This window comes from Novimethylophilus kurashikiensis (genome assembly GCF_003112435.1).
Classification (GTDB): domain Bacteria; phylum Pseudomonadota; class Gammaproteobacteria; order Burkholderiales; family Methylophilaceae; genus Novimethylophilus; species Novimethylophilus kurashikiensis.
Genome location: NZ_BDOQ01000004.1, coordinates 1 through 56,047, shown reverse-complemented (window position 1 = coordinate 56,047; position 56,047 = coordinate 1). Strand labels below are relative to the sequence as shown.

The following is a 56,047-nucleotide window of genomic DNA, read 5'->3' as shown; positions in this document are numbered from 1 at the left end:
CGCTGACCCTGCAATCAGTTCGAGCTCAGGGAAAATTCCTTGGGCAGCAGCACCCACATTTTCCCTTGCTGCTTCATCGCCCCCGCCATCCGCCCGGCATCGTTGCCGGCCCCCCAGAAAAAGTCGGCCCGCACAGCACCCTTGATCGCACCGCCGGTATCTTGCGCCATCATCAACCGCTGCATGGGACGATTGCTGTTGGGCTGCGTGGTCGATAGAAACACCGGCGCACCCAATGGGATATAGCGAGGATCAACCGCTAGCGCCCGCTCGGCCAGGATAGGCACACCGAGCGCGCCTAGCGGACCAGGCAACCCTGACGGCAATTCGCGGAAGAATACATAGCTGGGATTGCTGTTGAGCAAGTCGCGCAGCTTGCCGATGTTGGCGCGCGCCCAATTCTTGATACCGAGCATCGATGCCTTGTCCGCAGTCAGTTCGCCGCGATTGATCAAGACCTTGCCGATAGATTGATACGGTTGCCCGTTCTGGTCGGCATAACCGACGTGCACGCGCTCGCCGTTTTCGAGCTGGATCACACCGGAGCCTTGGATCTGGAGAAAAAACAAGTCGATGATGTCGGCCACCCACAGCATCTCATAACCAGATAACGGGGATTCCGTAATCTCGATCTCGCCTCGGCTGTAGTAAGGCGCGACGCGGTTGCCTTCCAGTTTGCCCCGGAGTCGACGATGCGCAAGCTCCGGGTACTCGCTTCCCAAGTCGACAGTAATGAGATCCTTGGGTTTGGAATACAGCGGATAGCGGTATAAATCTGTGCGTTTGCGGCTGCCGCGCAGCAATGGCTCATAGTAACCGGTGATCAACCCAGTCGTCGTACCATCGGGATTCGTGACCTGGTAAGGCGTGAAATATTGCTGGAGATAGGCACGGATATCGCTCTTCCCCGGGGCTGCCATCTGCTGCGCCGCATCGCAGGCCTGCTTCCAAACATCTTGTTTCCTGAGTGCCTGGCACCCTTGCAACCAAGCGCCCCACGCCCCCGAGAGATTATCGGTCTCCACGCCCTCAACTTGGGTCCACTCGACCGGTCGGAGCAGCTGATATTCCTTGACCTTGACTGGCTCCACGGCACCCGGCTCAGTGGGAGGTGGCACGTACCGTTCGACGTCGGGAATCTGGATCGGCGGCGTTTCTTCTTGAACGCAGGCACAAGCGGCGGCTTGAGGTGCTGCAACGGCTGCCGTCGTAGTCTTGGACGGTTTTTCCGGTTGGGTGGCACAGGCGCTCAGCGCCAGGGCGATCAGCCAGGCAGTCTTTTTCATGCTCAATGAAGGGTACGTGGAATCGCCAAGGTAAATACCGGGATCGGCGCTTCGAACTGCGTGCCGTCCTCGGCCGTAATTTGGTAAGTGCCTTGCATGGTGCCGACAGGCGTCGCCAACACGCAGCCGCTGGTGTATTGGAAAGATTCCTCAGGTTGCAGTAAAGGCTGCGCGCCGATCACGCCTAGCCCCCTCACCTCCTGCACATGACCCACGGCATCGGTGATCAGCCAGTGGCGGCTGATCAATTGCGCCGGCACGTTCCCGGTATTGGCAATCGTGATGGTGTAGGAAAACACATAGCGATCCTGCGTTTCGTCCGATTGCTCCGGTACATAGGCTGTTTCGACCGAAACCGTAAATTCGTAGCGCTTGTGTGAGGGCATAGCGTGCCTATTTTGAAATGAGGCCAGTGGTAGGAGAGCTGGGCGAAGCCGAATATAGCTTCTTCGGCATGCGCCCGGCCAGGAAAGCCTCGCGCCCGGCCTGCACCGCCTTCTTCATGGCAGAAGCCATCAACACCGGGTCTTGGGCACCTGCAATCGCGGTATTCATGAGAATACCGTCGCAACCCAATTCCATGGCAATCGCCGCATCCGAGGCCGTGCCCACGCCTGCATCCACCAGCACCGGCACATTGAGAGTATCGATGATGATTTGCAGGTTCCATGGGTTGAGGATGCCCATGCCGGAACCGATCAGCGACGCCAACGGCATCACGGCACAACAGCCGATGTCTTCCAGCTGCTTGGCGATGATGGGGTCGTCCGAGGTGTACACCATTACGTCGAAGCCTTCCTTGATCAAGGTCTTGGCAGCGGAAATGGTTTCGATCACGTTGGGGTACAGCGTATGCGGGTCGCCCAGCACTTCCAGTTTCACCAGCTTATGGCCGTCGAGCAGTTCGCGGGCAAGGCGCAAGGTACGCACGGCATCTTCCGCGGTATAGCACCCTGCCGTGTTGGGCAGGTAGGTGTATTCGCTGGGAGGCAGTACGTCCAGCAGCGAGGGCTCGTTGGCATTCTGGCCGATGTTGGTGCGACGGATCGCCACGGTCACGATTTCTGCGCCGCTAGCGTCAATAGCCGCCTTGGTCTGGGCAAAATCCTTGTATTTGCCGGTACCCACCAGAAGGCGCGAGCCGTAAGTCTTTCCGGCGATGGTCAATGTATGCATGGTTTAAAACCTGTTTTCAGTTAAACGCAGGATAGAGCCTATTGCAGCAGGCATCAGCCCCCGCCGACAGCACCGACGATTTCCAGCTTGTCACCGGAAATCAATTGGGTTTCGGCAAACACGCCGCGCGGCACGATTTCGCCGTTACGCTCGATCGCCAGCCGCTTGCCTTCCAGCCCCAGCTTCTGTACCAGAAAAGCCACGGTAAAATCCGCGCCGTTTTCAGGCGAGTCGAAACTACGCTGGTTTCCGTTAATGTGGAGGAGCATCATTCGATTTGGTTGAGCAAGTAAATTGCAGTAGAATTCGCGGGTCCTAAAGCACCGGACCGGGAGAAAATCCCAAGCGCTTATTGTAAGCGACAAAGGTCCGAGGGGCCACTGCCCCAATCACGCGGTATTTCGCGGGTGTAGTTCAATGGTAGAACGGCAGCTTCCCAAGCTGCATACGTGGGTTCGATTCCCATCACCCGCTCCATCTTCCCAGCGGTTTCTCCCATGCTATGATTCCAACAAAAACGATTAGGAATCCGGGCATGACTTCCATAGAAAAATCCAAGATCATCGATCCACGCGTCGAGCGCATCGGGCGAGCCACGGCGCGGCTGCACAAGCTGCTCAAGGAGCTCGGCCACACACGCACCCTGCAACAATCCGCCGCAACCATGCCGGATGCGCGCGATCGGCTTTGTTTTATCGACAAGGCCATGCACGAGGCGTCCGAAAAGACCATCAGCGCCGTGGAAGCCTCTCTCCCGCTCACCGACAATAGCCGCAACGCCTGTAGCGATTTGGCAATGCGCTTGTCAGCAGCCAATTTCGCAGAACAACAAGATCTGATTGCCGAAGCCGTCTCCGCTTTCGGGGAAATTGCTTCCAATACCGAGCGCGTACACCACAACCTGATGCAGATCATGGAAGCGCAGGAATTCCGCGACGTGGCAGGCCAGATGGTGAACAAGGTGGTGGGTGCCGCGGTAGAAATCGAACATATCCTGCTCGATATCCTCAAGGAGTACGCGCCCGACGCGAAAGACTCCCTCATCAGCAAGGAAGGCCTGACGGCCGGGCCTAACCTCAAGGCAGAAGACAGCGTCAACGGCCAGGATGAGGTCGACGATTTGCTAGCCTCGCTCGGGCTTTGATCCGGGATATTGTTCCAGCGCTCGCTGTCGGCCTGATTCTCGGGCTGCTGGGACATCCCCTACTCGGTATTATCTTTGCCGGATTCGTCTGGGTATTTCTTCGACTAAGACGCAACCCCGTCAACCGGACTAGCGAGGCAATCTCGTCCGTCCCATTCGATGATTACACTGCTCCCACGCTAGAGAACGCGTCCGAATTCAGTGGCAAGGGCGGTACTTTCGGCGGCGGAGGCGCTTCCGGCAGTTGGGATGGGAGTACTGATAGCGGCGATTCAGGCGATAGCGACAGCAGTGGCGATTGAACGTCGCCTCAATCTAATGATTTTCATTAGGCGCAATTAATGGCGTTGAGTAGCTCATCCGTCGAACCGATTGGGTATAGTTGTATCCAACGATTCGGATAGCGTAAACCTCCATGAACGCTTCTGAGTGATTAAATTCAAAACTTAACTTTAAGGAGATTGACCATGTGGACCAAGCCCCAAGTTACCGAAATGCGTTTTGGTTTTGAAGTAACGATGTACGTTTGCAATCGTTAATTCGAAATTAACGTAAGCGAAAACGGGAGCCCAGCGCTCCCGTTTTTATTTTTAGCCCTCCATTCACTCCTTCTCGACAAATCCGACAGCGCGGCCCTACTATCGCTGTAAACGACGCAAGGCCGTCACATGAATCTTCTCGTTATCGATTCCATCGCGGAAGTTTCTGCATCGGATTGGGACCGCCTCAACCACGACGGCAATCCCTTCAACAGTCATGCCTTTTTGCTCGCCGCCGAAGGGCACGGCGCAACCACCGCCCAGATGGGCTGGTATCCGCACCACCTGATTCTCAAACACGACGATAGACTTCTAGGTGCCCTGCCCCTCTTCGCCCGCACCCATTCCTTCGGCGATTTCTCTCACGATTGGTCGTGGTCGTCGGCGTTCGAACGCATGGGGCTCCCGTATTACCCCAAGCTCGTCAGCGGCCACCCCTACACGCCCACCAGCGGGCCTCGCTTTCTCATCGCCCCAGACGCCGATCACGCAAAAGTACGCGATGTCTTGTTGGAATCCGCATTGGAATTGACACAGGAACTCGATGCCTCCTGTTGGCAAGCCTTGTTTTTGCGGGAAGAAGAATTGCATGCGTTAAAGGCTGAGGGCTTGCTGTTGCGGCGTGGCTATCAATTTCATTGGCACAATCGAGAATACCGCGATTTCGAGGATTTTCTCGCCACCTTTTCCGCCGACAAGCGAAAGAAGGCCAAACGCGAACGCCGTCGGGTGGAAGAAAGCGGCCTCAGCATCCAAGAACTCCACGGGGATGAAATTCCTCCCCAATTATGGGCATCGATTCACCGCCATTACTTGAGCACCTTTCACCAATACGGCAACCACCCTGCATTCAGCCGCGATTTCTTTGCCGAGGTTGGCCCCGCTTTAGGCCATCGCATGGTGCTGTTCCTGGCGTACGAGGGGGAGCGCCATGTGGCGACCGCAATCTGTTACCGCGACGACCAAACGCTATACGGCCGTCATTGGGGCGCAGATGTCGACTATCACAGCCTGCACTTCGAGCTATGCCTCTACCGCGGCATCGATTACTGCATCCGCCACGGCTTGCAGCGCTTCGAACCCGGCGCCCAGGGCCAGCACAAGCTAAGCCGGGGCTTCATGCCGGTCGATACCTGGTCGGCGTTTTGGGTGAGAGATTGCCGGATGCGTCAGGCGATTGGGGAGTATCTGACTCGCGAGCAGCACGTCATTTCCGCTTATCAGGATGAAATGGCGGAGCACGCGCCTTTCAAGTCTGCTTGAGCCAGCCTTCCCACATTTCGCCGTAGAGCGATTCGATATCGCGCGTGAATTGGGCGGCATCGAACAACGGCGCGGTTTCACGCACAGCCAGTAATTTATCCTTCACGCGCTTCAACTCGTCCGGTTCGCGCGCCAGTTTCAATGCAAGCGCAGCGTAGTCTTCCATGGAAGTCGTCACCAGCTCGGGTAATCCCACGGCATGCAGCAAACTCGCTGCGACTCGCCCGGCGAACGTATTCCCTTGGCAAGTCACCACAGGCACGCCGGTCCACAAGGCATCGCTGGCCGTGGTATGGGCGTTGTAGGGTAGCGTATCGAGCAACAAATCGGCCCATTGCTGGCGCGCCAGATGCTGGGACAGCGGCAACCGGGGCGCGAAGATCAGGCGCTCGGGGTCGACTTCTCTGGCTTGTGCTTCGGCTTTCAGATTGCGTTCGGCCAGGGGGTTACTCTGCAGCAACCACAGCACGCTATTCGGCGTCTCGCGCAGCAACCTCATCCAGACACCGAACACTTCCGGCAGGATCTTGAAGCTCTGGTTGAATCCGCAGAAGACGAAAGCGCCGTCCGGCAAGCCGCACTCGGCACGCATCGGCTTCTCGGCAATAGGCCGCTTACGGTCATTAGGCTGATAAGCGTGCGGCAGCAACGCCAGCTTTTCGCTGTAATGCGCGGCATGATCGGGCGGCGTGACGACAGCATCGCCGATCAAAACATCGACGAACGGCGCCCCCATGGTGCCGGGATAGCCGAGATAGTTGACCTGAATGGGGGCGGGCCGTAACGCGAGGATTTGCGAACGGGTGTGCGCGGTATAGCCCTTGAGGTCTACTAGCACATCGATACCGTCGGCATGAATACGCTTGGCGGCATCTTCAGTGGTCAAAGGACGGATATCGACAAACCGGTCGAACGCCTGCTGAAGCCGCGCCCGCATCGAGCTTTTGTCGTCCGGCCCGTAGGAGTAAGCCACCGTTTCGAACCGCTCGCGGTCGTGCAGCTCGAACACCTCGGCCATGAGGTACGCCGTGGCGTGCTCGTGGAAATCAGCCGAGAGATAACCGATACGCAGCTTGTTTTTCGGCGCGCGTTTAAACTTGAAACCCAGCTTGGCTGCTGCTTCAGCATATTTTCCGTACTGCGTTTTCGACCACTGTTCCGCACAGCGCCGCTGTTCGGCCTCCGTCGCACCTTGCACCGCCAGCATCGCGAACGGCGGAATCTGGGCCTCAGGCTCGTCGCGCACCAGCGCTCGGACGTCTTGCGACAAGTTTTCCAGATCGCGCCAATCGTAGGCATGCTGGCATTGATGCAGCAGGTGAGCCTTGGCGTGATGCATACCCGGCGCGATTTCCAGGGCTTTCCGATAACAGGCTATGGCTTCTTCCAAACGCCCCAGTTCGCGCAAGGCGTTGCCTAGATTGTTGTGGGTGTCGGCATCATTGGGATCGAGCTTCAGGGCTTCCTGATAGCTTTGCACGGCTTCTTCGTAGCACCCGACTTCGCGCAGCGCATTGGCGAGGTTGTAATGCGTACCGGCTTCTGGATTCTGCCGCAGCGCCAGCCGATACCACTCCACGGCTTCGGCGTGACGACCTAGCTCCTGCATCAGCCAACCGAGATGGCGTGCGGCTTGCGGATAATCCGGCTGCAACCGCAATGCTTCGCGATAGCACCCTGCGGCCTCTTCATACCGCCCCAATTCTCGTAGCGCATTGCCCAGATTGTTATGCGTATCGGGGTCCTGCGGCATGGCCCGGCGGGATTCGGCAAAGCATTGCGCGGCCTGCGTAAAATCGCCCTGGTCGAACAAGGCATTGCCGAGGTTGTATTGCACCGCACCGTTATTGGGTTGCAGGCGAAGCGCTTGTCGATAGCTGGCGACGGCTTCGTCGAGCTTGCCTAAGGCATGCAAGGCGCTGCCGAGGTTGTTGTGGATGTCGGCATCGCGCGGCGCTAGCTGCAAAGCTCGACGATATGCTTCCACAGCCTTTTCCGGCTGCCCCGCTGCTCGCAGGGCCAACCCCAGGTTGCTGTGATAGTCGGATTGACGCGGATCGGCAGCGATGGCTTCGCCGATCTCGGCCACGGCCGTAGCGTAATCGCCGCGCTGATAAGCTACGAGCCCCAGCAAATGCAACACCGATGCGTTGCCGGGCTGGGTGAGCAGAATTTTGCGATAAAGCGCCTCGGCCTGCGCCAGCTGGCCGGACTGGTGATAGTGCAAAGCGGTCTGGAAGGTCTGTTGCATGGGGTATACACTGCGCCGATGTCGCAAGAACCAAATGACCCGCATTCTATAGGATCGTCACCCTCCGCCGCACCCCATTTGGACGATGCCTATCGCGCCACGTCCTACCTCATGTTTTTGCCGGAATATACCGTCAGCGTGCGCATCGACGAGCCCGCACGGACTCTGGACGACTGGCTTATCCGGCACAGCCATAAAACCTGGGCCTTTATCTCGGCCTACAATCCGCTCTCCCAGCCCTTGGGCGATGAGGAAAACCGTCATCGCCACCAGCAATTGATCGAGCGCGTGGAGTCACGCCAGCAGTCTTGGTATGAAGGCATGGGGAGGCCTGACCGAAATGACTGGAAACCCGAGTACGGGCTATTCCTGCCTGGCATTGCCAAGCGCGATGCCCTGGCCCTCGCCAAGCGCTTCCAGCAAATCGCGCTGGTATTCAGTCAACGCGGACAGCCGCCACAACTGATTTATACCGGCTTGAGCAAGCAAGAGGCTTGACCCGCTTTTCCCTTGCGCTATAGTGGGCTCCATGCCGCACTCGCATCTGCGGCCCAAAAATAACAACAAAAAAGGGGCTCATCATGTCTGGTTCCCGCTTTCTTGCCTTGCTGTTGGTACTGTCGGCCTGCACGCATCAACCTCAAATCCCGTCTTCTTCGGGGCATCTCGATAACCTCGCGCTCGCCCCTCGAACAGCAGCGCTTCCGATTCAACCACCCGCCTCACCCAAAACGGCGATGGCCGTACCCAAGCCACCTGTCACGACTTACAGCGTCGTCGTGAGCGATGTGCCGGTCCGCGAAATCCTGTTTGCACTGGCAAGGGAGAGCAAGCTCAACATCGACATTCATCCCGCCATCCACGGCAATGCCACTCTGAACGCCCGCGATCAGACCTTGCAGGAAATCCTCGACCGACTAGCCAACCAGATCGATCTTCAATACCGCATGGAAGGCAAGACCCTGTTCATCGCGCCAGACTTGCCGGAAATGCGGACCTACAAGGTTTCCTACGTGAATATGGAACGCGACAGCAGCGCAACGCTAGGCGTAGGATCCGAAATATCTTCCGGCAGCGCGGCCGGTAGCAGTAGTCGGGGTAGCCAATCTGTCACTACGCTCAACAGCAAGTCCAAGGTGAATTTCTGGGAGGTATTGGGCGATAACGTCCGCAATATCCTCAAATCCACCCGCTCTCAAGCCGCGCTCGCGGAAGAAAAGTCGTTGCAAGACCGAGTCGCCCGCATGGCGATGGAAGATCGCATTCGCCAGGTAGAGGCCGCGAGCCATGCCGGGGCGGGCGCGGAAAAGCTGTTTCAGCAGGCGTTTCACAATCCGTCGCAACCGTCGGCCGGAACCACCCACGAAGACGTGATCCTCAACCCCATCGCCGGTAGCCTGAGCATCCTCGCGACTTCGCGTCAGCACCGTGCCGTGCAGCAATACCTGGATAGCGTGACCGCTGCCGTCCAGCGTCAGGTCCTGATCGAAGCCACCATCGTCGAAGTAGCGCTCAACGACACGTTCAAAAGCGGTGTAGACTGGAGCCGGCTCGGCAGCAACGGTGGGCTGGCAGGTGTGACCTTTCGACAAAATCTCAGCGGCAACGCGAACCTGCTCCAGCCCATCAATACTGTCGGCGCCAGCGCTAGCCAATTGAGCATTCCCGGCTTCATTCTAGGTTACAACAACACCAGCAGCCCCCTGGGCAACCTCGCAGCATCCCTCAGCTGGTTGCAAACCTTTGGTGAGACTCGTGTGCTTTCCAGCCCCAAGATCATGGCGCTGAACAACCAATCAGCCTTACTCAAGGTGGTCGACAACGTGGTGTATTTCAAGGTGGAAGTAACACCGGCGACGTTGAGCAGTACCGGCACGGTGCTCTCCCCCGCCACCTACACCACCACGCCGCAAAATATCTCCGTCGGTATGGTGATGAGCGTGACGCCGCAAATCGACGAGCGCGGCACGGTTTCGCTCAACGTGCGGCCGACCATTTCGCGCATCATCGATTACGTCAATGACCCCAACCCGCAACTCGCGGCTTCCGGCGTCGTCAATCCAGTCCCGCAGATCGAGGTACGCGAAATGGAATCCATGCTGCAAGTTGCCAGCGGGCAAACCGTGGTGCTGGGCGGATTGATGCAGGACGAGGTCAGGAATACGGACAAGAATGTACCGGGAATGGCGAAACTGCCCATCATCGGCAAGCTGTTCCAAGCCAAGCACGATCAGCGCCGTAAAACGGAATTAGTGATTTTCCTGCGCCCGACCGTACTCAACCCGGCAACGATGGACGAATCAGCATTCTCGACCTTCACGCCGCTGTTGCCGCAAAACGCGCTGCAGCTCGACCAAAATAACAGCATGGACTAATACTCTGTTCGGCAACCCACAGACCGGCTTGAGTTCGGGGCCGATAGTCGCGGCAACTCCGAGTGCAGTTCGGCATGCCCTATAATGCCGGCCACGACAACACGGTAACGACAACATGGATTTGCTTCTGCTCATCAAGGCCTTTGTGCTCGGCCTGGTCGAAGGTGCGACCGAATTCCTGCCCGTCTCAAGCACGGGTCACCTCATTATCGCCGGCGATCTGCTCAACTTCAACGACGAGCGTGGCAAGGTATTCGAAATCGTCATCCAACTCGGCGCCATCCTCGCCGTGTGCTGGGAATATCGCGCCAGGATCGGTCACGTCGTCGCGAGCATGGCGACAGAAAAAACCTCCAAGCGCTTGGCTGTTAACTTGTTCATCGCCTTTCTTCCGGCGGCGATCCTGGGCCTGGCTTTTCACCACGCCATCAAGGAATACCTGTTTTCGCCCATTACGGTGGCCTGCGCCCTGATCGTCGGCGGCTTCGCCATCCTCGCCGTTGAGCGTTTCGCACCGCGGCCGGATACTTTTTCAGTCGATGAAATGGATTGGAAGCACGCGCTCAAGGTCGGCCTTGCGCAAGCACTGGCCTTGTTCCCCGGCGTTTCGCGCGCCGGCGCCACCATCCTTGGCGGCGTGATGTTCCGTCTGGAACGCAAAACCGCGACAGAATTTTCCTTTTTCCTCGCCATCCCGGTAATGTTCGCGGCCACCGCGTTCGACGTATTCAAGGCGCGCGATATGCTGCATGCCGCTGATTTCGACGTTTTCCTGGTCGGGTTCGTTACTGCATTTTTCAGTGCCTTGCTGGTGGTGAAGGGTTTGCTGCGCTTCGTCGCCCACCACGATTTCCGTGCTTTCGCCTGGTATCGCATCGCGTTCGGCCTGCTGGTGCTGGCCTACTACTGGGGCTGATTTCCCGCCTCGTCGCAAGCCCGCTGGCGCACTGTCGGCGGGCTTGCGGCGGTGCTAAACTCTGGCGATGCAATTACCTGTCAGGTGTCGCCATGAATAAAGCCATTAAATACTCCCTGATCGGCATTGGCGGGCTGTTCGCCCTGCTCCTCGCCGCCGTCGGCATTGTTGCCGCCACCTTCAACCCCAACGATTACAAGCCCTTGATCGTAAAACTGGTCAAGGAAAAAAAGCAGCGTACGCTCATCATCGAAGGTGATATCAAGCTCGCGTTCTGGCCCAAGCTGGGCGCCGACCTCGGCAAGGTTTCACTGTCCGAGCATAACGACGGCAAGGAATTCGCCTCCATGCAAAGCGCCAAGGTATTCCTGGCTCTGATGCCCTTGCTCAAGAAGGAATTGGTAGTCGACACCATCAAGATCGACGGCGTGCACGCCAACATCGTCCGCTTCAAGGATGGCACCACCAACTTCGACGATTTGCTCTCCAAGGAAGAATCCTCGACGCAAATCAAGTTCGATATCGACGGCGTGCAGGTCACCAATACAGGCATCACACTGGACGACCAGCAAGGCAATCGCCATTTCGCCATCGACCAACTGGATTTGACCACGGGACACGTGGCGCTCAACCAGCCAATCGACCTCAAGACCAGCTTCCACGTCAAAGGCGACAACCCCAACATTGACGCCAAACTCAATTTCAAGGGCAATCTGCTAGCCGACACCGAGCACAAGCATTACGTCGCCAAGGGGCTGGATCTCGCATTGGCAGGCGACGTGACCACCGCCAAGGCACTCGACCTCAAGCTCTCGGGTGATGTCGACGCCAAGCCGGAGACCATGGAATTTTTGGTCGATAGCCTGAAACTCGCCGCCAAGACCAAGCTCGGCGACAAGGCTATTGAACTCACCCTGAATGCCCCCAGCCTGACAGCGCAAAAAGACACGGTCAGCGGCAAGGAAGCGCGCATCGAATTCACCCAGACGCAAGGCGACGACAAGACCAGCGTAAAAATGGTGATCGCCGATCTCAAGGGCTCGCCCAAGGCTTTCCAGAGCTCCGGCATTAGCGGCGAAATATCCGGCTCCCAGGGCAAGCGCTCACTCTCGGGCAAGTTCTCGTCGCCGTTCTCGGGCGATCTTGAAAACAAAGTCTTCGACCTGCCCAAGCTTGCCGGCAACGTGGATATCAAGGATCCGGCACTGCCTAGCGGCGCGGCCAAGGTCGGCTTCAACCTCAACGCCCATGCCGATGTGAAAAAGGAACTGGCTGCAGTGACCTTGGCCGCCAATGTGGACGGCAGCAAGCTCGACGGCAACGTCGGCGTCAGTAATTTCTCAAAACCTAACGTGACTTTCAAGCTGGCGGCTGACCAACTCGACCTCAACAAGCTGCTCGGCGCCTCCAAGCCCAAAACCGAAAACAAGCAGAGCGAACCAGGCAAACCTGCCGACCTCTCCGCGCTGAAAAACGTGCTGGCGCAAGGCACGCTCAACATCGGCAGCATCGCCTACGACAAATATCGCATCAGCAACCTCGCTGCCACGGTAAAGGCTGATGGCCAGGCGCTCAGCGTCAACCCGCTCTCGCTCAAGTTCGACGACAGCCAGATCAAGGGGCGCATCGGCATTACGCATTTCGAGCGTGCGCTCTACACCTTCGACCTCGATATCGACCGCGTGGATGCCGACCGCTATGTGCCCCAGAACACGGCGGCCAAGGCCGCCGAAAACGGCCCGGCCAAACCGCTCGATCTCTCCGCACTGAAAGCGCTTAATGCCGACGGCAGCTTGCGTATCGGCAGCCTGAAATACGGTAAGACGCAGGCCTCCAACATCCGGGTCGATCTCAAGGCCGATGGCAACAAGCTGGACGTGAATCCGTTTTCCGCGAAGGTCGACGATAGCCAGGTCAAGGCGGTCCTCGGCATCACGCGATTTCAGAACCCACAATTCAGCTTCAACGTCGATATCGACAAGCTCGATGCCGACCGCTACGTGACCAAGAAGGAACCTGCCGCCAAGGCTGCCCCCAGCACGGCGGATACACCCATCGACCTCTCAGCGCTCAAGACGCTCAATGCCAACGGCGAAGCGCGTGTGGGCTGGCTCAAAGTGGCGAACGTAAAAACGTCGAACGTGCATCTGGGGGTCAAAGCGGATGGTGGCGTAGTAGCGCTGGCGCCGTTCGCCGCCGACCTGTACCAAGGCCATACCGAAGGCTCGCTCAACGTCGATGCACGCGCCGTGCCGGCCATCGCCTTCAAGCAGGACATGAAGAATGTCGCCGTCGGCCCATTGCTGGTAGACGCGATCAACAACGACATGCTGGAAGGCAAAGGCAACGTGGCGGTCGACATCAAGACTCAGGGCGCAACGGTGGGTGCATTGAAAAAAGCGCTCAACGGCAATGCTGCGGTCAATCTCGCTGACGGCGCGATAAAGGGTATCGATATCGCCGGAACGATTCGCGATGTGAAGAACAAGTTCAACTTCAGCGGCAACACGCTAGGCGCGGACCAGAAGAAGAAAACCGACTTTAGCGAGATGAAGGCGACGTTCAAGATCACCAACGGCGTAGCCCATAACGACGATCTCGACATCAAATCGCCCTTGCTGAGAATCGCCGGCAGCGGCGACATCGATATCGGCAATGAGAAACTCAACTACACCGCAAAACCGACGGTGGTTTCCAGCCTTAAAGGCCAGGGTGGTGCCGATATCGGCGCGTTGAACGGGCTGACGTTTCCTGTGAAAGTCGGCGGTACATTCTCGGCCCCCAAGTACAACCTCGATTTCGCCGCTATCGGCGCGGCCGTGGCCCAAAAGAACCTGCTAGGAAATGTGGGTGGGCAAAAAGGCGAAGCGGTACAAAAGCTATTGGGCGGCGACAAAGCCGGGGCGCTCGAAGGCTTGATCGGCGGCAAGAAAAAGCAGGAAACCCCAGCAACGTCGGCCCCTGCGGCGCCCAACGCAACAGCACCGGCTCAAACCGCACCCGCGGCTCCCGCAGATAACACCCAGCAGCAGACGGCGCCAGCGCAGCCGGAGAAAAAACTGACGCCAGAAGAAAAGGCGAAGAAGAAACTCAACAAATTGCTGGGGCTATAACCGTAGCGCAGGCGGCCTCGCCTGCATTCATCCCCAATTTCTGTGGAAGGTGCAGGCGAGGCCGCCTGCGCTACAGTCCTTAGCCCTCTTCGCCCAAGGCGGCAAGTTGTTCCGCCTGATGCTCACTCATCAACGCGCCCACCAGCTCATCGAGATCGCCGTCCATCACTGCATCAATCTTGTACAGCGTGAGGTTGATGCGGTGGTCGGTGATACGTCCCTGAGGAAAGTTGTAGGTGCGAATGCGCTCCGAGCGGTCGCCGCTGCCAACCAGGCTCTTGCGCGTCGCGGCTTCCTGGGCCTGTTGAGCGCGCACTTGCACGTCCTTGATACGCGCCGCCAGCACACGCATAGCGGAAGCCTTGTTGGAATGCTGCGAGCGGCCGTCCTGGCATTCGGCGACGATACCGGTGGGAATGTGCGTGATACGCACGGCCGAGTCGGTCTTGTTGATGTGCTGACCGCCGGCACCTGAGGCACGGAAAGTATCGATACGGAGGTCGGCAGGATTGAGCTCGACATCGGCCACTTCATCGGCTTCCGGCATGATCGCCACGGTACAGGCCGAGGTGTGGATACGTCCCTGCGTCTCGGTTGCCGGCACGCGTTGTACGCGATGGCCACCGGATTCGAATTTGAGCTTGGAATAGGCACCGAAGCCTTCGATACGCGCAATGATTTCCTTGTAGCCGCCCAGCTCGGATTCGTTCGCCGACTCTATTTCCACTTTCCAACGCTGGCGCTCGGCGTAGCGGGAATACATGCGGAACAGATCGCCCGCAAACAATGCGGATTCATCGCCGCCAGTGCCGGCACGGATTTCCAGGAAGATGTTGCGTTCGTCGTTGGGGTCCTTGGGCAACAAGAGCTTTTGCAGTTCGCCGTCGGCCGCTTCCAGCCTGGCCTTGCCGGAAGCAATCTCTTCTTCGGCAAAATCCTTCATCTCCGGGTCGGACAGCATGGCCTGGGCTTCCGCGATATCGGATTCGATCTGGCGATAAGCACGATACTGCTCCACCACCGGCGTGATGTCGGCGTGCTCGCGCGAAATCTTGCGGTAGTTTTCCATGTCGGCCGTCGCGTCTTCGCTGGACAGCAGACGGTTCAGTTCTTCCAGGCGCTCGCTCAACGTCGCGAGTTTTTTTTCGAGTGAAGGTTTCATGATGGATGAAATCTAGAAAAGGGAAGGCAACGACGGCGAAGCCGCTAGTTGCCGTGAAGACGATAAACGCTGCGCACCAGCGTTTCAATCTGTTCACGCTCTTCGCCGCTGGCGGCATTGAGCGCATGGCTGGGGCCGTGCAGGAGTTTATTGGTCAGCGCCTGGCTCAGGCTTTCGAGTACATGGTGGATATCTTCGCCATGGGCCAGCGCTTTCTGGGCTTTTTCCAGTTCGTGGCGACGCAGGCGTTCAGCATGGTCGCGCAAGGCGCGGATCGTCGGCACTGACTCGCGCATTTCCAGCCAATGCATGAAGTTATCGACGCGCACATTGATGATGGCTTCGGCTTCTTCGGCCGCCTGCTGGCGGTTGCCGATGCCCTCTTTCACCACTTCGGCGAGATCGTCCACGGTGTAGAGGAAAACGTCGTCCAACTCGGCCACTTCGGCTTCGATATCGCGCGGCACGGCGAGATCGACCATAAACATGGGCTTGTGCTTGCGGGCCTTGATGGCGCGCTCCACCATCCCTAAGCCCACGATAGGCAATTGGCTGGCGGTGGATGTCACGATGATGTCGAATTCGGCCAGTTGCTCGGGCAACTCGGCTAGCACAATGGCCTTGCCGCCCAGACGGTCGGCCAATTGCGCGCCGCGTTCCAGGGTACGGTTAGCAACCGTGATGCTGCCGGGCTTTTGCGCGGCGAAGTGCTCGGCGCAAAGCTCGATCATCTCACCCGCGCCAATGAACAGAACGTTAAGCCCCTTGAAATCGCCGAAAATGCGCTGCGCTAATCGCACCGAAGCTGCTGCCATGGAAACCGAGCTGGCGCCGATGTCGGTAGTGGTGCGGACTTCCTTGGCCACGGCAAACGTACGCTGGAACAGCTTGTGCAACAGCATGCCGAGCGTACCGGCGGTTTCCGCAATTTTTACTGCCTGCTTCATCTGGCCGAGAATCTGCGGCTCGCCCAACACCATGGAATCGAGGCCGGAAGCAACGCGGAAAGCGTGTTTTACGGCTTCCTGCTGCGGCAGGCTGTAAAGATAGGGCTGGATGGTCTGGGGTTCGAGGCGATGATATTGCGCCAGCCATTCCATCGCGGCTTGCGGCGCATCGGTGCGGCAATAGAGTTCGGTGCGGTTGCAAGTTGAAAGAATGGCGGCTTCCTTGACGTACCCGCGCGCCGTCAAGTCGCGCAAGGCCTGCCCCAGGGTTTCCTGATGGAAGGCGACGTGCTCGCGGACGGATAAAGGGGCGGTGGTGTGATTTACGCCAAGGGCAAACAGATGCATAGCCGTAATTTTCCGTGATCGCGGGGGGTTAAGCAACAATTTCAGCCATTTATCGATTGCAAGAAACTTTTCCGAAAAGGAAATCCGGTTAAAATAGCTCCTTTTTTGCGCACTAGAGAAATAATCATGGCCAAACCGTTCCGTATCGCTCCGAGTATCCTGTCGGCCAACTTTGCCAAGCTGGGCCAGGAAATCACCGACGTTATCGCCTCTGGCGCCGATATCATTCACTTCGACGTGATGGACAATCATTACGTGCCTAACCTGACCATCGGCCCGCTGGTGTGCGAAGCCATTCGTCCGCTGACCGACGCCATTATCGACGTGCACCTGATGGTGAAGCCCGTCGATCGCATCATCCCCGATTTCGCCAAGGCCGGCGCCAACATCATCACCTTCCACCCGGAAGGCTCCGAGCACATCGACCGTTCGCTGTCCTTGATCCGCGACCAAGGCTGCAAGTCCGGTCTGGTGTTCAATCCGGCCACGCCGCTGGACTACCTGGACCACGTCATGGACAAGATCGACATGGTGCTGCTGATGTCCGTGAACCCCGGTTTCGGCGGACAGAAGTTTATCCCGCAAGCGCTGGAAAAACTCAAGCTGGCGCGCGCCAAGATCGACGCTTACACCGAGAAGACCGGCCGCGAAATCTGGCTGGAAATCGACGGCGGCGTGAACACTGCCAACATCGCTGAAATCGCACGTGCCGGTGCCGACACCTTCGTCGCGGGTTCCGCCGTGTTCGGTGCAGGCAAGGACACCGATCCGAACCGCTACGACAGCATCATCAAGTCGCTACGCGAACAATTGGCCGGCGTTTAATCATGCGTCCTCTCGTTTTCCTCCTCATGGCGTTGCCGCTCGTCGCCTGCGACAAGATCACAGGCGCTGCGGATCAGAAGATCGCCGATGCCGAAGCGATCGGCTTTGCTTGCCGTGTTGCGCAAAAGCAGCCCGAGGCTTGCATGAAGGAAAACGAGGCGCAAAGCCCCTCTTCCATCCTCGAAGGCTGGAAATCGGCCGACGAGGATATCAAGGGCGGTAAGCTCGACCCGACCATGTCGAACGCGGCTTCACCCAAAGCCGCCGCCAAGGAAGAACCCGCAGAGGGCGACAAGCCCGCTGAAGGCGAAGAGAAAAAAGACGAAAAATCGGGTACCGACAATCCTGATGCCAAGAAGGACGCGCATCCCGATGCCAAAGACGGCAAGAATGCCGCCGATGGCAAAGTAGGCAAGGAAAAAGACAAGCCGCATGGTTAATTCCGTTCAGTTTCCGCTCCGGATCGAAGCCGTGGTGATCGATCTGGATGGAACCCTCTTGCACACCGCACCCGATCTTGCCGAAGCTGCCAACCGCATGCTGGCCGATCTCGGCATGCCGCCGGTTCCTGAAGAAACACTCAAGTCTTACATCGGCAACGGTGTGGCACAGCTGATCAAGCGCACCCTGACTGGGGAAATGTACGGAGAACCGGATTCCGAGTTGTTCGCTCGCGCCAAGCCGATCTACGAAAAGAACTACGATGAAGTGGTAAGCCTATACAGCCGCCCCTTCCCCGGCGTTGTGGAAGGCCTGCAAGCGCTAAAGGCCGCGGGATACCACCTGGCCTGCATTACCAACAAGGCGGCACGCTTTACGTTACCTCTTCTGAAGGACACCGGCCTGCACGATTATTTCGAGCTGATCCTGAGCGGTGACACTCTGCCCAAGATGAAGCCTGACCCCTTGCCGTTGCTGCATGCAGCAGAGTTTTTCGGCGTGGCGATAGATCGAATGCTGCTCATCGGCGATTCCCAAAACGACGCGCAAGCAGCTCGAGCTGCGGGTTGCCACGTGTTCTGCGTGCCCTACGGTTACAATCACGGGCAAGACGTTAACAATCTGGACCTCGATGCCGTCGTCGATAACCTCGTCGCAGCAAGCAAACTTATATGCAAGGCATAACACCTCTTAATCTTCCGGGCGAAAGCTGGCGATGGCGGAACTGATCTGATCCCCACTTCGCCGCCTTGCCCAATAGATTGGAGTTTTTATGCTGCATACGATTACCGAACAAGAATTCAACAACCTCGCCAGCCAAGGCTACAACCGTATCCCCCTGGTCGCCGAAACCTTCTCCGACCTCGACACGCCGCTCTCGCTATACCTCAAGCTCGGCAACCAACCGTTTTCCTACCTGCTGGAATCGGTACAAGGCGGCGAGCGCTTCGGCCGCTATTCCTTTATCGGCCTGCCTGCGAAAACACGCATCGTTGCGCATGGCCGCAATATCGAAATCAAACGCGGCGAGACCACAGTTCAAAGCGTTACCGATGTAAATCCGCTGGATTTTGTGCAGGATTTCCAAGCCCAATTCAAGGTGGCGCCCGCCGAAGGGCTGCCCCGCTTCACCGGCGGGCTGGCAGGCTATTTCGGCTACGACACCGTGCGTTACATCGAGCATCGCCTGGCAGCCACGCAAAAACCGGATGTGCTTGGTACGCCGGACGTGCTGTTGTTGTTGACGGAAGAGTTGGCTGTAGTGGACAACCTGGCCGGCAAGCTCTACTTCATCGTCTATGCCGACCCCACCGTAGCCGGTGCTTACGCCCAGGCACGGGCCCGCTTGCGAGAATTGCTGGAAGCCCTGCGCCAGCCGGTTGCCATCCCCAGCGCCCCGGCACACGCCGCTTCAACGGCTGAATCGGAATTTGGCGAAGCTAATTTCAAGGCCGCCGTGGAAAAAGCCAAGCGTTATATTTTCGACGGCGACATCATGCAGGTTGTGTTAAGCCAGCGCATGAGCCAGCCCTTCGCCGCGCCACCACTATCGCTCTACCGCGCCCTGCGCAGCCTCAATCCTTCGCCCTATATGTTTTATTACGATATGGGTGACCATCACGTCGTTGGTTCCTCGCCGGAAATCCTGGTGCGCCTGGAAGGCGACACGGTCACTTCTCGCCCCATCGCCGGCACGCGCCCCCGCGGCAAGAACCGCGAGGAAGATACCGCACTTGCGACAGAACTCCTGGCCGACCCCAAGGAGCGCGCCGAGCACGTCCAGCTGATGGACCTCGGCCGCAACGACGTGGGCCGCGTAGCGCAAACCGGTACGGTGAAGGTTACCGAGAACATGACCATCGAGCGTTACTCGCACGTCATGCACATCGTTTCCAACGTCGAAGGCAAGCTGAAACCCGACATGAGCGCCATTGATGTACTGAAAGCCACTTTCCCCGCCGGCACGGTAAGCGGTGCGCCCAAGGTTCGCGCGATGGAAATTATCGATGAACTGGAACCGAGCAAACGCGGCATTTACGCGGGCGCGGTCGGGTATCTCGGCTTTAACGGTGACATGGATGTGGCGATTGCCATCAGAACGGCCGTCATCAAGGACAACACGCTTTATGTGCAGGCCGGTGCAGGGATCGTTGCAGACTCGGTACCCGACAGCGAATGGATAGAAACGCGAAACAAGGCGCGGGCTGTAACACGGGCTGCGGAATTGGTCTTGGCAGGATTGGACGATAGTCCTGCACATCGATAATCCCTATTGATGCCTCTTGGGCACGATGCCCATAAAAAAGGCCTCCGAAACGGAGGCCTTTTTGTTTCTAATGTTTATGGATTAGATCACGCTAACATCGGTCGTCACGTTCACGGCACCACCATGAATCGACGCGATTTCAACTGCTGCACCAGCGCCCTCTTGCCCGTCGGCATCGTAATAGAGGTGACCGATATGATTGCTGTCCACCGTGTAGGTCAGGTTGTTGGTACCGGTCTCCGCCCCGAAGACAGAACTATCGATATTTATGTGATCCTTGCCCGTTGCAAAACCGTAGATGGCATCAACGGAACCGTCGTTCGTGTCGAATACGAAGACGTCGTTGCCGCCTTGCCCGTAAAGCATATCTGCACCAGCACCACCTATCAGGGTGTCGTTACCGCCGCCACCGACGAGAATATCGGCGCCATCGCCCCCCTGAAGCACATCGTTGCCACCTTCACCGTTAAGAATGTCGTCGCCCAAGCCGCCCAGGAGAGTATCGTTACCGCCATCGCCGTCAAGTTTGTCGTTGCCATCCCCACCATCGATAAAGTCGTTGCCGCCTTCACCCTTGAGAATATCGTTACCCAAGCCGCCGCTCAGGCTATCCGCACCGGCACCTCCAGAAAGAAAATCGTTACCTTCGCCGCCATCCAGCGTATCGTTGCCTGCATCGCCTCGCAGAACATCGTCACCAACGCCACCAGACAGCGTGTCATCGCCAGCGCCGCCAGCAAGAACATCATTGCCGCTTCCACCGAAGAGATCATCGTTGCCCGCGCCACCATCTTCACTGTCGTTGCCATCGCCGCCGGACAAGATATCTGCACCCACACCACCAGCCAGCTTATCGTTGCCGATATCGCCATACAGTTGATCGTCACCAGCACCACCGTTCAGGTTATCGTTGCCAGCATCACCATACAAAGCATCATTGCCTGCACCACCGAATTCATGGTCGTTGCCTGCGCCACCATGAATGCGGTCGGCAAATTGGGAACCGTGCTGATGGTCGTTACCATCGCCGCCAGCGATATCGTGGTCGAATTCGCTGCCGTTATGATGATCAAACTCACCGGCAATCAGGCTATCCAGGTCATGGCTGCTTGACAACGTCTGAAGTTGGGCCAGGGTCAAGCTAAAGTCGGAAACAGTGAAAAGCAGGTTACCGTTACTGTCATAAGCCGAGAGACTAGTAATGGTGTCGGCATCAGGGGTTGCGACATCGGCAATGGTACCGGCAAGCACAAGTGTGCCGCCGTTGGGATTATCATTGTCGGTCGTACCGCTGCTGAGAGACCAGGTGACCGTGCCAGCATTCGCGTCAGAAGATGAAACCGTGGCTGTACTGATATGCTCCAACCATTCTTGGGCATTGCCGGTATATCCTGTTGCATTTGTTATGGTTGCCATGCCGCTTGCTCCTTTTTGTTAATTCGATCAAATGCGATTAATCGATTGTTAGTGGAATCAATACTCGGAATATCTGTACACCGCTGTCGCAGTCGCTAGAGGGATAAACGGCCAACATAGGAGAGGCGATATCCGGCAATCCCACTGTCATAGAAACTCATTCCCTTAGACTGGTGATTTTGCGCCCCCGCCTTTCGGCCGGGTTTGCCCTTGATACAGATACTGTTTTGTAAATATAAGTGTTCACAGCAACCAATTCAACCGCTCAAGCTGAGCGGTTGAAAACTGCGGATGAGCGGTGCCCGTAAAGTTCCGCCCACTCATTGAGCAACATCCGACATCCATGACTCATGTCGATGCGCAATATACTACTTTCTCAGGCAAGCTCCGCGATTTTTGACTAGAATTAGCCTCTTCTTTCCTATCTAGAATGAATCCGCAATCTATGTTGCTGATGATCGACAACTACGACTCGTTCACCTACAACCTGGTGCAATACTTGGGCGAACTGGGGCAGGAGGTCGTGGTTTACCGCAACGACGAGATCGACTTGAACCGGGTTGCCGAGCTCAAGCCCCGTCATATAGTGATTTCCCCCGGGCCGTGCACGCCTAATGAGGCAGGGATTTCCGTGCCCCTGATCAAGGAATTCGCGGGCAATGTGCCCATCCTGGGTGTCTGCCTGGGTCACCAGAGTATCGGACAGGCGTTCGGCGGCAATATCGTACATGCCAAGCAACTGATGCACGGAAAGACTTCGCCGGTCTCCCACAATAACGTAGGCGTGTTCAAGGGGCTGCCCAATCCATTTACGGCAACCCGCTATCACTCTCTTGTGATCGAGCGTGAAACCTGCCCGGATTGTCTTGAGGTCACGGCTTGGACGCCGGACAACGAAATCATGGGCGTCCGTCACAAGACTCTGCCCATCGAAGGCGTGCAGTTCCATCCCGAGTCCATCCTGACCGAATATGGACACGAGCTCCTGGACAACTTCCTCAAGACTTACTGATGAACGCTAGGGAAGCATTGCATCTGTTGCTGGATCGCAAGGATCTCAGCCACACAGAGATGTTGGACGTCATGCGCCAGATCATGGGGGGCGAGCTGACTAATTCACAGATCGCCGGCATCTTGATTGCGTTGCGCATGAAGGGCGAGACCGTGGATGAGATCGCGGCAGCAGCGGAAGTGATGCGTGAGCTTTCGACCAAGGTCCATGTCGGCGCGAGCGAGCATCTTATCGATACCTGCGGCACTGGCGGTGACGGCATCCAGACCTTCAACATCTCCACAGTAAGCGCCTTCGTAGCCGCCGCTGCAGGCGCCAAAGTGGCGAAACACGGCGGGCGCTCCGTCTCATCAACCTGCGGCAGCGCAGACGTGCTGGAATCCCTAGGCGTCAACGTGAACCTGACACCAGCCCAGGTCGCGCAATGCGTGGATGAAATCGGCATCGGCTTCATGTTCGCGCCCAATCATCACAGCGCTATGAAGCATGCAGCCCCGGTACGTCGCGAGCTGGGCGTGCGGACCTTGTTCAACCTGCTTGGACCACTTACCAACCCAGCGGGTGCACGCAATCAGGTCATGGGCGTCTTCGACTGCGCCTTGACCGGCAAGCTGGCTCATGTGCTACAGCAGCTCGGCAGTCATCACGTCATGGTGGTACATGGCGCAGACGGCATGGACGAAATCTCCTTCAGCGGCGATACCTATGTCGCCGAGCTGAAAGACGGCGAAGTCCGCGAATATGTGCTCAACCCGCAGCAATTCGGCATCTCGCTCAGCGCTCAGGAAAGCATTCGCGTCAAGGACGCCGAGGATTCCAAGCGCATGGTCCTGTCTGTGCTTGGCGGATCGACGGGCCCGGCGCGCGACATCGTGTTACTGAATGCCGGTGCGGCTATTTATGTCGCCGGCTGTGCCGACGATCTCGCCCACGGCATCCAGAGCGCCGCCGAAGTCCTAGATAGCGGGACGGCCGCTTCCAAACTAGATCAATTAATCGCGCTGACGCAGCGCATGGATCAAGCATGTCTGACATCCTGAACAAAATTCTTGACACCAAGCACGCCGAAATCGTCGAAGCGCGCGAAACCAAGCCGTTGATCGTGGTGCGAAACGAAGCGGATGACGCCACACCTGCACGTGATTTTGTCGGTGCAATCCGCGCGAAGCTGGCGGCGCAACAAGCTGCCGTGATTGCCGAAATCAAGAAAGCAAGCCCGTCCAAAGGCGTCATCCGGGAAGATTTCCACCCGGCCGAGATTGCTCGCAGCTACGAAAAAGGCGGCGCAGCCTGTCTTTCCGTGCTCACGGATGTGCAGTATTTCCAGGGCAGCCCGGAATACCTCAAGCAGGCTCGCGCAGCTTGCAACCTGCCCGTGCTACGCAAGGATTTCATGATAGAGCCCTATCAAGTCTACGAAGCTCGTGCCATGGGAGCCGATTGCATCCTGCTCATCGTGGCAGCGCTGAACCTGCCGCGCATGAAAGAGCTGGAAACGCTGGCGCACGATCTGGGCATGGCAGTGCTGGTCGAGGTGCATGACGGCGATGAGCTCGAACTGGCGCTGCAATTGGATACACCCCTGGTCGGTATCAATAACCGCAATCTGCGCACTTTCGATGTCACTCTCGACACCACGCTCGGCCTTTTGGAACGAATTCCGCAGGATCGCATCGTAGTCACCGAGAGCGGCATTTTCACGCCGCAAGACGTAGCGCTGATGCGCGGCCACAACGTCAACACCTTCCTGGTCGGTGAAGCCTTCATGCGCCAGCCTGACCCAGGTGCCGAGCTGGCACGCGTTTTCGGTTAAGGAACCTCATGTCTCAAACTTTTGGCAAGCACCCTTCCAGTCGTCCACGCCGCATGCGGCGCGACGAATTCTCCCGTCGGCTGATGCGCGAGCACGTCGTTACCGCCAACGATCTGATTTATCCCGTGTTCGTACTGGACGGCGAAAACCGCATCGAACAGGTAGCCTCCATGCCCGGCGTACAGCGCCAGAGCATCGATGTACTGCTGAAGACGGCGGAAGAATGCGTGAAGAATGGCATTCCGGCACTTGCGCTGTTTCCGGTAGTCGATCAAGGATTCAAATCTCTTGATGCCGCTGAAGCCTACAATCCAGATGGCCTGGTCCCACGCACTATCAAAGCTTTGAAATCGCGTTTTCCCGAGTTGGGCATCATCACGGATATCGCGCTCGACCCTTACACTAGCCATGGGCAGGACGGGTTGATCGACGAAAATGGCTACGTCATGAACGACGAGACCGTCGCCGTCTTGGTGCGCCAGGCGTTATGTCATGCAGAAGCCGGCGCCGATGTCGTTGCGCCGTCAGACATGATGGACGGCCGCATTGGTGCCATTCGCCAAGCACTGGAATTCGATGGTCACATCCATACCCGCATTTTGGCTTACTCGGCCAAGTACGCTTCCAGCTTTTATGGTCCGTTCCGTGATGCCGTTGGTTCGGCTTCCAACCTGGGCAAGGGCAACAAATACACTTACCAAATGGACCCAGCGAATTCGGATGAGGCACTCAAGGAAGTCGCACTGGATCTGGAAGAAGGTGCCGACATGGTGATGGTCAAACCCGGCATGCCGTATCTGGATATCGTTCGCCGTGTGAAAGAAACCTTCGGCGTGCCGACCTTCGCTTACCACGTAAGCGGCGAATATGCGATGTTGAAAGCCGCTGCGCAAAACGGCTGGCTGGATGAAAAGGCTTGCGTAATGGAAGCCATGTTGTCTTTCAAGCGCGCAGGCGCCGACGGCGTTCTAACCTACTACGCGCTCGACATTGCACGCTGGCTTAAGGCTTAGCCTCGATCCGAGGCATTCGCGATGCGTTCGCGCTCCAGCTTGATGATGTAGCGCTGAATCAACGCTTGCATTCCAGGACGCATATCGACGAACTGACAACCGGCGCGCAAGCTCTTGCTGCCGTTTTTCATGGTGATCTCCCAGGTGCTGCGGATTTCCAGCGTGAATTCCGCCGTGCCGATCCCCGGCAATTCCACACGGCACCCTGGAAAAGCGGCCCCCATTTCGAACCCTACTCCCAGCGGTTGAGCAATGACTACGCCGACGCCGCCCGCGCTGATATCGGCAAGTGCCACTTCCACCGATAACCCTTGCCTTGTAGGAATCTTGCATTTAAGCGGGTTGACGACGGGCGTCGTCAACCGGAAATATTCGCGGCGTTGCAACCGCAGCATCTGGTTTGGCAGTGCAATTCGGAATGCATCGCGCCCTTCCCAGGTATCTTTGGCAATGGCGTCACTCACCCATTGCACTTTCACCTTATCCAGTGAGGTCACGAAAATGATCTTCTGCGCTTGCAAGATATGCTGATTGAGAACGTCGTTCGAACCGTAATCCAGCAGTACTGTTTCGGCGTCCGGGTCGACATGCAGTACGGACGTCAGGAGCAATTCCCGTCCTTCGTTAAAGAAGGAACTCACCATCTCCCCATGACTGATCAAACCGCGCAAAGTACGCACGATCTCGAGTTTGTTATGTAATAAAAATTGGGAGTCGTCCGGAAGCGAGGACACTTCGAGCATGACATTCGTATCGTTCATGGGGTTGTTTGAATAATTAAATGTTCGACTATGGCCGTTCTGGCCCGGTTGATGGCGCCCTCGCCCAGCATGCCTCTAGGTGCTGAGCGAATATCGTCAGGCGAGAACACGACCAGTTTGATCGGCCCGAGCGCACCCTCGATGGTAAACATGGGCAGTTTTCTGCGTTCATCGCGATAATGAAAGCTTCTCTCACCGGTCTGGTACGAGATGTTTTTATTGAGCAGAAAAATCTCGACCTCCTTGTCGCTATCGGCAAAAAGGTGAATCTCGGTTTCGGCATAACGCCCGGCAGTACCGTCGAGCACAGGACCACTGAGTTGAGGGTCGAAGCGGTCCAAAAGGCGCATCACCTGCACAGCCTCAACCCGCAACTGGTAGAGCATTTCAGGATGTGTATCCGCTTGGTAAATGCCTTGGTGAATACGAAGTTCGGATTCAATCTCGGCGTTGGTCGGAAGGCAATTCGCCTCCTCCATCCCCAGCTGCCGAGCAGCCTTGCGCTTGGCGAAGGCGTAGTCGGCAATGCCTTCTTCCGCCATTAGCCGGGCCGCCTGCTGAGCCACCAGCATACGGCTTTGCTGCGCCTTGGCTCCACCAGCCTCCTTACCCATTAGAACAGTTGATCCTGAACGAAAGGAGGAGTACCACCGCTATGTTCGGCCGGTGGCTGGGGAACTGGTGCAGGCTCTTCTCCATCCAGGATATTGCTTTCCCCCGAGTTTTCCATCGGAGGCAAGAATTCCTGGAAGAAATATTCGTACAGCCCACCATGGTCCTCGTCTACACGCAAACCTGTGACAGGGTTAATTTTGGCCTGCACCACGCCAGGCGGCACGGCATAAGGCTCGTCAGGCACCCCTTGCAACACCTTGCCCATGTAGCTGATCCACATCGGCAGCGCCGCATGGCCACCCGTCTCCTGGCCCCCTAATGTGCGCGGCTGGTCGAAACCGATCCATGCGACGGCGACCTGTGCAGGGTTATAGCCGGCAAACCAGGCATCGACCATGTTATTGGTCGTACCGGTCTTGCCAGCCAGATCGTAACGACCCAGTTCACGGGCCTTGGCTGCAGTCCCGATACGCGCAACATCGGCGAGTATGCTGGTCATGATGAAGGTATTACGCGGATCCACAACACGTTCGGCTGCTCCTCCTGCCTTGGCCGGCTTGGCCTGCTCAATGACGCGGCCATTAGCATCCATGATCTTGGAAATCAGATACGGCTGCACGCGATAGCCGCCATTGGCAAAAATGGAATAGGCGCCCACCATCTGCCACGGTGTAACGGAACCCGCGCCCAACGCCATGGTGAGGTAAGGAGGATGATCCTTCGCTGCAAAGCCGAAGCGCTGGATGTAATCCTGCGCATATGAAACGCCGATGTTTTGCAGGATTCGGATGGAGACCATGTTCTTGGATTTAGTCAGAGCGGTCCGCATACGCATTGGGCCTTCAAACTTGCCGTCGAAGTTTTGCGGACTCCAGGCGCTGCTCCCGGTCTCTGCAGAGCCGATGACAATCGGAGCATCGTTAATGACCGTCGCCGGCGTAATACCCTTCTCGAGTGCAGCTGAATAAATGAACGGCTTGAAGCTGGAACCCGGTTGGCGCCATGCCTGCGTCACATGGTTGAACTTGTTCTTGTTGAAGTCGAAACCGCCAACCAAAGCACGGATCGCTCCCGTTTGCGGATCGGCGCCGACAAAGGCTGCTTCCACCTGCGGCATCTGCACGATGCTCCACTTGCCATCGTTGGCTTGGTAAATGCGTACGATGGAGCCACGCTTGATCTTCTGCTTGTCGGTCGCCTTGTCTCCCAGCGCCTTGGTCACCATTTGCAAACCGTCACCGGTAATCTCTTCCATGTGCCCGCCTTGACGGTAGACCTTGACTGCCTTTGGAGAAGTATTGAGCACGATGGCTGGCACCAAGCCGCCGTAGACCTCAAGATTATCCAGCGCATCGTCCATGGCTCCGTCCGAGCCATCGAGCTTGTCCAGATGTACCTGCCCCTCGGGACCACGATAAGCATGGCGACGTTCATAGGCCAGGATGCCCTGAAGTACGGCATCGTTAGCGGCCAACTGATTTTTCTTGAGGATGGTGGTAACCACCTTCATTCCGCTGCTGTAGATTGCATCTTGGTAGCGAGAGTACATTTCCTGCCGCACCATCTCGGCAACATAGTCCGCTGCCAGATCGCGCGATTGCCGCGAAGCTTTGAACTTCAGCTCCTGCTTCAGGCTTGCCTGATACTCTTTATCCGTCAGGAATTTGAGCTCGTGCATGCGATTCAGCACATATTTTTGGCGCGCCTCAGCCCGTTTTAAATTGGCAAACGGGTTATAGCGAGATGGTGCCTTGGGCAGGCCTGCCAACATGGCAAACTCGGCTGGGGTAAGTTTATCGAGAGGCTTGCCAAAATATACTTGCGAAGCTGCAGCGAAGCCGTAGGCGCGTTGCCCCAGGTAAATTTGATTGATGTAGAGCTCGAGGATGCGGTCCTTAGAGAGGCTATGCTCGATCTTGATCGCGAGTAGTGCTTCGCTGATTTTGCGCTTTAAGGTTTTTTCGCTAGAGAGGAAGAAGTTACGCGCCACCTGCATCGTAATAGTGCTTGCGCCTTCTTTCGCACCGCCGGCTGTTAAGTTAGCGAGCGCTGCACGTAATACGCCAAGAGTATCGACTCCGCCGTGTTGGTAGAATCGCTCGTCCTCAGCCGCCAGGATCGCTTGCTTCATGTGAAGCGGCACATCTTCGATTTTCACAACGGCTCGGCGTTCTTCACCAAACTCCCCCAGTAAGAAACCGTCTTCTGAATATACTCTCAAGGGAACTTTGGGCCGATAATCCGTGAGAGACTCCAGCGACGGCAGGTCCGGATAAATCAGTACCGCGGCCAAGCCCACGAGCGATGCAACTGCAAGCCCTGCCACAACCACAATCAGCAACAGGTATTGCCACCATTTGTTTAGCATGAGGGGAATATCAAAGTAATTGACTCAACATAAAATTATAAGCCCCGCATCCAATAATTTGAAAATTAAAAAAAATCTTTACAGTGCCGATAGTTGTTGCTAGGATTTAACGTAAATTATGTGCTTAGTGTGCAACTAGGCGATATTAAAGGGGAATTGGTGTTGTTCGATTTCTTCAAAGAGCGCACGCCACCGCTCATCGGTGTCGACATCAGTTCGACGACCGTCAAAATGGTGGAATTATCAGGGGACGGCAAGAGCTCCATTCACCTGGAGAGCTACTCCATCGCCCCATTACCCAGAGACGCAGTTGTCGACGGCAATATCGCCAGCCTTGAGAACGTCGGCGAATCTGTTCGTCGTGCCTGGAAGCTTCTCAACACCCGCGAGAAAAATGCAGCCATGGCGCTGCCCGCTGCAGCTGTGATCAGCAAAAAGGTCAACATGCAGGCCGGGCTCAGTGAAACCGAAATGGAATTACAGGTTGAGGCAGAAGCCAACCAATACATTCCATTCTCGCTCGACGAAGTCAATATCGATTTTCAGCAGCTCGATCCTTTGCCGAATTCCCCGGAAACCGTGGAAGTTCTTATCGCCGCATCCAAAAAAGAGCGTATCGAGGATCGAGTAGCCGTAGCTGAAGATGCCGGCCTCAAAGTCGTCATCATGGACGTTGAAACCTATGCAACCGAGGCGGCGTACAGTCTTGCTGCGAATCAGATTCCCAATGCCGGACGTGAACAAACCGTCATGATCGTAGACGTAGGTGCACAAATGATGCACATCAACGTCTTGCATGACAATCAATCGGTGTATACCCGCGAGCAACCCTTCGGCGGCAGCCAGTTAACTCAGGAAATCGTTCGACGCTACGGGTTGTCGGCAGAAGAAGCAGAGATTGCAAAACGCAAAGGCGGACTTCCAGAAAATTACGAGTCCGAAGTACTTGAGCCTTTCGTGCAATCGATGGCGATGGAAATTGCACGTGCTGCCCAGTTATTCACCAACTCGACTCAGTTCGGCATTGACCACATTTTGCTGGCAGGCGGATGTGCAGCAATCCCTGGAGCTATTGAAGCTGTAAGTGCGCGGACGCGGGTTAACACGATTGCAGCGAACCCGTTCGTCAACATGACCATCGCCAAACATATCGACAAGAATCAATTGGCGACGGATGCGCCAGCACTAATGATTGCGTGCGGCTTGGCAATGCGGAGGTTCGAGGCATGAGAATACGCATCAACCTCCTGCCGCACCGTCAGATCAAACGGGCAGAACGGCAGCGCCAATTCAACATCATGGCTGCCGCTACGCTTGGTGTCGCCATCGCCATCATTTTCCTGGGCTACACCTATATCAGCGCAAGCATCGATTCCCAGAACTCCCGCAATCAACGTCTAAAAGATGAGATTGCCAAGCTGGACAACCAAATCAAGGAAATCAATGGACTCAAAGGCAAAATCAATGAATTGAAAGACCGGATTCAAGCGGTCGAATCCTTGCAGAACAATCGTTCGCAAGGCGTGATTTTGCTGGATGAAATCGCTCGCCAACTGCCAGAAGCGGTTTCGCTTAAAAGCATCAGGCAAGCGGGCGATACGGTAACTTTAGAAGGGGTAGCTGATACCAACGCCCGTGTGGCCGTGGTTGTGAAAAACTTTGGTAATTCCAAGGTATTTTCATCCCCGCAGCTTATCCAGATCGTGGCACTCAACCAAAATAATCAAAAACTGAGTTCTTTTACCATGACACTCAAGCTCAACCCGGCCCCAGCCATGACTGAAGAGGCGCAACCACCCAAAGGCAAGGTATGACGCTAGACGATTTACGCAATATCGACTTCAACAATATCGGGGACTTGCCGCTCCCCGTCAAAGGCGTTCTTTTGTTGGGCATCCTGCTGGGAACTCTGCTGGCTGGTGGATGGTTTGTCTGGAAACCCATGCTCGATGACCTTCAAGCCGCAGAAGATACCGAGTGGGGCCCCGACAAACAAAGCGGGTTGCGCAAGGAGTTCGAGAACAAGGCCGGCATTGCCAATAACCTGCCTCAATACCAGGCTCAGCTCAAGGAAGCCGAGTTGAAATCGAACATCCTGCTCAAGCAATTGCCGGATAAATCGCAGATGGACGGCTTGCTCACGGATATCAACCAGGCCGGCATTGGTCGCGGTCTCGAATTCGAACTGTTCAGACCCGGAGCAGAAAAGCCTTCGGCTCTCTACGCCGAAATGCCCATTACCATCCGTGTGCTAGGCACTTATCACGACTTAGGCGCATTTGCTTCGGACCTGGGACAGATGTCTCGCATTGTCACACTGGGGCAAATCGCCATCACTCCGGTTGCTGCCAAAGATGCAAAAGGCAATGCCTCATCCATCTTGGCAATGGATGCTATTGCCACAACTTATCGCGCGCTGGACAAGGGTGATGCCCCGCCTCCAAGCAATAAAAGGCCGCACTAGTAAGGGAAGCAAATGAAGCTGTTAACTATTTCATTTTTATCGCTGCTTGCTCTTACAGCCTGCTCGGGAGGCGATGGCGACGATCTCGACCAATGGATGAAAGAGCGCAAAGCGCATGTAGGTGGAAAAATTCCACCTTTGCCAGAACTCAAAACTTATGTCCCTTTCGTTTACAACAACGATGGATCATTACACGACCCTTTCAAGGGAAGACGTGCCGCGGACAGTGCTGGCAACGGATTGAAGCCCGATTTAAGCCGGCCCAAGGAACCATTGGAAGCCTTCCCGCTCGAGAGCCTCAAATTCGTCGGCTTCCTCCAGCAAGGAAAACGTAACGTCGCGCTGATTTCCGCGCCAGACAATACCGTCTACCAGGTCAAGGTAGGCAACTATATGGGACAAAATTTCGGCTTGGTCATGAATTTGAGCAAGGATGAAGTTGTCGTCAAAGAAATGATCCAAGACGCCACCGGCGAGTACGTAGAGCGTCGAGTAACCATCAATCCGCAAGAGTAGGTGCCAAAAAATGATGAAACATCAGATTCTGAATAACAAATGGCTGGGCGTGGTAGCAGCGCTCGCCATGGGACTCTTGGCATTTAGCTCGCCCACCACGGCTGCTCCTGCAGAGACTGCGGCAGGTGCCAATACGGTAGAAAAGGTGGATTATTCCGAGCTCCCTGGCGGCAAGGTCGTCGTCAACGTCACACTCAAAAAAGAAACATCCCAAGCACCGGCGTCGTTTACAACCACAACACCCCCACGTATCGCCTTCGACTTCGTCAATGCAGACAACGGATTGACCAAAAACAGCATCTCGATCGGCGATGGACTGCTACGTAGCATTAATGCCGTACAAGCCAACAATCGCACACGTATCGTGCTCAACCTGAGCAAGACCGCAACCTATACCTCATCCGTACAAGGTCGCAACATTGTCATTACATTGCAACCGTCAACCGCTACCGGAACAGCGGAAACCACGGTGACTCATTTTGCGCAGGCAAGCGTTGCGGAACAACAGAACGCCGTGACTGCCGTTGATTTTCAACGTGGCAGGAATGGGGAAGGACGTGTGATCGTCAATCTCCAAGAGCCAGGCAGTGGCATCGATATTCGTCAGCAAGGCAAGAATCTTGTTGTCGAATTCCAGAATACGGCCATTGCTGAAAATCTTGAACGCCGGCTCAATGTCACCAATTTCGCTACCCCCGTACTGACTGTCGATACGTTCAAGAAGGGCAAGAACACTCGCATGGTGATCGAGCCCAAGGGCGAATGGGAACACTCTGCATATCAAACGGAAAAGCAATTCATCGTCGAAATCAAGCCGATCATTTTCGATCCGAACAAGATCGTACAAGGTTCCAAGACTGGTTTTAGCGGCGAAAAGCTCTCGCTCGATTTTAACGGCATCGACGTCAAGAGCTTGTTGCGGATCATTGGCGACTTTACGGGCAAGAACGTTGTGGTTTCCGACTCCATTCAAGGCACCATCACCCTTCGCCTGAAGGATGTTCCATGGGATCAAGCCCTCGACATCATCATGAAGCAAAAGGGCTTGGGCATGGATAACCTCGGCAACACGTTGGTATTCGCACCCAAGGAAGAAATTGCCGCACGCCGCAAACAGGATCAGGATCAGGAAAACCTGATCGACGATAGCAAGCCCCTGGTAACACAATCCTTCCAGATCAAGTATCAGAAGGCTGCAGACATCAAGACGCTGATCAGCGATCCTAAACAGCCCCTGCTATCCAAGCGCGGCACGGCTGTGGTTGACCCATCTACAAATACGATGTTCGTGAAGGATATCGACACAAGCATGACCAAAATTCAGGAAATCCTGAACAAGATAGACATTCCTTCCCGTCAGGTGCTGATCGAATCGCGCATCGTCCAGGCCAATGACACGTTCGGCAAGAGCTTGGGTGCTCGATTCGGTGTCGTGAAGAACAACGCGTTGACGACCAAGGGGCTTAACGCCAACGACTACATGACTAGCGGTTCGCTTTCGAGCAACTACTCCACGGCGCAAAACGCGAAGACGACGAACCCGGACGACCTAAACGTCAATCTACCCGCTTCCGCAACCGCGGGTACAGTGTCCTCCGCAGCATTAACATTGCTGCGACTGCCTGCCGGCTTCCTGTTAAACATGGAACTTTCCGCCGCAGAATCGGATTCCAAGATCAAAACGATTTCGAGCCCACGCGTGATCACGGCTAACCAGCAGGCAGCTACTTTTGATGCAGGCACTGAAATTCCTTACCAACAGGCTACAAGTTCCGGCGCAACCAGCGTTTCGTTCAAAAAGGCTACCCTGGGCGTTAACGTGACCCCTCAAATCACGCCCGACGACAAGATCAACCTCGACATCGAAGTAACCAAGGATGACGTCGGCCAAGTGTTCAATGGCGTACCGTCCATCGATACCAACAAAGTCAAGACCAAGGTATTGGTGGATAACGGTGAAACCGCCGTACTGGGTGGCTTCCTGATCGAAAGCAAGAACGACAGCACCCAGCGCGTTCCTTTCTTCAGCTCCATTCCTGTCGTGGGTAACTTGTTCAAATCCAACTTGAACACCCATTCAAAGAAAGAACTATTGTTCTTCATCACGCCCAAGATCATGTCGGACGCGATGCAACTGAACTAATTGATTTATTTGGTCGCCTTTAGGCGTTCCGGTAGAATTGCCTGCCATGAAAATGGCAGGCAATATTTTTTTAATCGGACTCATGGGTGCGGGAAAATCTACCGTAGGTAGGTTGCTTTCGAAATCCCTGGACAAGACCTTTTACGACTCCGATCACGAAATCGAGCGCAAGACCGGGGTCAACATCCCGTTGATCTTCGAGCTTGAGGGCGAGTCTGGCTTCCGCAAACGAGAGTCTCAAGCTATCGCCGAACTCGTTGTGCTGAATAACATCGTTCTCGCCACTGGCGGCGGGGCTGTGTTGCTGCAGGAAAATCGGGACGCCCTTTCCGCTCACGGCATCGTCGTGTACCTCCGTGCCAGCGTAGATGAGCTTTGGCACCGTACACGCGGCGACCGTAACCGCCCACTGCTTCAGACTGAGAACCCCCGCGAACGGCTGCAAACTCTATTTTCGCAACGCGACCCGCTCTATCGTGAAATTGCCGACTTGGTGATCGATACAGGCGGCCAACCTGTTACTTCCATCGTCACTCAAATCGAACAGTGCCTGAAAGTTAAAGATGCAAACGCTTAATGTCGAACTCGCCGAACGCAGCTACCCGATTCATATCGGCGAAGACCTGCTTTCGCAACCGGATTTAATCCTTCCCCATCTCAAACGCAAGCAAGTTGCAGTGGTCACCAACACCACTGTTGGACCGCTTTATCTCGACAAGCTTTGCAATCCTCTACGCGACAGAGGCGTTTCGGTCATTCCCATCGTGCTGCCGGATGGCGAGCAATACAAAAATGCCGAGGTGCTAGGCAAAATCTACGATGCGCTACTGGAAAATCGTTGCGAGCGACATACGACGCTGATCGCATTGGGCGGCGGCGTAATTGGCGATATGACGGGTTACGCAGCGGCGACATTTTTGCGCGGCGTACCGTTCATCCAGGTGCCGACCACCCTGCTTTCACAGGTCGATTCGTCTGTCGGTGGAAAAACCGGCATCAATCACCCGCTAGGCAAGAACATGATCGGTGCATTCTGGCAGCCCAAGCTGGTGCTGGCCGATACGACCACCCTCAACACACTGCCTGATCGCGAACTTTCAGCTGGTATCGCCGAAATTATCAAATACGGCTTGATCCGCGATATCGAGTTTTTCAATTGGCTGGAAGCCAACATGACCAAACTCATGGCGCGTGACCCCGCAGCTCTGGCCTACGCTATTCGCCGTTCTTGTGAAAACAAGGCTGAGGTTGTTGCCGCTGACGAGAGGGAGAGCGGCGAACGCGCCCTGCTCAATCTCGGTCACACTTTCGGCCATGCTATTGAGGCTGGGATGGGGTACGGCGTATGGCTGCATGGAGAAGGCGTCGCCGCAGGCACCTTGCTGGCAGCCGATCTTTCCCGCCGTATGGGCTGGCTGACGGATACCGATGTGGAAAGAATCGCAGCCATTCACCGTGCAGCTAACTTGCCAACGGTAGCGCCTTCATTGGGGACAGCAGCTTACCTCGAACTGATGGGCCTTGATAAAAAGGTGCAGGATGGCAAGATTCGACTGATCCTCCTGCAAGCCATTGGCAAGGCCGTATTTACGGCCGACTACGCCCCTCACTTGCTGCACGAAACCTTGCAAACAACCGATGCTTGAATTGGCGCCATACGCCGCGGATCCAGCGAAGTCACGGGGAAGACGGCATTCAGAACCTTCCCCCGCAGGACGCAATGAGTTTCAACGCGACCGCGACCGTATCATCCACTCCACGGCCTTTCGCCGCCTGGAATATAAAACCCAGGTCTTCGTGAACCACGAAGGCGATCTGTTCCGCACCCGCCTCACGCACAGCATCGAAGTCGCCCAGATCGGCCGGGGAATAGCCCGTAACCTCCGATTGCATGAGGACTTGGTAGAAGCCGTCGCCCTCGCCCACGATCTCGGTCATACCCCTTTCGGCCATGCCGGCCAGGATGCCTTGAATGCTTGCATGCGGGAATTCGGCGGATTCGAGCACAATCTTCAATCCTTGCGGGTTGTGGACGCACTCGAGCAAAAATATGCCGCATTCGATGGTCTCAACCTGACGTTTGAAACCCGCGAAGGCATTCTCAAGCATTGCTCCCGAGAAAACGCTCGTCAATTAGGTGATGTAGGTTTGCGCTTCTTGCAAGGACAAAGCCCCTCGCTAGAAGCCCAAGTCGCGAATCTTGCAGACGAGATCGCCTATAACAATCATGACGTCGACGATGGGCTACGTTCCGGCCTCATAACGCTGGAACAACTCTCACAAGTGGCGCTGTTTGCACGTCATCTTGACGAGGTCAAAGCGCTTTACCCTGATTTGAAAGGGCGACGTCTAATCCATGAAACCGTGCGCCGCATGATTAACTCGCAAGTGGTCGATTTATGTCAGCAGAGCCAAGCTAATATCGACACAGCAAATCCTCCTGACTTAGAAGCCGTGCGCCTGGCCAAGCCACTCATTGCGTTCAGCGGGGGCATGCAGCAGGAACAAGTGGAACTCAAAAAATTCCTGCGCCAGAACCTTTACCGCCATTACAAGGTCAACCGCATGAGCAGCAAGGCAAGCCGGATCATTACCGAGCTTTTCCAGGCCTTTGCAGAAGACCCCAACCTATTACCGGACGAATTTCAGGACCGAGCCAAGGAACATCGCCATCGAGCCATTGCCGATTACATTGCCGGCATGACCGACCGCTACGCCCACCTCGAGCATCGCCGCCTGTTCGCCATTGAAGACCAGCCATTATGAAATCCCCTGAACTCCTTGCTCCTGCCGGTACGCTTGAAAAAATGCGCGCCGCCTACGATTTCGGCGCAGACGCCGTTTATGCCGGCCAACCGCGCTACAGCCTGCGTGCCCGCAACAACGAGTTCAAGCTGGAACAGCTCGGCATCGGCATCGTGGAGGCTCACGAACGAGGCAAATTGTTCTTCGTCGCGTCCAATCTGATGCCGCACAACGCCAAGGTCAAAAGCTATCTCGCGGATATGGAACCGGTGATCGCCATGAAGCCGGACGCCTTGATCATGGCTGATCCCGGGCTGATCGCCATGGTGCGGGAAAAATGGCCGGAAATGCCGATTCACCTCTCGGTTCAGGCTAATACGGTCAACTATGCCGCAGTGAAATTCTGGAAGAGCATCGGCTTGTCTCGGGTCATCCTGTCGCGCGAGCTCTCACTGGACGAAGTCGAGGAAATCCGCCAACTGTGCCCGGATATGGAATTGGAAGTTTTCGTACACGGCGCCCTCTGCATCGCCTACTCGGGCCGCTGCCTGCTCTCCGGCTACTTCAATCACCGCGACCCCAATCAGGGCACCTGCACAAACTCCTGCCGCTGGGATTACAAAGTGCACGATACTGAAGAAGACCCTGCCGGCGTGATCAAGATGAAGGACTTTGATTTCCGCGCGGAAATGGAAAAATCCTCGCTTTCCAGCTGCGGCAGCCTGCCTCGCCATCCTTTGGCAGAAAAAATATATCTGATCGAGGAACGCGAACGTCCAGGCGAGCTCATGCCCATCATGGAAGACGAGCACGGCACCTACATCATGAATTCCAAGGATCTACGGGCGGTCGAGCACGTAGAGCGTCTGGTCAAGATCGGCGTCAACTCGCTCAAGATCGAAGGCCGTACCAAGTCGCTCTACTACGTGGCCCGCACCTGCCAGACTTATCGTCGCGCGATTGATGACGCAGTAGCCGGAAAACCTTTCGATTTCGGCCTGCTCTCCGACCTGGAAGGCCTAGCCAACCGCGGCTATACGGATGGCTTCTACGAACGCCACCACACGGCCGAGCACCAGAACTACCTCAAAGGCCATTCGGAATCGAGCCGAAGCCAGTATGTCGGAGATATCGTGAGCTTCGACGCGGCGAGCGGGTTGGCAGAAATCGCCGTGAAAAACCGCTTTTCAGTCGGCGATCGTCTTGAAATCATCCATCCATCGGGTAATCGCGAAGTGGTGGTCGAGCAGCTCACCAATACGCAGGGCGAAGCCGTCGACAGCGCCTTGGGAAGCGGCCACCGTGTGCGCTTGAGCATTTCCGGCGGGAATGTCGATAAGGCGCTGGTGGCGCGCTTTCTCTAGCTCTTGATGTAGTTTTCCAGCTGGGAAATGAGGAATTGCTGGTGGGCGATGGTTTCCTTCACTAGATCGCCGATGGAAAGCATCCCCACGATTTTTCCGTGATCCAGCACTGGCAAGTGGCGGATGCGCTTGTCGGACATCAGGTTCATGCAATCCTCCACCGTATTTTCTGGAGCGACGCTGATCACCTTGGACGTCATGATGTCCCGCACTGGGGTTTCCCTGGAGGTTTTGCCCTTCAGCACCACGTTCCGAGCGTAATCGCGCTCAGAAAAAATACCCGCCACCTGATCGCCATCCATGATCACCAGCGCACCGACTTCCATCTCCGCCATGATCAGCAAGGCGTCATAGACGCTCGCATCGGGCGTAGTGGATAACACTCGGTTGCCTTTGATTTCCAGCAATTGACGCACAGTTTTCATGTGGCTCTCCTCGTTGGTTATTTGGGCATTTTTGAAAATATTACTCTCTTTTTACGGTTTTTATACTCAGCAATAAATGAATTGAAAGTTGACATGATTAGTCAACTAACAAATAATTTGGCATGCTCCAACTACGCGACCTTCCTACGCCGGCCATCCTGGACAAATTCGTCCAGCGTTATCCTGACGCCGACGTCACCGCCGTAGTGACGTTTCTGCACTTGTTGCGCGCTGGTACCGATCTGTCTTTTGCCCTCGACGCCTATCTGCAACAACACGCATTGCTGCAAGGGCGCTGGTGGGTGCTGATCTTGCTGATGCGGGAAAGCTCGAATACGGCTGCCCCTTCGGTCTTGGCCGACAAGGCCGGCGTTTCCCGCGCCACCATGACCGGGCTGATCGATGGACTTGAACGGGACGGATTGGTAGAGCGCGTGCCGGATCCCGAAGATCGCCGCCGCCTCGCCATACAGCTCACCGCTGCAGGGCAAGCCAAGCTCGACGAAGTCATGCCTGACTATTACCGCCGAGTGCGCCAGTTGATGCAACCGCTATCCGAAAGCGAACGCAAGGTATTCATCGAACTGCTCGACAAGATTCAGGCTGGGGCCTCGTCCCTTTCTGCGCCGCTGTAACTGTACCGTCACTCATTCCAGGACCCCGCTTGACCTCCAAATCCGAACATCCTTTGGCCTCCGTCGCCGCCTTGCTTTTGCTCTCCGCAATGTGGGGCTACAACTGGGTGGTGATGAAGCTCACGCTCAACTACATCGGCGCCTTCCAGTTCAGCGCCCTGCGAACCTTCCTTGCCTCCTTGGTGCTGATGGGCATAGTCGTGATGCAGAAAAAACGGCTCAAGCCCCAATATCTGGGCTGGACGACCGTCATTGGCATTCTGCAAACCAGCGGGTTTACCGGCTTGATCATCTGGGCACTGGTCTCGGGAGGCGCGGGCAAGGTCGCCGTGTTGACCTATACGATGCCGTTCTGGGTGATGGTCCTGGCCTGGCCGCTGCTGGGAGAAAAAATTCGCGGCATGCAATGGATTGCGGCCCTAGCCTCGGTACTCGGCCTCACACTGATTCTTGCACCATGGCAGCTGCACGGCAGCCCTTTCAGCAACGTGCTCGCCGTAATGGCTGGGATCAGCTGGGCATTGGCCGTCATTCTCGCCAAAAAGCTCCATCACAAGGCGCCGGACATGGATTTGCTCTCATTCACCGCCTGGCAAATGCTGATCGGCTCGCTGCCAATCGTCGTGGTGGCCTTGCTGGTGCCTGCGCCGGCTATTCAATGGACGGGCTACCTTATCGGCGCGTTGACCTACAACATCCTGGCCTGCAATGCACTGGCCTGGCTGCTATGGTTGTATGCCCTCAAACGCATGCAAGCCGGCATCGCCAGCATGATTACCTTGCTGGCGCCCGTCATCGGCGTGCTCTCGGCGTGGATACAGCTTCACGAAGTGCCGACCCGCCTCGACCTCGGTGGGATGAGCCTCATCGCGTTCTCGCTGCTCGTCATCGCCGTTCACAGCATCCGCCGCCACGAGGAAGTCGAGCCCGCCATCGGCCAGGAGTAGCGTGTGGTAAAATCAGGCTATTTCACTGATTTATCGAGGTAGTCATGGCAGGACATTCCAAATGGGCCAATATTCAACACCGTAAAGGCCGTCAGGATGCCAAACGCGGAAAAATCTTCACCCGCCTAATCAAGGAAATTACCGTTGCGGCCCGCATGGGCGGCGGCGACCCCGGCACCAACCCACGCCTGCGCATGGCCATCGACAAGGCAAAAGCCGAGTCGATGCCCAAGGACAACATCGAAAATGCGGTCAAGCGCGGCTCCGGCACGCTGGAAGGCGTCAACTACGAAGAACTGCGCTACGAAGGCTACGGTATTGCCGGTGCCGCCGTCATGGTCGACTGCATGACCGACAACAAGACCCGCACCGTGGCCGACGTTCGACACGCTTTCAGCAAATACGGCGGGAACCTCGGCACCGACGGTTCGGTCGCTTTCCTGTTCAAGCACTGCGGCACCTTGCTGTTCGCACCCGGCACCAGCGAAGACCAGGTGATGGAAGTGGCGCTGGAAGCTGGCGCCGAAGACATCATCACCAATGACGACGGCAGTATCGAAGTGATCACTGCCCCCAACGACTTCGAAGCCGTCAAGACGGCGCTCGAAACCGCCGGCCTCAAGGCCGAAATGGCAGAAGTCACCATGAAGGCCTCCACCGAAACCGTACTCGCCGGCGATGACGGCGTGCGTATGCAGAAGCTGCTGGACGCGCTGGACGACCTCGACGACGTACAGGAAGTCTATACCTCGGCCGTTATCGAGGACTAAACCATCGCAACGTCGCCACTCACCGTCACGCGCATTCTGGGCATCGATCCTGGCTTGCGCCTGACGGGGTTCGGTGTCATCGAAAAACAAGGCGAAAAGCTGGCCTACATCGCCAGCGGCACCATCAAATCCGGCGAAGGCGAGCTACCCGCCCGCATCAAGGTCATTCTCGCCGGCCTCAACGAAGTCATCCAGACCTACACTCCCGAGCAGGTCGCCATCGAAAAAGTCTTCGTCAACGTCAATCCCCAATCCACCCTATTGCTGGGCCAGGCCCGCGGCGCCGCCATTTCGGCCGCCGTCCTGCGCGATCTTCCCGTGGCCGAATACACGGCTTTGCAGGTCAAGCAATCGGTCGTCGGCAACGGCCACGCCGCCAAGGAACAGGTGCAGGAGATGGTCAAGCGCCTGCTCAAGCTGCCGGGAACACCCAAGCCGGACTCGGCGGACGCCCTGGCCTGTGCCATTTGCCACGCCCACGGCGGGCAAGGTCTTGGGCGACTGGCCACAGCAGGATTTCGCGTGCGGGGCGGCCGCTTGATATGAGCTCAGCCGTCGTTGAACCCACTCCGTCGTTATTTCATAACCCGCTGCTGCGTTATTTCGCCGCCACTCGGCCCGCGTTTCTTTCCGCCTCGTTGACCGCAGTGCTGCTTGGCCTGGCTTCAGCCAGGCACGACAACGTACAACCGCACCTCGGACTCGCCGTCATCACCCTACTGCTCGCCCTGCTGGTCCACGCTGCCGTCAACGTCCTCAACGACTATTACGACGCGCTCAACGGCACCGACGAAGCGAATACAGAACGGCTGTTCCCGTTCACCGGAGGCAGTCGATTTATTCAAAATGGTGTATTGAGCCGCGCCCAGACCGCCATTTACGGCTATCTGCTACTGAGCCTTGCCATCCTCGGCGGATGCTGGTTGGTACTTGAGGTTGGTACAGGATTACTGTGGATCGGCATGGTTGGCCTATTCATCGGCTGGGCCTATTCGGCCACACCGCTCAAGTTGAATAGCCGAGGACTGGGCGAATTTTGTGTATTGTCCGGATTTCTCGGTGTCGTTATCGGCGCAGATTATGTGCAGCGCCAGACTTTCTCACTCACGCCATTCCTGGTCGGGCTGCCCTACGCCTTGCTCGCCACCAATTTGCTGTTCATCAACCAATTTCCCGACCGCAAAGCCGATGCAGCCGCAGGCAAGCATCACTGGGTGGTGCGATTGCCGCTGCCCTTGGCAGCAAAGATTTATCCCATTATCGCCGGGCTGGCGTTAGTCGCGATTGTCGCCATGAATGCAGCGGGAACGCTGCCGGCCGTCGCACTACTCTCTGCCCTGCCCTTGCTGTTTTCTTTCCGCGCTGCCGTCATCCTGGCCCGCCACGCGGGCACCCCTGCCGCCTTGCTGCCAGCCATTCGACTCACGCTGATAGCAATGTTGTCGCATGGTATCCTGATGGCAGGCTTACTTCTCTGGAGCCGCTCATGATCGGACGCCTCACGGGCGTATTGCTCGAAAAAAATCCCCCGCAAATTCTCATCGACGTGCACGGCATCGGCTATGAAGTCGAAGTGCCGATGAGCACCTTCTACAACTTGCCGCAAACCGGCGAGCGCGTGGTGCTGCATACTCAGTTCGTCGTGCGGGAAGATGCCCAACTGCTCTACGGCTTCGCCACCGACCGTGAACGCCAGACTTTCAGGCAATTGCTCAAGGTCAACGGCATCGGCGCAAAATCGGCGTTGGGTATTCTGAGCGGGCTATCGGTGGACGACCTCGCCCAGGCCATCGCCCTGCAAGAACCGGCGCTGTTGGTAAAAATCCCGGGGATCGGCAAAAAAACGGCTGAACGCCTGCTGCTCGAGCTGAAAGACAAACTAGGTTTCGAATCGGCCTCGGCACAACCCGTTACTGGCGGCGGAGGCTCAGGTATCAACGATGTTCTGAACGCCCTACTGGCGCTGGGCTACAACGAGCGTGAGTCGCTGGCAGCCGTAAAACAACTACCGAACGGCCTTTCCGTGTCGGACGGCATTCGACAGGCCCTCAAGGCGCTGTCCAAGACCTGATCGCATGGCAGAGACGCGCCAGCTTGCACGTATCGGTCTGGTCGCCCTGCTGATCGCGGGCTGCCTGGCCGTGCTGCTGCCCTTCATGGCGGCCATCCTCTTCGCCGTCATTATCTGCACCTGCACCTGGCCGTATTACCGCAAGCTTTGGCAGCACCTTGGCCAACGCAATACCTGGTCTGCATTGGCAATGACCCTGCTGTTGCTCATCGCGCTGATGCTGCCGATGGCCTATATCGCTGCCAACATGGCCGATTCCACAAGCCTCGTGCTTGAACAGTTACGTTCAACGCTCGAACATCCGCAACCCGCTCTACCCAAATGGCTGCGCGACCTGCCGCTGATCGGCGACCAACTCAACGACCTGTGGCAACGCATCACCAGCAGCCAGCAGGAACTGACCAAACTCTTGGGCCGGTTTTACGAACCCATGCGCAAGCTGGGACTGCACCTGGTGCAATTGATGGGCAACGGCATCATGCAACTCGTCATGGTGCTGTTTGTCGCGTTCTTCATCTATCGCGACGGACCACTGCTGGCGAAGGGGCTCAAGCTGGTGATCCACAAAATTGCGGGAGGGCTTGGGCTGGAAATGCTGGAGATCGCGGAAAGCACCATCAAGGCCGTGATGCTGGGCGTGTTCGGCACCGCCGTCGCGCAAGCCGTGGTGGCGTATTTAGGTTTTGCGATTTCCGGCAGCCCTGCGCCTTTCCTGCTGGCTGCTGCCACCTTCTTCCTATCCGTCACTGCGATAGGCCCTCCTTTGATCTGGGGTGGCGCGGCACTTTGGTTGTTCAATCAGGGCGATCAAGGCTGGGCGATTTTTCTGGCTTTATACGGCTTGCTTGTCATCAGCAGTGTCGATAATCTTATCCGCCCGATTCTCATCAGCCGCTCCTCCAACCTGCCGATGCTGCTCATCGTTCCCGGCGTATTAGGCGGCGCGGTGGCTTTCGGTTTTGTCGGCATTTTCCTCGGGCCGACGCTGTTGGTACTCGGACTGGCCCTGATGCAGCATTGGGTCTCGCAACATCACATGAATACCGGAAACACACCATGATCGAAACCGATCGTCTCATCGCCTCCGAACCGATAGGCCGCGAAGAAGAAGCGCAAGAACGCGCGCTTCGCCCCAAGGTGCTCGACGAATACATCGGGCAGGAAAAAGCACGCGGTCAGCTGGAAATCTTCATCCACGCTGCTCGCGGCCGCAGCGAGCCGCTGGATCACGTCCTGCTGTTCGGACCGCCCGGCTTGGGCAAGACGACACTGGCACACATCATCGCCAAGGAAATGGGCGTCAACCTGCGCCAGACTTCAGGCCCCGTACTGGAACGCGCCGGCGACCTGGCAGCACTCCTGACCAATCTCGAACCGCACGACGTGCTGTTCATCGACGAAATTCACCGTCTCAGCCCGGTGGTTGAAGAAATCCTCTATCCGGCGATGGAGGACTATCGCCTCGACATTATGATCGGCGAAGGCCCTGCTGCGCGCTCAGTGCGGCTCGATCTGCCGCCCTTCACCCTAGTCGGTGCGACCACTCGTGCCGGCATGCTAACCAATCCGCTGCGCGACCGCTTCGGCATCGTGGCGCGTCTCGAGTTTTATACGCCGGAAGAACTGGCGCGTATCGTCAACCGTTCCGCCGGGCTGCTGGACGTGCCGCTGGCGGAAGACGGCGCCTTGGAAATCGCCCGTCGTTCGCGCGGCACGCCGCGTATCGCCAACCGCTTGCTGCGTCGGGTCCGGGACTATGCTCAGGTCAAAGCCAACGGCACGGTGAGCTCTGCCGTCGCCGACGCGGCCTTGTTGATGCTGGACGTAGACCGACTGGGCCTGGACGTGATGGATAGAAAACTACTCCTGGCCATCGTGGAGAAATTCGGCGGCGGGCCGGTGGGCGTAGAAAGCCTGGCGGCCGCCATCGGCGAAGAACGGGACACCATCGAAGACGTGCTCGAACCCTACCTCATCCAGCAAGGCTACATGATGCGCACCCCGCGCGGCCGTGTAGCGACCAACGTGGCCTACCAGCATTTCGGCCTGCCGCAACCGAAAACCAACAATGGCACTCCTGGACTGTGGGATGAATAAATTCGTCTGGCCGGTACGCATTTACTACGAAGATACCGACGGCGGCGGCGTCGTCTACCATTCCAACTATCTGAAATTCTTTGAGCGGGCCCGCACAGAGTGGCTGCGCAGCCTGGGCTACGATCAAGTGGAACTCCGTGATGAGAATGATGTCTTGTTCGTGGTACGCAGCATTCAGATAAAATACCTCCTGCCCGCACGTTTCAATCAATTGCTCGACGTCGTGACTCAAATATCCCAGCTTGGTCGCTGCCGCATTGTTTTCGAGCAGAAACTGCAACTCGGCGATGAGATACTGACCGCAGCCACCGTCGAAGTGGCCTCTGTTTCTGCCACTTCGTTCAGACCGGTGCCGATCCCGGAATCGATGCGACAACAATTTGAAAGCCAACAATCGTGAACGCAATCATGGAGCAAGACCTTTCCGTCATCACCCTGATCACTGGCGCCAGCGTGCCGGTACAGGCCGTCATGGGCATTCTGCTGCTCGGCTCGCTGGTCTCTTGGTGGTACATCTTCCTTAAAGTCTTCACGCTGAGCCGTGCCGAGCGCGAAGCCGTCGAGTTCGAACGCGCCTTCTGGACCGGCGGCGACCTCACCAAGTTGTACGACAGCATCACTGCCGGCCGCCGCACGGTACAAGGCATGGCGAGCATCTTCGAAGCCGGGTTCAAGGAATACGCCCGACTCAAGAAGCAAGGCATGACGGACGTCAGCAACCTGACCGAAAGCGCGCGACGCGCCATGAAGGCGGCCTACAATCGCGAGATGGACGACCTCGACGCGCATTTGCCTTTCCTCGCCTCGGTTGGTTCGGTAAGCCCGTACATCGGCTTGTTCGGCACCGTGTGGGGCATCATGAACGCCTTCCGCGGTTTGGCGAATGTCGCCCAGGCCACCTTGGCTCACGTAGCCCCCGGCATCGCGGAAGCGCTAATTGCCACGGCTATCGGCCTGTTCGCAGCCATTCCTGCGGTGATTGCCTATAATCGTTTCGCAGCGAACGTAGACCGGATCGCCGTACGCTACGAGAGCTTCATGGAAGAGTTCACCAACATCCTGCAGCGAAAGGGTTGATCGTGGCTCGCTCCAACCGTCCGCGCCGCCGCATGATGAACCAGATCAACGTCGTGCCTTATATCGACGTGATGCTGGTGTTGCTGGTCATCTTCATGGTGACGGCGCCAATGACGAATCCGGGCGTGGTCGAACTACCTCAGGTAGGGCAATCACTAAAGCAACCCGCTGCGCCCTTGGTTATTAGCGTTCTTCAAGACAAAACCATTCAAATTGAAGAAAAGAAATTACAACTCAATGACCTGATCCCGGTCGTTCAAGAGAGCATGGAAAAGCATCCGGGTCAGGCTGTAGTCATTTCGGGCGATAAAAACGCACGTTATGAAGATGTCATCAAAGTCATGGACATGCTCAAACAACACAAGATCGACAAGGTCGGGCTGCTGCTCAAGCCTGCTTCCTGATGCTGCGCCGTAGGGAAAATTCGCTCGCATGGCCCGCCGGCGTCCTGGCCGTACTGGTGCATGCACTGTTTTTTGCGGTAATGGTGTTTTCTTTCAGCTGGAAACACATTTCTCCCGGCCAGGAAGTCGCTCAAGTGGAGTTATGGGACACCCTGCCACAGCCGCATGTACCAAAACCCGAGCCCAAGCCAGAACCCAAACCCGAGCCACCCCCGCCTCCACCACCGCCAAAGCCGGAACCCAAGCCTGAGCCCCCAGAGCCCAAGGCCGAGATTCAACTCAAGGCCAAGCCTCCTGCGCCCGAGGTAAAGAAACCGCCCAAGGTGGAACCGAAAAAACCGGAAGTGGACCTCAAGGCCAAGGAAGAGGAAAAAAAGCGCGAGGATGAAAAGAAACGCAAGGAAGCTCTGCGCAAACTACAGGAAGACCTCCTCAAGGACGACAAGCCTGTCGATCGCGAGGCCGACAAAGCCGTTGCCGATGCCAAAGCAGCGGCAGACGCCAAGCGTGCCGCCCAGGCTCAGGCAGCGTTAAGTGGGGTAAGTAACGAATACGAAGGCAAAATCATTGCCAAAATCCGGAGTTATGTGAACAAGCAGCTTTGCGGCCCCGGCAAGCCAACGCTTTCGTTCAATGTTCACTTGATGCCGACAGGGGAATTGAGCGGTGATCCCAAGCTCGTTAAATCGAGCGGTATTCCAGCCTGCGACCAAGCCGTGGAGCGCGCGATTTTGCAGGCGCAACCATTGCCATTACCGCCTCAACCGGAACTTTTTGCGCATTTTCGTGACTTAACACTGAAATTCCGTCCAAACGACGACCAATAGCTTGTTTTATAATCCCGCCTATGACACGTCTACTTCTGGTATTCCTCTTCCTGTTTCCCGCGATTTCGCATGCCCTTGATATCGAAATCGTCGGCGGTGCGGCCCAGCAAATTCCCATTGCGGTGGTCCCTTTCAACCAGCCGCCCGGGGTTTCTCCGGAAAGCGTTTCAACCATCGTGGCCAACGACCTCCGTCGCAGTGGTTTTTTCCGTTTGCTGGAAACTCGCGGAGTTGCTACTCAGCCGCATGAACTTTCGGAAGTAAAGTACCCGGAATGGTCAGCCTTGCAAGCGCAAGCCCTGACCATCGGCAAAGTCGAGCCTTCCAGTGGGGGCCATGTGAAAGTAACGTTCCGCCTGCTCGATGTATTGAAACAAAGTCAGCTCGCAGGCATGGAATTCGATGTTGCGCCCACACAGCTGCGCAAAACCGCCCACAAGATCGCCGACATCATTTATGAAAAACTGACCGGCGAACCCGGCGTGTTCTCCACCCGGATCACTTACGTGAACAAAACCGGCAAGCATTACAGCCTGGTAGTGGCCGATGCCGACGGTGGCAGCCCGCAAACCGTACTCTCAAGCACCGAGCCGATTATTTCCCCGGCCTGGTCTCCGGATGGCACCAAGCTGGCCTACGTCTCGTTCGAGAAGAAAAAGCCGGTCATCTTCGTGCAATCCCTGACTTCCGGTCAGCGTTACGTACTGGCGAATTTCAAGGGCAACAACAGCGCGCCGGCATGGTCTCCTGATGGCAAACGTCTTGCCATCGTGCTGACCCATGGCGGCAACTCGCGCCTGAGCCTGATCAATGCCGATGGCACCGGCATGCAGCCGCTCTCGTCCGGCTCGGCCATCGATACCGAGCCGGATTGGTCTCCGGACGGCAAGTGGATTTATTTCACCTCGGACCGCGGCGGCAGCCCGCAGATTTACAAAATCTCACCCTTGGGCGGCGATGCGCAACGCGTCACCTTCGAAGGCAGCTATAATGTGAGCCCTCATGTTTCGCCCGACGGCAAATGGCTGACTTACATCCGGCGCGACAGTGGCAAGTTCCAAGTGGCAGTTCGCGAATTGGCTAGCGGTCAATCGCAAGTCATCTCGGATTCTACGCAAGATGAATCTCCGAGCTTCGCCCCCAACAGCAGAATGATTATTTACGCCACCAGCGTCGGCAACCGCGGCATTTTGTCGGTGACTTCCGCTGACGGCCGTGTGAAGCAGCGCCTCAGTGAAATGGGAGATGTCCGTGAGCCCTCCTGGGGCCCGGCAGCTAATTGATTTTTGTTAATTGACCTCTTGAAGGAGAAAAAGATGAATAAGCAACTGATCGGAAGCGTGCTCCTAGCAGCACTTCTGGTAGCATGTTCCAGCAAGCAAGTGAAGGAAGAGCCCAAGGCCGCCGTGGAAGAAAAGAGCCCTGCCGTCACGGCCAAGGCTCCTGAAGCCGCCCAGCCTCAAACCTCCACCGCCCAAACGTCTGCTGCCAATGACCAGAACGTTTCCTTGAATCCGCTCAAGGACCCCAACAACATCCTGTCCAAGCGCAGCATCTACTTCGACTTCGACAAGGATGAAGTGAAGGCCGAGTTCCGTCCGTTGGTCGAAGCCCATGCCAAGTACCTGGTGGCTCACCCCGATGCCAAGGTAGCCCTGCAAGGCAACGCCGACGATCGCGGCAGCCGCGAGTACAACCTGGCCCTGGGTCAGCGCCGTTCCGTCGCTGTGAAGAAGGCCATGAACGTCCTGGGCGTAAACGACAAGCAGATCGAAACCGTCAGCTACGGCGAAGAAAAGCCCCGTTGCTCCGACAAGACCGAAGCCTGCTGGGCTGAGAACCGCCGCGTCGACGTGATCTACTCCGGCGAAGAGTAATATCGCCTGATGAAAAAATCAGTTCTGATTTTTTGTCTGCTCATGGGCAGCTTCAACGCTGCCCATGCGGCTTTTTTCAGCGACGATGAAGCGCGCAAAAAGATTGCCGACCTGCAACAGCAAGTCACGCAACTTCAAACCCAGCTTCAAGCCAAGTTAGACGACGAACTGAAGCAGCGTCAGGCCGTCGAAGGCCGTGTTTCAGCTGTTGAAACCCAACTCCGCAGTCAAGGCATGATCGATCTGCTCAACCAGATCAACAATCTCAATGCCGAGCTCGGAAAGATCAAAGGTCAGCTCGAAGTCATGTCTCATGACGTCGAGGTGACGCAAAAGCGCCAGCGCGACCTGTATGCCGACCTCGACGGACGCCTGCGCAAACTTGAAAGTGGACCTGCGCCAGCAGCGCCGACTTCGGCAACGCCTCCCGGCCCTGCTGATACAGCTGCAGCGACTGCTCCCCAGAATGCCAATCCCAGCCCAGCACAACCTGCACCCGATACCGGCGCTGAACTGAAGGATTATGAAGCGGCTCATGCTTTGTTCAAGGCAGGTAAATACGCCCAATCAGCCGATGCATTCGACAAGTTCATTGCCGCTTACCCTGATAGCAAGTTTGCCCCCAGCGCACAATACTGGTTGGGGTATGCGTATTTCTCGCAAAAAAATTACAAGGGTGCGATTGCAGCCCAAGAGAAGCTGATCCAGCGCTATCCGGATCATCAAAAAGCACCGGATGCGATGTACAACATCGCCAACAGCCAGATTCAGCTTTCCGATATCGACGGCGCCCGCCAAACGCTGAAATCCTTGATCGCCAAGTATCCAGTGAGCGATGCCGCACCTCTCGCGAAAAAGCGCTTGGCAGCACTCGATTCACTCAGGTCGAAGAACTAGTTTGTCGCTCCGCATCCACGAAATCTTTTTCTCCTTGCAGGGAGAAACCTCCCGCATGGGGCTGCCGACCGCATTCGTGCGGCTCACAGGCTGCCCCCTGCGCTGCGGTTATTGCGATACTGCCTACGCCTTTCAGGGCGGTTCCACCATGGAACTCGCTGAAATTCTGGATAAAGTCGCCGCGACTGGGGCTCATTATGTGACTGTGACCGGCGGCGAACCGCTGGCGCAAAAAGATTGCCTACCATTGCTGAAGCAGCTTTGCGATGCAGGGTATAACGTCTCGATCGAAACCGGCGGTAGCCTGGATATTTCCGGTGTCGATCCGCGTGTTTCCGTTATTCTCGATATCAAAACGCCAGGTTCCGGGGAAGTATCCAAGAACCTCTGGACCAATCTCGACCACATCAAGCCCAAGGACGAGATCAAGTTCGTCATCTGCAATCGCGAAGATTACGAATGGGCCAGACAGGTGTTGCAAGAACGGCAGCTGGCGGAACGGTGCCCGGTCCTCTTCTCTCCCGTCTATGGTGAAATTTCTGCGCGCGACTTGGCGGAGTGGGGGTTAGCGGACAAATTGCCCGTTCGCTTCCAGGTGCAGTTGCACAAGATTCTTTGGGGCGAGGAGCCAGGGCGATGAAAAAAGCCGTCGTGCTGCTTTCCGGCGGGCTGGATTCCGCCACTGTACTAGCCATCGCTCGGAGCCAAGGCTACGAGTGCTATTGCCTGAGCTTCGACTATCATCAACGCCATGTGGCTGAGCTGGATGCTTCTCGCCGTGTGGCCGCAGCGCTGGGTGCTGCCGAACATCGTGTATTCCAGCTCGACTTGTCGGCGTTCGGTGGATCGGCATTGACCGATACCTCTATCGCGGTACCGCAAAGCCCAACCGAAGGCATCCCCGTCACCTATGTCCCGGCCCGAAACACCATCATGCTCTCCCTGGCGCTGGCCTGGGCTGAAGTCCTGGGGTCACGCGACATCTTCATCGGCGTCAACGCTGTCGACTATTCCGGCTACCCCGATTGCCGCAAGGAATACATCGAGGCATTCCAACGCATGGCCAACCTTGCCACCAAAGCTGGCGTGGAAGGCGATACCGTCGAAATTCACACTCCGCTCATCGACCTGAGCAAGGCTGAAATCATTCGCCAAGGCACAGCCTTAGGTGTTGATTACAGCTTGACGGTTTCCTGCTATCAGGCCGACGCCGAAGGCCATGCTTGCGGCCAATGCGACTCCTGCCGGTTGCGCCATGAGGGCTTTGTAGCCGCTGGCCTAGCAGACCCCACTCGAATGATTTGAATCGCTTGCAGCCGCCCAGGCTTGCAGGCATTATTGCCGGGGATTTTTTAAGAGGATTTCAAATGGATAAAGTCGTTGCCGTTGCAGCCCGTGTTCTTTTGGCGCAAATCTTTTTGGTCGTTGGGATTAACAAGGTTATTTTCAGTGCCCAGAATCCGGACTTCTACAATCAATTCCTGGCGCATCTTGGCAGCATGGGTTTGCCCCCCATCCTAGCACCGCTGATGATCATTATCGAAGTCGGCGCTGGCGCTGCTTTGCTGCTCGGTTGGAAGACCCGCATGGCCGCTTGGGTGCTGGCGCTTTACAGCGTATTCATTGCGTTCCTGCTGCACCGCGGTGATGGTTTGCTCCTGCAAAACCTTGCGATTGCCGGCGGCATGCTGGCGATGGTGGCTTATGGTCCCGGCCCTTGCAGCCTGGACAACCTCAAGAAGAAAAACTGACCTTCAACTGGCGGCTTAATCAACCAGTATTAATCCGCCAGTTTCACATCTCCCCACTTGGCCATGAGGTCGTGCTCGATGCCAAGCTGATCGAGAATCTTGGCGACAATAAAATCGATAACGTCCTGCACGGTGGACGGCCGATGATAGAACCCGGGATTGGCAGCCAACATGGTGACGCCGATCCTGGATAGTTTCAGCATGTTTTCAAGGTGAATCGGCGAGAACGGCGTCTCGCGCGGCACCAGAATCAACTTGCGACCTTCCTTGATCATCACGTCAGCCGCCCGTTCGATTAAATTCTCGCTCGAACCGTTGGCAATCGCTGACAACGCGCCCATCGTACAGGGGCACACCACCATCGCATCCGCAGCACCAGTCCCCGAAGCAATCGGCGCCATCCAATCTTCCCGCGCAAAAACGTGGAGCTGCTCAGGTCGGCATTTGAAGCGCTCCAGCAGCATCGTGCGTGTTTCAGCGGTACGTGCCGGCAACGCCATATCGAGTTCCTGCATGGCGACGAACTGTGCAGCTTGGGAATAAACGAGAAAGACGGTGTGGCCGTCGGCCAACAAAGATTCCATCAATCGCATGGCGTAGCCAAGGCCAGAAGCCCCGGTCAATGCCAATGTAATGGTCTTCTTCATGCCGCCAGATTTTTAGGAAGTGGGAACACGACGCGCTCGACGATGCCTTCCAATTCGTCGACTTGTGCGGCACCTAGTTCGCGTAGCCGGGCCACGACTTCTTGCACCAGCACTTCAGGGGCAGAAGCACCAGCCGTCACGCCAACTCGCGTTTTTCCGACCACCCAGGCAGGATCCAGCTGGCTCGCGTTGTCGACCATGTAAGCTTCAATGCCCTGGTTACGCGCTACTTCGCGCAAGCGGTTGGAATTGGAGCTATTCGGCGACCCGACAACCACGACGAGATCGCACTGCGCCGAGAGCGACTTCACCGCATCCTGACGATTTTGAGTGGCATAGCAGATGTCGTCGCTCTTCGGGGCCGCGATTTCTGGGAAGCGCTGCTTCAAGGCCTCGACCACCTTTGCTGCATCGTCCATCGACAAGGTTGTTTGCGTGACGTATGCCAGCTTGGCGGGGTCTTTCACGGCCAGTTGCGCTACGTCTTCCGGCGTCTCGACCAGATACATGCCGCCTTCGCTTTGCCCCATGGTGCCTTCGACCTCGGGATGTCCCTTGTGGCCGATCATGATGATTTCTCGGCCCTGCGCGCGCATCTTGGCAACTTCCATGTGAACCTTGGTCACAAGCGGACAAGTCGCATCGAATACCTTGAGGCCGCGGGCTTCTGCTTCTTCACGCACCGCCACTGAAACACCATGCGCACTGAAAATGACGGTATTGCCCGGGGGCACTTCATCCAGTTCCTCGACGAAAATAGCGCCCTTGCGCTTGAGTTCGTCCACGACGAATTTGTTGTGCACCACTTCATGACGCACATAAATGGGTGCGCCAAAGCGCTCCAACGCTTGCTCGACAATAACGATGGCACGATCGACACCGGCACAAAAGCCGCGGGGATTAGCCAAAACAACCTGCATAGATTTCACACTAATTTCCTAACCAATTGGCAAACGTCAGCAGCAACATCAACGCCAGCATCAATACCAGCGCACGCCAAATTAAACCGACCGTGCTCATCAGATAGTCGGCATCTGCGACATCGCCCAGCCCCATCTCGGGGCGGTATTCCAAAATGCCTTTGAACGGCAAAGGCTCGCCGATCCTAACACCTAGCGCTCCGGCACCGCTTGCAAGCATGATGCCCACAGCTTCGTTTTTCCAGGCAGCTGCCTGGGTGCGCCAGCAATACAAAGCGTCCTCGAAATCGCCGACAACTGCAAAGCAAACCGCGGTGAACCTGACGGGAAGCCAATCCAGCCAATAAAAAATGGTGCGTGGCACGCGATTGAACGGTTCATCCTGCCCGCCCCACACCGCGTCTACGGACTGCGAAAGACGGTACAACACCGCCCCTGCCGGCCCCAATAGCATGAACCAGAAAATAGGGGCGTATAGACTGTAGTGGGAACGCATCAGGGTTGTCTCGATGGCGACACGAGATATCTCACCAGCACCGTAAGCCTCTGCGGATTGACCGCTCCAGAGTTCGAGCCGCTCCCGCGCATCCTGGATATGGTTGTCGCGTAGCGCTTTCGCAATGGCCTCTGCCGGAGCGCTGAAGCCACGAAAATCCAAAACCAAATAGAGTACAACCACACCGTAAAGCGTCGCCAACGGCACCGCAAAGTGCCATAACAGGTAATAAGCTACCGCGATCAGCAGCGTGGGCAAGAGTGCCGACAACACCCAGGCAATAAAGCCGTGGCGTGCATGGCCGTCGTTGAGGTTGCGTTCCATCAAGCGCGAAAAATCGCGATGCCAGTGACCGGCCGCAAACTTGACCGGCAACGGGCGATAGTAAGTCAGCAGCAGTGCCCCGAGAAGAACCAGAAAACTCATCTTCTTAGCGCCATTTCAATGGTGAGCGTATTTTCGTGCGCCGTTTCTGCAACAGGCAACTCCAACGCCAATCCATGCATATCGAGATAGCTGAGCAATGCGCCGTAAGCCTTGCCGTAGACGATGAAAGGATGGCCGCGGGCACTGACGACAACCGCCTGGCGCTGGGGTAAATCACCGACCAGCAGCGGCGCTGCAGGCTGTGCGTTTGCATCGATGACGATACCGGCGCGTGCATGGCGCTGAGTCGAAGGTGTCTTGCGAGGATCGTCCTCGATCAACGTGATAGCTTGCCCAGCGGTGATTTTCTGCTGCTTGAGTAAATCGGCAACTTCGCGCTGCTTGTCCTCGGCCTTGCTGTAATCGCCCTCAGAGACAAGATAGGCGTAACGCATGGCATTGCGTTGTTCGACCTTGATTTCGGGAGTTGAAAATGCGCCCCACCACCAGAAAACGACTAGAAGCGGCAAGACGAATGCGAGTAAAAAGTATGGCCATTGCTTATTCATCGCCATGAAGATAGCACAATCTGGCGGTGCTTTGAATGAAACGGATATAATAGTCGGCTTTTCAAAGAGATACGGACGCGGCCGAATGAAAAAAACTGCCACCCTGCTGATCAATTGCCCTGACCGCAAAGGTCTGGTCGCGGCGATTGCCGATTTCCTCTATCGCCATAACGCCAATATCCTGCACGCCGATCAGCATCAGGATGCGGCGGAAAACCTGTTTCTAATGCGCGTGGAATGGGACTTGGAAGGATTCGGCCTACAGCCGGAGGAATTCGAGCGCGAATTCACACCCATTGCCCAGCAGTTCCAGATGCAATGGCAGCTCAAGCTTTCCGGCCAAAAGCCGCGTCTCGCCATTTTTGTGTCCAAATACGATCACTGCTTGGTCGATCTGCTGTATCGCCATCAAAGCGGCGAACTCGCCTGCGATATTCCGCTGATCATCAGCAACCATCCCGATACGCAACGGATCGCTGACTTTTACGGCATTCCGTTCGAAGTAGTTGAGGTCACCAAGGAAAACAAGGCCGAGGCCGAGTCCAGACAGTTCGCGCTGCTCGATGAACACAAGATCGACTTGATCGTACTTGCGCGCTATATGCAGGTGCTATCGCCGGAATTCGTAAAACGCTACCCGCAGCGCGTCATCAACATCCATCATTCGTTCTTGCCGGCATTTGTCGGTGCACGGCCATACCATCGTGCTTTCGAACGCGGGGTAAAGCTGATCGGCGCCACCAGCCATTACGTTACAGAGGTGCTGGACGAAGGACCGATCATCGAGCAGGACATCGTGCGCGTCTCGCACCGCGACCAATTGGAAGACCTGATTCAGAAAGGTCGCGACCTGGAAAAAGTGGTGCTCTCGCGCGCGGTGCGTTGGCATGTGGAGAACCGGATTCTCCTCTACTCCAACAAGACAGTCATTTTCGACTAATTGTCGAGTCGATAATCGACCCCGGTAATTAAATAAAAAAGGCGAGAAT

60 protein-coding genes, 1 tRNA gene and 1 riboswitch are annotated in these 56,047 nt (G+C 56.5%); of the genes, 45 read left to right on the top strand and 16 right to left on the bottom strand.

Annotated features, from left to right (window positions below):
* Nucleotides 1-14 precede the first annotated feature (14 nt).
* From mltA to thiS, 4 genes are read right to left on the bottom strand one after another with little or no spacing between them, the layout of a single operon-like run.
* Nucleotides 15-1,286, bottom strand: a complete 1,272-nt coding sequence (gene mltA, locus NMK_RS07440; RefSeq protein WP_109015155.1) for a murein transglycosylase A — start codon at nt 1,284-1,286, stop codon at nt 15-17.
* Between the two features lie 2 nt (nt 1,287-1,288).
* The gene (apaG, locus tag NMK_RS07435) at nt 1,289-1,672 is read right to left on the bottom strand and encodes a Co2+/Mg2+ efflux facilitator ApaG/CorD (RefSeq protein WP_109015154.1); all 384 of its coding nucleotides are present in this window, start codon (nt 1,670-1,672) and stop codon (nt 1,289-1,291) included.
* Nucleotides 1,673-1,679: 7 nt separating this feature from the next.
* Entirely contained in the window at nt 1,680-2,462 is a 783-nt protein-coding gene (locus tag NMK_RS07430; RefSeq protein ID WP_109015153.1) for a thiazole synthase, read from the bottom strand.
* 53 nt (nt 2,463-2,515) lie between these two features.
* Nucleotides 2,516-2,734, bottom strand: coding sequence for a sulfur carrier protein ThiS (gene thiS, locus NMK_RS07425; protein ID WP_109015152.1), 219 nt, complete (start codon nt 2,732-2,734; stop codon nt 2,516-2,518).
* Nucleotides 2,735-2,865: 131 nt separating this feature from the next.
* On the opposite strand from thiS, the gene NMK_RS07420 reads away from it, so the two are divergent.
* From NMK_RS07420 to NMK_RS07400, 5 genes are all read left to right on the top strand, one after another.
* Nucleotides 2,866-2,939 (top strand) — tRNA-Gly (locus NMK_RS07420).
* A 58-nt stretch (nt 2,940-2,997) separates the two neighbouring features.
* Nucleotides 2,998-3,606: a protein phosphatase CheZ gene (locus NMK_RS07415; RefSeq protein ID WP_181376196.1), complete on the top strand. Its 609-nt coding sequence runs from the start codon at nt 2,998-3,000 to the stop codon at nt 3,604-3,606.
* Entirely contained in the window at nt 3,603-3,908 is a 306-nt protein-coding gene (locus tag NMK_RS07410; protein WP_109015150.1) for a hypothetical protein, read from the top strand. The genes NMK_RS07415 and NMK_RS07410 overlap by 4 nt, the downstream gene beginning before the upstream one ends.
* Nucleotides 3,909-4,073: 165 nt before the next feature.
* Nucleotides 4,074-4,145 carry a pyrroloquinoline quinone precursor peptide PqqA gene (gene pqqA / locus NMK_RS07405; RefSeq protein WP_082877972.1) on the top strand — a complete coding sequence of 24 codons (72 nt, stop codon included), beginning with the start codon at nt 4,074-4,076 and terminating at the stop codon, nt 4,143-4,145.
* 129 nt (nt 4,146-4,274) lie between these two features.
* A complete protein-coding gene (locus NMK_RS07400) occupies nt 4,275-5,408 on the top strand; it encodes a GNAT family N-acetyltransferase (protein ID WP_109015149.1) in 1,134 nt (377 codons plus the stop codon).
* Here NMK_RS07400 and NMK_RS07395 read toward each other — a convergent pair.
* Entirely contained in the window at nt 5,395-7,659 is a 2,265-nt protein-coding gene (locus NMK_RS07395) for a tetratricopeptide repeat protein (protein WP_109015197.1), read from the bottom strand. The two genes, NMK_RS07400 and NMK_RS07395, sit on opposite strands and share 14 nt — an antisense overlap.
* An 18-nt stretch (nt 7,660-7,677) precedes the next feature.
* On the opposite strand from NMK_RS07395, the gene NMK_RS07390 reads away from it, so the two are divergent.
* The 4 genes from NMK_RS07390 (at nt 7,678) to NMK_RS07375 (ending at nt 14,063) form a co-directional block, all read left to right on the top strand.
* Nucleotides 7,678-8,157, top strand: coding sequence for a DUF3293 domain-containing protein (locus NMK_RS07390; RefSeq protein ID WP_181376195.1), 480 nt, complete (start codon nt 7,678-7,680; stop codon nt 8,155-8,157).
* An 83-nt stretch (nt 8,158-8,240) separates the two neighbouring features.
* Nucleotides 8,241-10,034: a pilus (MSHA type) biogenesis protein MshL gene (gene mshL / locus NMK_RS07385; RefSeq protein ID WP_109015147.1), complete on the top strand. Its 1,794-nt coding sequence runs from the start codon at nt 8,241-8,243 to the stop codon at nt 10,032-10,034.
* A 115-nt stretch (nt 10,035-10,149) separates the two neighbouring features.
* Nucleotides 10,150-10,950, top strand: a complete 801-nt coding sequence (locus NMK_RS07380; protein ID WP_109015146.1) for an undecaprenyl-diphosphate phosphatase — start codon at nt 10,150-10,152, stop codon at nt 10,948-10,950.
* Between the two features lie 92 nt (nt 10,951-11,042).
* On the top strand, nt 11,043-14,063 hold the full coding sequence (locus tag NMK_RS07375; RefSeq protein WP_109015145.1) for an AsmA family protein: 3,021 nt from the start codon (nt 11,043-11,045) through the stop codon (nt 14,061-14,063).
* A 79-nt stretch (nt 14,064-14,142) separates the two neighbouring features.
* Here NMK_RS07375 and prfA read toward each other — a convergent pair whose 3' ends face one another.
* Together prfA and hemA are read right to left on the bottom strand one after the other, a co-directional pair.
* On the bottom strand, nt 14,143-15,225 hold the full coding sequence (gene prfA, locus NMK_RS07370) for a peptide chain release factor 1 (protein WP_109015144.1): 1,083 nt from the start codon (nt 15,223-15,225) through the stop codon (nt 14,143-14,145).
* A gap of 44 nt (nt 15,226-15,269) precedes the next feature.
* On the bottom strand, nt 15,270-16,520 hold the full coding sequence (gene hemA / locus NMK_RS07365) for a glutamyl-tRNA reductase (protein WP_109015143.1): 1,251 nt from the start codon (nt 16,518-16,520) through the stop codon (nt 15,270-15,272).
* A 126-nt stretch (nt 16,521-16,646) separates the two neighbouring features.
* Between hemA and rpe the strand changes: the two genes are divergently transcribed.
* From rpe to trpE, 4 genes are all read left to right on the top strand, one after another.
* Nucleotides 16,647-17,345, top strand: coding sequence for a ribulose-phosphate 3-epimerase (gene rpe / locus NMK_RS07360; protein WP_109015142.1), 699 nt, complete (start codon nt 16,647-16,649; stop codon nt 17,343-17,345).
* A 2-nt stretch (nt 17,346-17,347) separates the two neighbouring features.
* Entirely contained in the window at nt 17,348-17,785 is a 438-nt protein-coding gene (locus tag NMK_RS07355; RefSeq protein WP_109015141.1) for a hypothetical protein, read from the top strand.
* The gene (locus NMK_RS07350; RefSeq protein ID WP_109015140.1) at nt 17,778-18,470 is read left to right on the top strand and encodes a phosphoglycolate phosphatase; all 693 of its coding nucleotides are present in this window, start codon (nt 17,778-17,780) and stop codon (nt 18,468-18,470) included. Before NMK_RS07355 ends, NMK_RS07350 begins: the two co-directional genes overlap by 8 nt.
* Before the next feature lie 88 nt (nt 18,471-18,558).
* Nucleotides 18,559-20,052: an anthranilate synthase component I gene (gene trpE / locus NMK_RS07345; protein ID WP_109015139.1), complete on the top strand. Its 1,494-nt coding sequence runs from the start codon at nt 18,559-18,561 to the stop codon at nt 20,050-20,052.
* Nucleotides 20,053-20,133: 81 nt separating this feature from the next.
* Here the strand turns inward: trpE and NMK_RS07340 are convergent, their stop codons facing one another.
* On the bottom strand, nt 20,134-21,468 hold the full coding sequence (locus tag NMK_RS07340; protein WP_109015138.1) for a calcium-binding protein: 1,335 nt from the start codon (nt 21,466-21,468) through the stop codon (nt 20,134-20,136).
* 131 nt (nt 21,469-21,599) lie between these two features.
* A riboswitch (cyclic di-GMP riboswitch) is annotated at nt 21,600-21,687 on the bottom strand.
* A 226-nt stretch (nt 21,688-21,913) separates the two neighbouring features.
* On the opposite strand from NMK_RS07340, the gene NMK_RS07335 reads away from it, so the two are divergent.
* From NMK_RS07335 to hemB, 4 genes are read left to right on the top strand one after another with little or no spacing between them, the layout of a single operon-like run.
* Complete coding sequence (locus tag NMK_RS07335) at nt 21,914-22,480, top strand: anthranilate synthase component II (RefSeq protein WP_109015137.1); 567 nt, start codon at nt 21,914-21,916, stop codon at nt 22,478-22,480.
* Nucleotides 22,480-23,520 carry an anthranilate phosphoribosyltransferase gene (trpD, locus tag NMK_RS07330; RefSeq protein ID WP_109015136.1) on the top strand — a complete coding sequence of 347 codons (1,041 nt, stop codon included), beginning with the start codon at nt 22,480-22,482 and terminating at the stop codon, nt 23,518-23,520. Before NMK_RS07335 ends, trpD begins: the two co-directional genes overlap by 1 nt.
* Entirely contained in the window at nt 23,505-24,293 is a 789-nt protein-coding gene (gene trpC, locus NMK_RS07325) for an indole-3-glycerol phosphate synthase TrpC (RefSeq protein ID WP_109015135.1), read from the top strand. The genes trpD and trpC overlap by 16 nt, the downstream gene beginning before the upstream one ends.
* 8 nt (nt 24,294-24,301) lie before the next feature.
* Nucleotides 24,302-25,306: a porphobilinogen synthase gene (gene hemB, locus NMK_RS07320; RefSeq protein ID WP_109015134.1), complete on the top strand. Its 1,005-nt coding sequence runs from the start codon at nt 24,302-24,304 to the stop codon at nt 25,304-25,306.
* Here the strand turns inward: hemB and NMK_RS07315 are convergent.
* Genes NMK_RS07315 through NMK_RS07305 form a run of 3 tightly spaced genes read right to left on the bottom strand, consistent with a single transcriptional unit; the run spans nt 25,303 to nt 29,050 of the window.
* A complete protein-coding gene (locus tag NMK_RS07315) occupies nt 25,303-26,067 on the bottom strand; it encodes a flagellar brake protein (RefSeq protein WP_109015133.1) in 765 nt (254 codons plus the stop codon). The two genes, hemB and NMK_RS07315, sit on opposite strands and share 4 nt — an antisense overlap.
* Nucleotides 26,064-26,681, bottom strand: coding sequence for a hypothetical protein (locus NMK_RS07310; protein ID WP_109015132.1), 618 nt, complete (start codon nt 26,679-26,681; stop codon nt 26,064-26,066). Before NMK_RS07310 ends, NMK_RS07315 begins: the two co-directional genes overlap by 4 nt.
* On the bottom strand, nt 26,681-29,050 hold the full coding sequence (locus NMK_RS07305) for a penicillin-binding protein 1A (protein ID WP_109015131.1): 2,370 nt from the start codon (nt 29,048-29,050) through the stop codon (nt 26,681-26,683). Before NMK_RS07305 ends, NMK_RS07310 begins: the two co-directional genes overlap by 1 nt.
* 159 nt (nt 29,051-29,209) lie before the next feature.
* On the opposite strand from NMK_RS07305, the gene NMK_RS07300 reads away from it, so the two are divergent.
* From NMK_RS07300 to trhP, 9 genes are read left to right on the top strand one after another with little or no spacing between them, the layout of a single operon-like run.
* Entirely contained in the window at nt 29,210-30,280 is a 1,071-nt protein-coding gene (locus NMK_RS07300; RefSeq protein ID WP_109015196.1) for a pilus assembly protein PilM, read from the top strand.
* Nucleotides 30,277-30,864: a PilN domain-containing protein gene (locus NMK_RS07295; protein ID WP_109015130.1), complete on the top strand. Its 588-nt coding sequence runs from the start codon at nt 30,277-30,279 to the stop codon at nt 30,862-30,864. Before NMK_RS07300 ends, NMK_RS07295 begins: the two co-directional genes overlap by 4 nt.
* The gene (locus tag NMK_RS07290; protein ID WP_109015129.1) at nt 30,861-31,514 is read left to right on the top strand and encodes a type IV pilus inner membrane component PilO; all 654 of its coding nucleotides are present in this window, start codon (nt 30,861-30,863) and stop codon (nt 31,512-31,514) included. The genes NMK_RS07295 and NMK_RS07290 overlap by 4 nt, the downstream gene beginning before the upstream one ends.
* 12 nt (nt 31,515-31,526) lie before the next feature.
* On the top strand, nt 31,527-32,030 hold the full coding sequence (locus NMK_RS07285; protein WP_109015128.1) for a pilus assembly protein PilP: 504 nt from the start codon (nt 31,527-31,529) through the stop codon (nt 32,028-32,030).
* A 10-nt stretch (nt 32,031-32,040) separates the two neighbouring features.
* Nucleotides 32,041-34,173: a type IV pilus secretin PilQ gene (locus NMK_RS07280; protein WP_227871412.1), complete on the top strand. Its 2,133-nt coding sequence runs from the start codon at nt 32,041-32,043 to the stop codon at nt 34,171-34,173.
* A 52-nt stretch (nt 34,174-34,225) separates the two neighbouring features.
* A complete protein-coding gene (aroK, locus tag NMK_RS07275) occupies nt 34,226-34,750 on the top strand; it encodes a shikimate kinase AroK (RefSeq protein ID WP_109015195.1) in 525 nt (174 codons plus the stop codon).
* On the top strand, nt 34,737-35,819 hold the full coding sequence (gene aroB, locus NMK_RS07270) for a 3-dehydroquinate synthase (protein WP_109015126.1): 1,083 nt from the start codon (nt 34,737-34,739) through the stop codon (nt 35,817-35,819). Before aroK ends, aroB begins: the two co-directional genes overlap by 14 nt.
* The gene (locus tag NMK_RS07265) at nt 35,812-36,939 is read left to right on the top strand and encodes a deoxyguanosinetriphosphate triphosphohydrolase (RefSeq protein ID WP_109015125.1); all 1,128 of its coding nucleotides are present in this window, start codon (nt 35,812-35,814) and stop codon (nt 36,937-36,939) included. The genes aroB and NMK_RS07265 overlap by 8 nt, the downstream gene beginning before the upstream one ends.
* Nucleotides 36,936-38,282 carry a prephenate-dependent tRNA uridine(34) hydroxylase TrhP gene (gene trhP / locus NMK_RS07260; protein WP_109015124.1) on the top strand — a complete coding sequence of 449 codons (1,347 nt, stop codon included), beginning with the start codon at nt 36,936-36,938 and terminating at the stop codon, nt 38,280-38,282. The genes NMK_RS07265 and trhP overlap by 4 nt, the downstream gene beginning before the upstream one ends.
* On the opposite strand, the gene NMK_RS07255 is transcribed toward trhP, so the two are convergent.
* The gene (locus NMK_RS07255) at nt 38,279-38,707 is read right to left on the bottom strand and encodes a CBS domain-containing protein (protein WP_109015123.1); all 429 of its coding nucleotides are present in this window, start codon (nt 38,705-38,707) and stop codon (nt 38,279-38,281) included. The two genes, trhP and NMK_RS07255, sit on opposite strands and share 4 nt — an antisense overlap.
* A 122-nt stretch (nt 38,708-38,829) precedes the next feature.
* Between NMK_RS07255 and NMK_RS07250 the strand changes: the two genes are divergently transcribed.
* The 18 genes from NMK_RS07250 to NMK_RS07165 all read left to right on the top strand — a co-directional run bounded on the left by NMK_RS07250 (nt 38,830) and on the right by NMK_RS07165 (nt 52,060).
* The gene (locus NMK_RS07250; RefSeq protein ID WP_109015122.1) at nt 38,830-39,342 is read left to right on the top strand and encodes a MarR family winged helix-turn-helix transcriptional regulator; all 513 of its coding nucleotides are present in this window, start codon (nt 38,830-38,832) and stop codon (nt 39,340-39,342) included.
* A gap of 29 nt (nt 39,343-39,371) precedes the next feature.
* A complete protein-coding gene (locus tag NMK_RS07245) occupies nt 39,372-40,289 on the top strand; it encodes a DMT family transporter (protein ID WP_109015121.1) in 918 nt (305 codons plus the stop codon).
* Nucleotides 40,290-40,333: 44 nt separating this feature from the next.
* The gene (locus NMK_RS07240; RefSeq protein ID WP_109015120.1) at nt 40,334-41,059 is read left to right on the top strand and encodes a YebC/PmpR family DNA-binding transcriptional regulator; all 726 of its coding nucleotides are present in this window, start codon (nt 40,334-40,336) and stop codon (nt 41,057-41,059) included.
* A gap of 3 nt (nt 41,060-41,062) precedes the next feature.
* Complete coding sequence (gene ruvC / locus NMK_RS07235; protein ID WP_109015119.1) at nt 41,063-41,605, top strand: crossover junction endodeoxyribonuclease RuvC; 543 nt, start codon at nt 41,063-41,065, stop codon at nt 41,603-41,605.
* Nucleotides 41,602-42,549 (top strand): prenyltransferase, encoded by a 948-nt coding sequence (locus tag NMK_RS07230; protein ID WP_109015118.1) that lies wholly within the window; start codon nt 41,602-41,604, stop codon nt 42,547-42,549. Before ruvC ends, NMK_RS07230 begins: the two co-directional genes overlap by 4 nt.
* The gene (gene ruvA, locus NMK_RS07225; protein ID WP_109015117.1) at nt 42,546-43,130 is read left to right on the top strand and encodes a Holliday junction branch migration protein RuvA; all 585 of its coding nucleotides are present in this window, start codon (nt 42,546-42,548) and stop codon (nt 43,128-43,130) included. The genes NMK_RS07230 and ruvA overlap by 4 nt, the downstream gene beginning before the upstream one ends.
* 4 nt (nt 43,131-43,134) lie before the next feature.
* On the top strand, nt 43,135-44,190 hold the full coding sequence (locus NMK_RS07220; protein WP_109015116.1) for an AI-2E family transporter: 1,056 nt from the start codon (nt 43,135-43,137) through the stop codon (nt 44,188-44,190).
* Nucleotides 44,187-45,227 carry a Holliday junction branch migration DNA helicase RuvB gene (gene ruvB, locus NMK_RS07215; RefSeq protein ID WP_109015115.1) on the top strand — a complete coding sequence of 347 codons (1,041 nt, stop codon included), beginning with the start codon at nt 44,187-44,189 and terminating at the stop codon, nt 45,225-45,227. Before NMK_RS07220 ends, ruvB begins: the two co-directional genes overlap by 4 nt.
* Entirely contained in the window at nt 45,220-45,627 is a 408-nt protein-coding gene (gene ybgC / locus NMK_RS07210) for a tol-pal system-associated acyl-CoA thioesterase (RefSeq protein ID WP_109015114.1), read from the top strand. The genes ruvB and ybgC overlap by 8 nt, the downstream gene beginning before the upstream one ends.
* An 8-nt stretch (nt 45,628-45,635) precedes the next feature.
* Entirely contained in the window at nt 45,636-46,304 is a 669-nt protein-coding gene (gene tolQ / locus NMK_RS07205; RefSeq protein ID WP_109015194.1) for a protein TolQ, read from the top strand.
* 32 nt (nt 46,305-46,336) lie between these two features.
* Complete coding sequence (locus tag NMK_RS07200; protein WP_370848491.1) at nt 46,337-46,708, top strand: biopolymer transporter ExbD; 372 nt, start codon at nt 46,337-46,339, stop codon at nt 46,706-46,708.
* A complete protein-coding gene (gene tolA / locus NMK_RS07195) occupies nt 46,708-47,535 on the top strand; it encodes a cell envelope integrity protein TolA (RefSeq protein ID WP_109015113.1) in 828 nt (275 codons plus the stop codon). The genes NMK_RS07200 and tolA overlap by 1 nt, the downstream gene beginning before the upstream one ends.
* 20 nt (nt 47,536-47,555) lie before the next feature.
* On the top strand, nt 47,556-48,818 hold the full coding sequence (gene tolB / locus NMK_RS07190) for a Tol-Pal system beta propeller repeat protein TolB (RefSeq protein WP_109015112.1): 1,263 nt from the start codon (nt 47,556-47,558) through the stop codon (nt 48,816-48,818).
* Between the two features lie 33 nt (nt 48,819-48,851).
* Entirely contained in the window at nt 48,852-49,412 is a 561-nt protein-coding gene (gene pal / locus NMK_RS07185) for a peptidoglycan-associated lipoprotein Pal (RefSeq protein ID WP_109015111.1), read from the top strand.
* Between the two features lie 9 nt (nt 49,413-49,421).
* The gene (ybgF, locus tag NMK_RS07180) at nt 49,422-50,309 is read left to right on the top strand and encodes a tol-pal system protein YbgF (protein ID WP_109015110.1); all 888 of its coding nucleotides are present in this window, start codon (nt 49,422-49,424) and stop codon (nt 50,307-50,309) included.
* A 1-nt stretch (nt 50,310) separates the two neighbouring features.
* Entirely contained in the window at nt 50,311-50,949 is a 639-nt protein-coding gene (queE, locus tag NMK_RS07175; protein WP_109015109.1) for a 7-carboxy-7-deazaguanine synthase QueE, read from the top strand.
* Entirely contained in the window at nt 50,946-51,614 is a 669-nt protein-coding gene (queC, locus tag NMK_RS07170; protein ID WP_109015108.1) for a 7-cyano-7-deazaguanine synthase QueC, read from the top strand. Before queE ends, queC begins: the two co-directional genes overlap by 4 nt.
* Nucleotides 51,615-51,676: 62 nt before the next feature.
* Complete coding sequence (locus tag NMK_RS07165; protein ID WP_109015107.1) at nt 51,677-52,060, top strand: DoxX family protein; 384 nt, start codon at nt 51,677-51,679, stop codon at nt 52,058-52,060.
* A gap of 29 nt (nt 52,061-52,089) precedes the next feature.
* On the opposite strand, the gene NMK_RS07160 is transcribed toward NMK_RS07165, so the two are convergent.
* The 4 genes from NMK_RS07160 to NMK_RS07145 are packed head-to-tail and all read right to left on the bottom strand — an operon-like array spanning nt 52,090 to nt 55,019.
* A complete protein-coding gene (locus tag NMK_RS07160) occupies nt 52,090-52,707 on the bottom strand; it encodes a flavin prenyltransferase UbiX (RefSeq protein ID WP_109015106.1) in 618 nt (205 codons plus the stop codon).
* Nucleotides 52,704-53,627 carry a 4-hydroxy-3-methylbut-2-enyl diphosphate reductase gene (gene ispH, locus NMK_RS07155; RefSeq protein WP_109015192.1) on the bottom strand — a complete coding sequence of 308 codons (924 nt, stop codon included), beginning with the start codon at nt 53,625-53,627 and terminating at the stop codon, nt 52,704-52,706. Before ispH ends, NMK_RS07160 begins: the two co-directional genes overlap by 4 nt.
* A 10-nt stretch (nt 53,628-53,637) precedes the next feature.
* Nucleotides 53,638-54,549: a CobD/CbiB family protein gene (locus tag NMK_RS07150; protein ID WP_109015105.1), complete on the bottom strand. Its 912-nt coding sequence runs from the start codon at nt 54,547-54,549 to the stop codon at nt 53,638-53,640.
* Nucleotides 54,546-55,019: a GyrI-like domain-containing protein gene (locus NMK_RS07145; RefSeq protein WP_181376194.1), complete on the bottom strand. Its 474-nt coding sequence runs from the start codon at nt 55,017-55,019 to the stop codon at nt 54,546-54,548. The genes NMK_RS07150 and NMK_RS07145 overlap by 4 nt, the downstream gene beginning before the upstream one ends.
* Before the next feature lie 124 nt (nt 55,020-55,143).
* On the opposite strand from NMK_RS07145, the gene purU reads away from it, so the two are divergent.
* Nucleotides 55,144-55,998 (top strand): formyltetrahydrofolate deformylase, encoded by an 855-nt coding sequence (purU, locus tag NMK_RS07140; RefSeq protein ID WP_109015103.1) that lies wholly within the window; start codon nt 55,144-55,146, stop codon nt 55,996-55,998.
* Nucleotides 55,999-56,047 lie beyond the last annotated feature (49 nt).

Coding starts and splice junctions, on each gene's coding strand:
- mltA (WP_109015155.1), bottom strand. CDS start 1,286: ATGAAAAAGACTGCCTGGCTGATCGCCCTGGCGCTGAGCGCCTGTGCC.
- apaG (WP_109015154.1), bottom strand. CDS start 1,672: ATGCCCTCACACAAGCGCTACGAATTTACGGTTTCGGTCGAAACAGCC.
- NMK_RS07430 (WP_109015153.1), bottom strand. CDS start 2,462: ATGCATACATTGACCATCGCCGGAAAGACTTACGGCTCGCGCCTTCTG.
- thiS (WP_109015152.1), bottom strand. CDS start 2,734: ATGATGCTCCTCCACATTAACGGAAACCAGCGTAGTTTCGACTCGCCT.
- NMK_RS07415 (WP_181376196.1), top strand. CDS start 2,998: ATGACTTCCATAGAAAAATCCAAGATCATCGATCCACGCGTCGAGCGC.
- NMK_RS07400 (WP_109015149.1), top strand. CDS start 4,275: ATGAATCTTCTCGTTATCGATTCCATCGCGGAAGTTTCTGCATCGGAT.
- NMK_RS07395 (WP_109015197.1), bottom strand. CDS start 7,659: ATGCAACAGACCTTCCAGACCGCTTTGCACTATCACCAGTCCGGCCAG.
- NMK_RS07390 (WP_181376195.1), top strand. CDS start 7,678: ATGTCGCAAGAACCAAATGACCCGCATTCTATAGGATCGTCACCCTCC.
- mshL (WP_109015147.1), top strand. CDS start 8,241: ATGTCTGGTTCCCGCTTTCTTGCCTTGCTGTTGGTACTGTCGGCCTGC.
- NMK_RS07380 (WP_109015146.1), top strand. CDS start 10,150: ATGGATTTGCTTCTGCTCATCAAGGCCTTTGTGCTCGGCCTGGTCGAA.
- NMK_RS07375 (WP_109015145.1), top strand. CDS start 11,043: ATGAATAAAGCCATTAAATACTCCCTGATCGGCATTGGCGGGCTGTTC.
- prfA (WP_109015144.1), bottom strand. CDS start 15,225: ATGAAACCTTCACTCGAAAAAAAACTCGCGACGTTGAGCGAGCGCCTG.
- hemA (WP_109015143.1), bottom strand. CDS start 16,520: ATGCATCTGTTTGCCCTTGGCGTAAATCACACCACCGCCCCTTTATCC.
- rpe (WP_109015142.1), top strand. CDS start 16,647: ATGGCCAAACCGTTCCGTATCGCTCCGAGTATCCTGTCGGCCAACTTT.
- NMK_RS07355 (WP_109015141.1), top strand. CDS start 17,348: ATGCGTCCTCTCGTTTTCCTCCTCATGGCGTTGCCGCTCGTCGCCTGC.
- NMK_RS07350 (WP_109015140.1), top strand. CDS start 17,778: ATGGTTAATTCCGTTCAGTTTCCGCTCCGGATCGAAGCCGTGGTGATC.
- trpE (WP_109015139.1), top strand. CDS start 18,559: ATGCTGCATACGATTACCGAACAAGAATTCAACAACCTCGCCAGCCAA.
- NMK_RS07340 (WP_109015138.1), bottom strand. CDS start 21,468: ATGGCAACCATAACAAATGCAACAGGATATACCGGCAATGCCCAAGAA.
- NMK_RS07335 (WP_109015137.1), top strand. CDS start 21,914: ATGTTGCTGATGATCGACAACTACGACTCGTTCACCTACAACCTGGTG.
- trpD (WP_109015136.1), top strand. CDS start 22,480: ATGAACGCTAGGGAAGCATTGCATCTGTTGCTGGATCGCAAGGATCTC.
- trpC (WP_109015135.1), top strand. CDS start 23,505: ATGTCTGACATCCTGAACAAAATTCTTGACACCAAGCACGCCGAAATC.
- hemB (WP_109015134.1), top strand. CDS start 24,302: ATGTCTCAAACTTTTGGCAAGCACCCTTCCAGTCGTCCACGCCGCATG.
- NMK_RS07315 (WP_109015133.1), bottom strand. CDS start 26,067: ATGAACGATACGAATGTCATGCTCGAAGTGTCCTCGCTTCCGGACGAC.
- NMK_RS07310 (WP_109015132.1), bottom strand. CDS start 26,681: ATGGGTAAGGAGGCTGGTGGAGCCAAGGCGCAGCAAAGCCGTATGCTG.
- NMK_RS07305 (WP_109015131.1), bottom strand. CDS start 29,050: ATGCTAAACAAATGGTGGCAATACCTGTTGCTGATTGTGGTTGTGGCA.
- NMK_RS07295 (WP_109015130.1), top strand. CDS start 30,277: ATGAGAATACGCATCAACCTCCTGCCGCACCGTCAGATCAAACGGGCA.
- NMK_RS07290 (WP_109015129.1), top strand. CDS start 30,861: ATGACGCTAGACGATTTACGCAATATCGACTTCAACAATATCGGGGAC.
- NMK_RS07285 (WP_109015128.1), top strand. CDS start 31,527: ATGAAGCTGTTAACTATTTCATTTTTATCGCTGCTTGCTCTTACAGCC.
- NMK_RS07280 (WP_227871412.1), top strand. CDS start 32,041: ATGATGAAACATCAGATTCTGAATAACAAATGGCTGGGCGTGGTAGCA.
- aroK (WP_109015195.1), top strand. CDS start 34,226: ATGGCAGGCAATATTTTTTTAATCGGACTCATGGGTGCGGGAAAATCT.
- aroB (WP_109015126.1), top strand. CDS start 34,737: ATGCAAACGCTTAATGTCGAACTCGCCGAACGCAGCTACCCGATTCAT.
- NMK_RS07265 (WP_109015125.1), top strand. CDS start 35,812: ATGCTTGAATTGGCGCCATACGCCGCGGATCCAGCGAAGTCACGGGGA.
- trhP (WP_109015124.1), top strand. CDS start 36,936: ATGAAATCCCCTGAACTCCTTGCTCCTGCCGGTACGCTTGAAAAAATG.
- NMK_RS07255 (WP_109015123.1), bottom strand. CDS start 38,707: ATGAAAACTGTGCGTCAATTGCTGGAAATCAAAGGCAACCGAGTGTTA.
- NMK_RS07250 (WP_109015122.1), top strand. CDS start 38,830: ATGCTCCAACTACGCGACCTTCCTACGCCGGCCATCCTGGACAAATTC.
- NMK_RS07240 (WP_109015120.1), top strand. CDS start 40,334: ATGGCAGGACATTCCAAATGGGCCAATATTCAACACCGTAAAGGCCGT.
- NMK_RS07230 (WP_109015118.1), top strand. CDS start 41,602: ATGAGCTCAGCCGTCGTTGAACCCACTCCGTCGTTATTTCATAACCCG.
- ruvA (WP_109015117.1), top strand. CDS start 42,546: ATGATCGGACGCCTCACGGGCGTATTGCTCGAAAAAAATCCCCCGCAA.
- NMK_RS07220 (WP_109015116.1), top strand. CDS start 43,135: ATGGCAGAGACGCGCCAGCTTGCACGTATCGGTCTGGTCGCCCTGCTG.
- ruvB (WP_109015115.1), top strand. CDS start 44,187: ATGATCGAAACCGATCGTCTCATCGCCTCCGAACCGATAGGCCGCGAA.
- ybgC (WP_109015114.1), top strand. CDS start 45,220: ATGAATAAATTCGTCTGGCCGGTACGCATTTACTACGAAGATACCGAC.
- tolQ (WP_109015194.1), top strand. CDS start 45,636: ATGGAGCAAGACCTTTCCGTCATCACCCTGATCACTGGCGCCAGCGTG.
- NMK_RS07200 (WP_370848491.1), top strand. CDS start 46,337: ATGATGAACCAGATCAACGTCGTGCCTTATATCGACGTGATGCTGGTG.
- tolA (WP_109015113.1), top strand. CDS start 46,708: ATGCTGCGCCGTAGGGAAAATTCGCTCGCATGGCCCGCCGGCGTCCTG.
- tolB (WP_109015112.1), top strand. CDS start 47,556: ATGACACGTCTACTTCTGGTATTCCTCTTCCTGTTTCCCGCGATTTCG.
- pal (WP_109015111.1), top strand. CDS start 48,852: ATGAATAAGCAACTGATCGGAAGCGTGCTCCTAGCAGCACTTCTGGTA.
- ybgF (WP_109015110.1), top strand. CDS start 49,422: ATGAAAAAATCAGTTCTGATTTTTTGTCTGCTCATGGGCAGCTTCAAC.
- queC (WP_109015108.1), top strand. CDS start 50,946: ATGAAAAAAGCCGTCGTGCTGCTTTCCGGCGGGCTGGATTCCGCCACT.
- NMK_RS07165 (WP_109015107.1), top strand. CDS start 51,677: ATGGATAAAGTCGTTGCCGTTGCAGCCCGTGTTCTTTTGGCGCAAATC.
- NMK_RS07160 (WP_109015106.1), bottom strand. CDS start 52,707: ATGAAGAAGACCATTACATTGGCATTGACCGGGGCTTCTGGCCTTGGC.
- ispH (WP_109015192.1), bottom strand. CDS start 53,627: ATGCAGGTTGTTTTGGCTAATCCCCGCGGCTTTTGTGCCGGTGTCGAT.
- NMK_RS07150 (WP_109015105.1), bottom strand. CDS start 54,549: ATGAGTTTTCTGGTTCTTCTCGGGGCACTGCTGCTGACTTACTATCGC.
- purU (WP_109015103.1), top strand. CDS start 55,144: ATGAAAAAAACTGCCACCCTGCTGATCAATTGCCCTGACCGCAAAGGT.